Genomic DNA, 57671 nt, shown 5'->3' with positions numbered 1-57671 from the left:
GTGCGTACAGCCAGGCGTACCTGCTGCGCAAGCGCTACGGCTTCACGGGCGACCTGCGCGCGACCGGCGAGGTGCTGGTCGACCAGTTGCTGCTGATGGAACGCACGGGGTTTTCGAGCGCGGTGCTCGGCGACGGCACGGACATCACGGCCGCGCGGCGGCAGCTCGACCGGTTCACCGGCTTCTACCAGCACGATGCGCGAACGACAACGCCCGCCGGAAAATGAAACGGGCGGCCCGCGGGCCGCCCGTACGATGCACCGGAAGCTCCCGGCCGGCGCCCGCCGCGAAGCGGGCGCCGGCGTTCAGCGCGCCGCGACCGGCTTGCCGAACGCGCCGAGGATCTTCTTCTCGAGCGCGATGTAGTCGCGGCCGAAGTGGTGATCGCCCTGCGTCTTGATCACGTCGGCGCCCGTGTTCACGAGTGCCGGACACATCGTGTCCTTCTCTTCCGCGCCATAGAAGCACTGCACGAGCTGCGGCGGCACCTTCGCGATTTCGGGCGCGACCTTCAGCGCCTTGTCGCTTGCGGGCATGCCGAGCCAGCCCGTCACGCGGATCTGGAAATCGGCGGCCGGCGCGAAGCCGAGCAGCGACATCACGGCGACCTTGTCGCGCAGGTCGGCCGGCAGCCGGTTGTACGCGAACGGCATCACGTCGGCGCCGAACGAATAGCCGACCAGTGCCACGCGGTTCGCATGCCAGCGCGCCATGTAGGTGCGCATTACGCGCGCGAGATCGCGGCTCACCTGCGCCGGCGGCTTCTCGCTCCAGAAATAGCGCAGGCTGTCGATGCCGACCACCGACACGCCGTCGCGCTGCAGCGCCTCGGCGATCGTCTTGTCGAGATCGCGCCAGCCGCCGTCACCCGAGATCACGATCGCGAGCTGGCCGTTGCCGCCCTTGGCCGGCAGCTCGATGAGCGGCAGGTCCGATACGTCGAGTTCGTCGCCGCTGGTGGTGTCCCGCAGATGCGACGTGACGAGCGACACGAGCTTCGCGGAATCGCCCGTGGCCGCCGTGTCGACGAAGCCGGGCATCGCGCGGCGCACGATCGTCGGATCGGGCGGGCACGGCTTGAAGCGCGGATCGAGCTTGGCGGCCGGATCGACCGAGACGACACCGGCGATCGTGTTCTCCGGCGCCATCGACAGGATCTGCTTCGCGATCGCGCCGCCCTGGCCCACGCCCGCGACGATCGGCGTGAAGTAGCGCGACGACTGTGCAAGGCGCTCGAGCTGATGACTGACCGCTTCGGCGTCGCCGTCGAGGTGGTGGCAGGTCTCCTGCTTCGCGGCGAGATTCATCGCGTACCGCTCCGAATCGACACCGACCGTCATCGCACCGGCCTTCGCGAGCGCATCGGCGGCCTGCTGGTCGGCCGCATTCCAGCCGGCCTCGCGCGAGAACAGCACGACGAAGCCGCGCAGCGGCCCGCTGGGTTTGGTCACGGTCACGGGCCCGTAGCGGCCGCCCGATACGGTTTCGGCCTTCATTGCGGCTGGCTGGGTGGCGCACGCGGCGCCGGCCAGCATCATTCCCGCGCAGGCGGCTGCCGCCCGCGCGATTCCCTTCTTCAACATCATGAACGCCGACCTCCAGCCAGCAATGACAGATCCGCCAGCGTGACGAACACGCCGACCGTGCCCGAGGCCGCGAGGTAACGCGGCTCCCAGTGCGGTTCGAACTTGCTCTTGAATGCGCGCAAGCCGCGGAAGTTGTAGAAGCGGCCGCCGAAGCGCCAGACCATCAGGCCGATGCGGTGCAAAGGCGACGGCATCTTCGCCGCCCCCATCCCCGAGAACGGCGCGATGCCCAGGCTCAGCTTACGGAAACCCGCTTCCTTCAGATGCAGCGCGAGCTGCGTAAACAGATATTCCATCGCGTACGGCGACGCGTCCGGCAGATGGCGCATCACGCCGACCGTCGCCTCGGTGTTGAGGTCGGTCGTCATGAACGTGACGAACGCGATCGGCTTGTCGGCCTGCCGCACGAGCATCACCGACTGCGTCGCCAGATAGCCGTCGTGGAACGCGGCGACCGAGAAGCTCTTCTCGCGCGCGTCGCGGCTGTCGAGCCAGCCGTCCGAGATGTCGCGCAGCGCCGGCAGCGCGGCCGGCACGTCGCTCGGCGCGATCACCTCGACCGTCAGCGCGTCCTTGTCGCCGCGGCGCAGCGCGTAGCGCAGGTGCGAGCGGTTCGAACCTTTCAGGTCGAACCGGTCGAGCGCGATATGCGCTTCCTCGCCGAGCTTCATCAGCGTGAGCCCCGCGTCGAGATACAGCGGCAGCGCGTTCGCGCGCACCTGGTAGAACGCCGCACGGCCGCTATGCGCGTGGGCGAGCGCGATGAACTTGCTGATCAGCGCCGGCCATTCCTCGCGCGGCCCGACCGGGTCGTGCAGCGCGGCCCACGTGCGGCCGTTCTTCGCATACATCAGGAAGGCCCGGCGGGACTCCGAGAACAGGAACGACTTGTCGCCCATCAGCGCGAGGCCCGCATCGCTGCATTCCTGCGCGCGGATGATTCGTTCGGCATCCGACAGGTCCTGCTCCGCAGGCTTCACGAAACGGCCCGGCGCCGGGCGCAGCAGTTGCCACAGCGCGAACAGCGCGACGAATACGCCGGACGCGAGCGTCGCGCGCAGTGCCCGCGGCGCGCGCGCGTCGAACGAGAAATGCGACCACAGCTCGCGCGTGTACGGCACGTCGCGGAACGCGAAGAACAGCACCCACACGGCCAGCATCAGCACCATCGCCACCGACACGAACCAGCTCACCGTGAAGCGCTCGGCCAGCAGCGACGAATGGCGGTTGAAGCGGCGACGGCTGACGAGCAGCAGCACCAGCAGCGTGCCGAGCACGCCGGCCTCGACGAACGCGAGACCCTTCGCCAGCGACAGCGCGAGGCTGGCGAGCGTCAGCGCGAAGGTCATCCACCAGGCACCGTCGAGGCGGCGCAGCAGCCCGCGCGCGACGAACAGCAGCGCCACGCCGAGCACGCTGCAGATCACCTGCGAGCCTTCGAGCACCCACAGCGGCACGAGGTGGCGCAGGATCGCGATCCGGTGCCAGAACGCGGGCGTCGCGCTCGAGATCACCAGCATCCCGCCGACCGCGAACGTCACGAGGCTCAGGAACACCGGCGCGAGCTGCGACACGCGCACGGCCTGCCGCGTCACGAGCCGGCGGCGCAGCGCGCGGCCCTCGAAACCGGCCAGCAGGCCGGCCGACAGCACGAGCGGCACGCCGAAATAGATCGCGCGATACGCGATCAGCGCGGCGACCATCGCGTGCGGCGGCACTTCGCGGCCGAGCGTGAAGACCATCGCGGCTTCGAACACGCCGATCCCGCCCGGCGTATGGCCGATCATCCCGAGCAGCAACGCGGCGGCGTAAACCGTAATGAAGGTCGGGAACCCGACCGGCGCGGCCGGCAGCAGCACCCACAGCGTCAGGCCCGCCGCGACGACGTCGAGTACCGCGTAGACGACCTGCGCAACGAGGTCGCGCCGCGCCGGCACGTCGAACGACAGCCACTTGAAGCGCGTGACGACCGGGCGTGCGGTGTGGCCGCACATCACGACCATCGCGGCCAGCACCACCAGCAGCGCCGCGCCGGTCCACGTCAGCACGCCGGGCGCGACGTGCAGCATCGCGGCGAGCGCCTCCGGCATGCAGACCATGCCGACTGCCGTCATCAACACCATCGCGAGCGCCAGCGTGCCGCTCGTGAACACCGTCATCCGGCCGATCTGCGCGGGCGTGACGCCCGACACGCCGTACACGCGAGCGCGCACCGCGCCGCCCGTCAGCGCGCCGAAGCCGGTCGCGTTACCGAGCGCGGACCCGGCGATCGCGCCGATCCACAGCGCGACGCGCGGCACCTTCGCGGCGACGTAGCGCAGGCCGACCGCGTCGCGGGCGACGAGCGCGAGATAGCTGAGGGCCGTCGCGGCCAGCGACGCGCCCCACTCGCCGGCGGACATATGACGCAACTGGCGGATCACCGACCGGTAGTCGACGGATTCCGACAGGTGCTGGAAAACCACGATCAGCAGCAGGCCGATGCCGAGCGCAAGCAGCGGCGACAGCACGCGCTCGTTGCGGATCAGCGCCCGGGCACGGGCGATCACCGCCGCGGCACGACCAGGCGAACCAGAGTGGCGGGAAGACATAAGTTGTTCAGTGGTGGTGCATAGCGTGTCGCGGCGCGGGTTGGCCGGGCGGCGACGTATCTGTGGTTGTTCTGCGTGGGCGGCCGGCCGAAGACGGGCTCGGAGGCGCCTGGGTCAGAACTTACGAGTATACGGAATTTATATTACAGAATCTTTCACGTCGGCTTTGTGCGGATTTGTGGTATCTCGTCCATCAAAAACGCATAAAGAAACAAGGCGTCCTGCAACGCAAGGTGCGCATCATACCGGGAACCGGGATGGTTTTTTCATCTGATGAATGACTTCTGATGCATTTGGGAGAAAATCGCCGGGCGCGCCCGCGCGGACAGGGACAAATGCGCAATGCCGCGCGGCTTTTCGGGGACGGGACGCGCCGATCCCGGGCAAGCATCCCGCTTCCCCGTCACTTCGCCCGCTCATGCTCCCCCAACCCGATCGCCTTGTAGTCGTAAGTCGGATAGAACTCCGTCCGGTACGCGCCCCACGCCGTGTCCTCGAGCACGCGATTGACCTCCCGCAGCCGCGACGCCGGCAGCCGCAACACGACGATCTGCCCGATCCCCATCGTCACGGTCCAGCTCACCACTTCGACACCCGGTGGCGGAAAGGCCTTGTAGAACCCCTGCTTCGCAAGCTGCGCATTCAGCTCGGCCAACGGGCGCGACTGATCGTGTTTCAGGAATACCGTGAGCAGTATTGCGTTGTCGGGGGTCGCGGCGGCCGAGCCGACGGGCGACGACGCGCCCTGCGCGGCAGCGGACAGGTTCCATGCCGCTGCCGCCATCAGGATGCCGATGGTCGCGGCCCGGGCCGCCGCCCTGACGAATCTCGTCTTCATGTTTGCTCCGGTCGATCGTGAAGGAAGGTGTGTGCCGGCCGCGAAACGAACCGGCCGTTGCCGGCGCCGACGCCTGTGCTACGCTGCGACGATCGATTCCCGCCTGCGGCCGCGACGCCGCCAGCCGAGCGCAAGCCGCATACCCGCCGCCGCGAAGGAACCCATCGGAATGAAAATGACTTCGCTGAAGAATATGCCGATTGTCGGCGGAGATACGCCGGAAACGGTCCGGGTGGCCGTCACGCTGCTGGCTGGCGCGTGGTGCATCTTTTCGTACCGCGTCGCCATTTTCGAGTCGGCCATCGTTCCGGCCCTGCTCGACCGCGTCTCGGGCGACGCGTTACGCGTCAGGATCGTCCAGATGCTCGCGGCGGCCTTCATCGCGATCGCCCTCGTCCTCGCGCTGCTCGTCGTGCAGATCGCGCGCCGGAAGAACTGGGCGCGCCTCACGATGATCGGACTGGTCATCGCCATGCTCGCGTTGATGGCCTTTACGGTCGCCCATCGGCCGGCCGATTTCCTGAGCGCCGTCTACTGCCTGTTCACGCTGGCGACCTTGCTGTTGCTGTCGCGCTCGAGCCGGCAGTGGTTCGGCCGGCCGCAACCGGACGATCACGCGTAAACCGCCGGGCCCGCGTCGCCGGCGTTCAGTACACGTCCCGCATGTAGCGCCGCGCCTTCGAGAGCCGCGCGACATAATCGTTCGCGGCTTCATCCGACATCCCGCCGTGTTCGGCGACCACCGCCTTCAGCGCCGTGTCGACATCCTTCGCCATCCGCGCGGCATCGCCGCACACGTAGAAGTGCGCGCCTTCCTCCAGCCACGCGAACAGCTCGGCGCCCTGCTCGCGCATCCGGTCCTGCACGTAGATCTTGTCGGCCTGGTCGCGCGAGAACGCGAGGTCGAGCCGCGTCAGGAAACCGCTGTCGTGCATCGCACCCAGCTCGTCGCCGTAGTAGAAGTCGGTCTGCGCATGCTGCTCGCCGAAGAACAGCCAGTTGCGCCCGCGCGCGCCGCGTGCCTGCCGCTCGTGCAGAAAGCCGCGGAACGGCGCGACACCGGTACCGGGGCCGACCATCACGATCGGCACGTCGCCGTTCACCGGCGGCCGGAAATGCGCGGACTTCTGCACGAACACCGGCACGCGGCCGTCGTCCGCGCGATCGGCGAGGAACGTCGACGCCACGCCTTTGCGCGCGCGCCGGCCGTTGTGATAACGCACGGCCGACACGGTCAGGTGGATCTCGCCCTGGTGCGCGCTCGGGCTCGACGCGATCGAATAGAGGCGCGGCTGCATGCGCTTGAGCATCCCGACCAGCTCCGTGCCCGACAGCTCGACCGGAAACTCGTGCAGCACGTCCGCAAGCTGCTGCCCCCACAGCCACTGCTTCAGGTCGCCCTTGCGGTCGTCGGCCAGTAGCGACTTCAGCGCGCCGTTCGCGCTGCGCGATGCGATGAACGCAAGCGTGTCCGGATGCGGGCGCGTGATGTCGAAGTGGCGCGCGAGCGCGTCGCCGAGGCGCACGTCGCCGACGCCCGCCACCGACACCGGCGCATCGGCCTTCAGCGCGGTGACCGACAGCAGCTCGTCGACCAGCTCCGGGCAGTTGGTCGGCCACACGCCGAGCGCGTCGCCGGTTTCGTATTCGAGGTTCGCGCCTTCGGTCGACAGCGACACGTAGCGCGTGTCCTTCGCCGCGCCCGGGCGGTTCAGCCGCAGGTTCGCGACGAGCTTCGACGGCGCCGGATGCGCCTTGGTCGGCAGCAGCCCCGACGGGCTCATCCCGCCGGTCGGCACCGCGTGCAGCGCGGTATCGGCCTCCTTGATCCGCGCGACGACGCGTTCGAGCCACTGGTCGGCGTCGCGCTGGAATTCGACGTCGCAATCGACGCGTGCGCAGAGGCGCGCCGCGCCGAGCTCCGCAAGCCGTGCGTCGAGCCGGCGGCCGTGGCCGCAGAACTGTTCGTAGTTGCGATCGCCGAACGCGAGCACCGCGAAGTGCACGCCGTCGAGGCGCGCGGCGCTGCCGGCCCGCAGCGCGTCCCAGAATTCGCTGCCGTTGTCGGGCGCATCGCCGTCGCCGAACGTGCTCGTCATCAGCAGCACGTATTGCGCACCGGCCAGCGACGCCACCGGATAGTCGGACATGCACGCGGTGCGGATCTCGAAGCCCGCGTTCATCAGCTGCGTCGCGTAGTCCTCGGTCAACGATTCGATGTTGCCGGTCTGCGACGCCCACAGCAGCACGACCTTGGGCCGTGTACGCACGATCCGCACGCCGCCGGACGCAGCGGCATCGGCCGTCGGCGCAGGCGCCACGGCACCCGGCACGCTCGCCGGCAGCGAGCGGCTGAACAGGCCGGCCAGCATGCCGTCGAGCCAGAACCGCACCGGCGGCGTGAGCGGCGCGCCGGCCGGCAGCACGGGTACGCCGCCCTCGCGCCGGCCGGCGCTCGCCCTCAGCCCGCTGACGAGGCCGGCCACGTACAACCGTTCGGTGTCCGTCAACGGCGGCGGCGCGAGGTCGGCCACGCCGAGCGCGGCCGCGAAAGTGTCGAGGTCTGCCATGTCGGATTCCTGTGAAGCAAGCGCCGGCGCGGACACCGGCCGCGCGTCGTCGGCGCGGGCGTCGGGTTGCGCCGTCTCGTCGTCGGCGGACGCGAACGCATCCGTCTCGACGCGCCGCAGCGCGACCGCGCAGTATTTCAGTTCGGGTTGCTGCGATTCGGGATCGATCGCGTCGTTCGTCACCGCGTTGATGCACAGGTCGTCGCCGTACACGTCGTTCCAGTGCATCGGCGCGAAGCAGTTGCCGCGCCGCACGCGCTCGGTCACGACCGCCGGCAGCACCGCGCGGCCGCGCGCCGAGCGGATCTCGACGCTGTCCTTCGCGGCGATGCCGAGCGCGCTCGCATCGTCCGGGTGCAGCTCGACGAACGGGCGCGGGTTGAGCTTGTTCAGCATCGCGACCTTGCCCGTCTTCGTCATCGTGTGCCATTGATGCTGCAGCCGCCCGGTGTTCAGCACGATCGGGAACGTGTCGTCGGGCCGCTCGGCCGGATCGACGTGCGGCCGCGCGAAGAAGCGCGCCTTGCCCGACGGCGTCGGGAACGCGAGGCGAGGCGCGTCGGTCGCGTCACCCTCGGCCGCCGCGCGCAGCGTCTGGCTCACGCCGTCGTTCAGATAGCGGATCGGGTGCCTGTCGCGCGCGGTGCCCGGCGCGACCGGCCACTGCACGGGCCCGTCGCGCAGCGCCGCATGGCTCGCGCCGCGCAAATCGTAGCCGGTCGCCGGATTCGAGAAGCGCACGATCTCGTCGAACACGTCGGCCGCCGACGCATAGTCGAACGCATCGCCGAAGCCCATCGCACGCGCGACGTCCGCGACGATGCGCCAGTCGGGCAGCGCGTCGCCCGGCGGGGCGACCGCCGCGCGCATCAGCGTCATGTTGCGCTCGGAGTTGACCATCACGCCGTCGCCTTCCGCCCACAGCGCGCCGGGCAACAGGATGTCCGCATAGCGGTTGGTTTCGGTGTCGAGGAAGGCGTCCTGCGCGATCACGAGCTCGGCGGCCTGCAACCCGGCGATCACGTTCTGCCGGTTCGGCACCGTGGCGACGGGGTTCGTGCAGATGATCCAGCAGGCCTTGATGTCGCCGGCCGCCATCCGCGAGAACATGTCGACCGTGCCTTGCCCTGTCTCCTTGCGCAGCGTGCCGGCCGGCACGCGCCACAGGTTCTCGACGAAACGGCGATCGTCGTCGGACGCCACCGAGCGCTGGCCCGGCAGCCCGGGGCCCATGTAGCCCATCTCACGCCCGCCCATCGCGTTCGGCTGGCCGGTCAGCGAGAACGGGCCGCTGCCGGTGCGGCAGATCTTGCCCGTCGCGAGATGCAGGTTGCAGATCGTATTGGTGTTCCACACGCCGTGCGTGCTCTGGTTGAGCCCCATCGTCCAGCAGCTCATCCACTCCTGCGCGTCGCCGATCCACTCCGCCGCCGTGCGAAGGTCGGCTTCCGCGAGCCCGGTGATGTCGGCGACACGCTCGGGCGTGTAGTCGGCGAGGAACGCAGGCATCGCGTCCCAGCCTTCGGTGTACGCATCGATGAACGCGGCATCCGTGCGGCCGTTCGCATGCAGCAGGTGCAGCAGCCCGTTGGTCAGCGCGAGATCGGTGCCCGGCCGGATCTGCAGGAACAGGTCGGCCTTGTCGGCCGTGCCGGTGCGGCGCGGATCGACGACGATCAGCTTCGCGCCGGCCTTCACGCGATCCATCATCCGCAGGAACAGGATCGGATGACAGTCGGCCATGTTCGCGCCGATCACGAAGAACAGGTTCGCGCGATCGAAATCCTGGTACGACCCGGGCGGCCCGTCCGCGCCGAGCGACTGCTTGTAGCCGGTACTCGCGCTCGCCATGCACAGGCGCGAATTCGACTCGATGTTGCGGGTGCCGACGAAGCCCTTCGCGAGCTTGTTGACGAGGTATTGCGCCTCGATCGACATCTGCCCCGATACGTAGAACGACAGCGCATCGGGCCCGTGCGTATCGAGCACCGCGCGCAGGCGGCGCGCGGTGTCGGCGATCGCATCGCGGGCCGGCAGCGGCACCAGATCGTCCTCGCGCGCCCGGCGCACGAACGCGCGGTCGAGCCGCCCCGAACGGCGCAGCGCGACGTGCGCCGACGCGCCCTTCGTGCATAGCCGCCCGAAGTTGGTCGGATGGTCGGCGTCGCCGGACACCTTGACGACTTCACCTTCCTCGACGTGCAGCACCATCCCGCAGCCGACGCCGCAGTATGGGCACACGCTCTTGACGGGGGTGGCGGTCATGCGCGCTCCGGGGCGGTCAGGCCGCGATCCACACGAAACCGTCCTCGACCCGCGACGGATACGCGCTCACCGACTGCTCGGGCGCCTCGAGACATTCGCCGGTGCGCAGGTCGAAGTGCTGCTTGTACAGCGGCGACGCGACGACGACGCGCTCGCCGAGGCTGCCGATCAGCCCGCGCGACATCACGGCCGCCTGCGACACGGGATCGATGTTGTCGATCGCGAACACGCCGCCGGCTTCGGCATGCGCGACGTGAAAAACCGCGACCTGCTCGCCGTTGACGAGCGCACACACGCCGGTGTTCGGCACGATGTCGTCGAGCGGGCACACGCGGGTCCAGGACAGCGGAAGACGATCGTTCATGATGGACTCCTTGTAAAAAACGCGGGTGTCGGTCAGGGTCAAACGGTGGCGGGTTCGGTGGCGGCTTGCGTCACGCCTTCGGCCACGACGGGAATCGACACGCGCTTGCCGCCCGCGCGTTCGCCGGGTGTCGCGGGCCGGATCTGGCCGCGCGTCTCGACGAATTCGATGGTCGTGTCCGGCGCGTCGCTGTTCACGAAGTGGCGGAAGCGCTTGCGCGTTTCCGGATCGGTCACGGCCTTCTTCCATTCGCACTCGTAGGTGTCCACCACGTGCTGCATGTCGGCTTCGAGTTCGGCGCCGAGCCCGAGCCGGTCGTGCACGACGACGTCGATCAGGTAGTCGAGGCCGCCTTCGAGGTTGTCGCGCCACACGCTCGTGCGTTGCAGCCGGTCAGCCGTGCGCACGTAGAACATCAGGAGACGGTCGATGTAGCGGATCAGCGTGGCGCGGTCGAGATCGGACGCGAGCAGTTCCGCGTGGCGCGGCTTCATCCCGCCGTTGCCGCACACGTACAGGTTCCAGCCCTTCTCGGTCGCGATGATGCCAACGTCCTTGCCCTGTGCTTCCGCGCACTCGCGCGTGCAGCCGGACACGCCGAACTTGATCTTGTGCGGTGCGCGCAGCCCCTTGTAGCGGTTCTCCAGGTCGATCGCGAGGCCGACCGAATCGTCGACGCCGTAGCGGCACCACGTCGACCCGACGCACGACTTCACGGTGCGCAGCGCCTTGCCGTACGCGTGGCCCGATTCGAAGCCGGCGGCAATCAGTTCTTCCCAGATCGACGGCAGCTGCTCGACGCGCGCGCCGAACAGGTCGACGCGCTGGCCGCCGGTGATCTTCGTGTACAGGCCATATTTTTTCGCGACCTGGCCGACCGCGATCAGCCCTTCCGGCGTGACTTCGCCGCCCGGCATGCGCGGCACCACCGAGTACGTGCCGTCGCGCTGGATGTTCGCGAGGTAGTAGTCGTTCGAGTCCTGCAGCCCCGCATGTTCCTTCTTCAGCACGAATTCGTTGAAGCACGACGCGAGAATGCCCGCCACCGCCGGCTTGCACACGTCGCAGCCGAGGCCGTGGCCGTGCTTCGCGAGCAGTTCGTCGAAGGTCGTGATGCGCTCGACGCGGATCAGGTGGAACAGTTCCTGGCGCGAATGCGGGAAGTGCTCGCACAGATGGTTGTTGACCGCGAGGCCCTGCTTCTTCATCTCGGCCTTCATGATTTGCGTGACGAGCGGCACGCAGCCGCCGCACGACGTGCCGGCACCGGTGCACGTCTTCAGCGCGCCGAGGCTCGTCGCGCCGTCGGCGACCGCCGTGCAGATCTGCGACTTCGACACGTTGTTGCACGAGCAGATCTGGGCGGCCGCGGGCAGCGCCTCGACGCCGATCGCCGGCTTCGCGACGCCGTCCGACGACGGCAGGATCAGGAATTCCGGCGATTCGGGCAGCTCGATGCGGTTCAGCATCATCTGCAGCAGCGTGCCGTACTCGGCCGCATCGCCGACCATCACCGCGCCGTGCAGGAACTTGCCGCAGTCGGACACCACGAGCTTCTTGTAGACCTGGCGGCGCTCGTCCGCGTACTGGTAGGTGCGGCTGCCGGCCGTCGTGCCGTGCGCGTCGCCGATGCTCGCGACGTCCACGCCCATCAGCTTCAGCTTCGTGCTCATGTCGGCGCCGGCGAAGGCGGCTTCGACTGCACGGTTCGCATCGCCGCCGAGCTGCTTCGCGACCACGCGCGCCATGTCGTAGCCCGGGGCGACGAGGCCGTACACCATGCCGTTCCAGGCCGCGCATTCGCCGATCGCGTAGATGTCGACATCGCTCGTGCGGCACGCGTCGTCGATCGCGACGCCACCGCGCGGGCCGACGTCGAGCCCGCATGCGCGGGCCAGTTCGTCGCGTGCGCGGATGCCGGCCGAGAACACGATCATGTCGGCGTCGAGGTGCGAACCGTCGGCGAACGCCATCCGGTGCGTGCCTGCCTCGCCATCGACGATTTCCAGCGTGTTCTTGCCCGTATGCACGGTCACGCCGAGCGCCTCGATCTTCGCGCGCAGCATCCGGCCGCCGCCGTCGTCGACCTGCACGGCCATCAGCCGCGGCGCGAATTCGACGACGTGCGTGTCGAGCCCCATGTCGCGCAGCGCCTTCGCGCATTCGAGGCCGAGCAGGCCGCCGCCGACCACGACGCCCCTTTTCGCGTGCGTGCCGCACGCCTGCATCGCTTCGAGATCCTCGATCGTCCGGTACACGAAGCAGCCGTCACGATCGTGCCCCGGCATCGGCGGCACGAACGGGCGCGAACCCGTCGCGAGCACCAGCTTGTCGTACGCGAGCGTTTCGCCGGACGCGAGCGTGACTGTATGCGCGGCGCGGTCGATCGACGCGACTTGCGCGTTCAGCCGCAGGTCGAATTGCGGATGACGTTCGAAGAAGCCGGGTTCGACGAGCGACAGGTCGTCCGCCGACTTGCCCGCGAAGAATTCCGACAGGTGCACGCGGTCGTACGCCGGACGCGGTTCCTCGCCGAGCACCGTGACCTGCAGCGCGCCCGCGGCGCCCGCTTCCGCCGCGACGCATTCGAGGAACTTGTGGCCGACCATGCCGTGGCCGATGACGATGAGTTTCATGGTGACGTTTCCTCCGGTCGATCAGTTCGCGACGCCGCTGGCAGCCAGCGCGCGGTCGCGCAACTCGGCTTCGCGCGCCTTGTGTTCCGCGCTGAAGCGCACGGCCATCGCGCAGAGCGCGGTCGCGGTGACGGCCAGGCCGAGCAGGCTCAGCGTGTGCTGCACGTCGCCGACACCCTTCAGCAGGAAGCTCGCGGCCACCGCGCCGACGTTGCCGCCCGCGCCGACGATCCCCGCCACGCCGCCGAGTGCCTTGCGGTCGATGAACGGCACCAGCGCGTAGGTCGCTCCGCAGGCCATGTGCGTGAAGAGGCCGAAGGTGAGCATCGCGACGAGGGCGATGCCGACGCTTTGCGCATGCGAGAACCAGATCAGCCCGAGCCCTTCGCCGACGATCAGCCCGCACAGCAGCGTCGCGCGCACGTCGAGGCTGCGGCTTGCGGCGATCTTGTCGGACAGCCAGCCGCCGAGCGCACGCGCGAACAGCGCGAGCAGCCCGAACAGGCCGACCGCGAACCCGGCGTCCTTCAGCGACAGGCTGAAGTGATCGACGTAGTACAGCGCGGCGATGTTGTGGATGAACACCTCGACGCCGAAGCACGCGCCGTACGTGACGAACAGCATCCACACACGATAGTTGCCGCAGGCCGCGAAGAAGCTCGCCCAGCCGCCCTTCTTGCCGCTGTCGACCGTCACGCCTGCGTGGCGCAGCGCGATGATGTCGCCTTGCGGGCAGTCCTGCGTGAAGCGCCAGTACGCCCAGGCCATCACGAGCATCGCGGCGCCCGGCACGACCAGCGCGATGCGCCACGACGAATCCTCGCCGAAGCCGAGCATCAGGCCGGCGGCGACGAGCAGCGGCATCAGCGCCTGCGTCGCGCCTGCGCCGGCGTTACCCCAGCCGGCCGTCGTCGCGTTCGCGGTGCCGACCACGTTCGGCGCGAACATCACCGACGTGTGGTACTGCGTGATCACGAAGCCCGCGCCGATCGCGCCGATGCCGAGCCGGCAGATCAGGAACGACAGGTAATCGTGCGTGAACGACACCGCGAACACGGGGATCGCGCCGAGCAGCAGCAGGCCGACGTACACGCGGCGCGGGCCGAAGCGGTCGCACAGCGGGCCGACCAGCAGCCGCACGGCGATCGTCGCGGCCACCGCCGCGATGTTGATGTTGGCGACCTGCGCGGCCGTCAGGTGGAATTCGCGTGCAATCAGCGGCATCAGCGGCGCGCACGCGAACCACGCGAAGAAGCACACGAAGAACGCCATCCACGTCAGGTGGAACGCGCGCATCGGCGCGGTGCGGAAGCTGAAGAGATCGATACGGGTAGCTTTGTCGGTCATGTCATCCGCCAAACGAAAAACGGCGTCCTGCGCACCCGGTCTCGTCGAGACCCGATGCGTAGGACGCCGTTGCCCATGAAGCCCGTTGCCGGGCGCGTCGGTAATCGGTACTGCCGGACGAATCGCCATTGATCCGCCCGAAGCCCCTGACGCAAACGCCGTGCCATGTCGTCGCTAATCGGGCCCGCAGCCCCGCCACGCAAGGCTCGTCGGGCGTTGCACGATGCGCGGCTTCGTGCGACCCACGATGCGCCGTGAGGCAGCGAGGCACAGATGTGGTGCGCTGCAGCACTGTCGCCGTGCGACATCGCGGTGCGCGCTGACGGGGCACGATGCACGCCGATGCGGCATCGCGGCTGCCCGCGCGCGGCGGCTGCCTTCACGCTCGGGGGCATCGCGCGGCGCAATGCGCGCCGTTGCCGCCGCCCCGGCGCGACGCGTCATGCCGGTTGGCCCGGATATTGCTGAATCCGCTGATGACACCGGCAACGGCGCCGGTGGGCAGTCCCCGCAAACCCTGCCCGTCATTCAGGCGGGCCGATCAGGACAACGGCGTCCTTCCGTGCGCGGCACGGCCGGATGCCGGTGCGTTTCGACCGCCCGCCGCCGCCGCGCAAGACATACGCGCTATCGACCGCCGCATGCCGGCGGCACTGGAACACGACATGACGACAGGCAAAGTCACGCTGCTGGGCGCCGGCCCCGGCGATCCCGATCTCCTCACGCTGAAGGCCGTGAAGGCACTGGCCGCCGCCGACGTGCTGCTGCTCGACGATCTCGTCGCGCCCGGCATCGTCGAACTCGCGCCGCAGGCACGCGTGATCCGCGTCGGCAAGCGCGGCGGCTGCCGCTCCACGCCGCAGGCATTCATCGAGAAGCTGATGCGCCGCCACGCGCTGCGCGGCGCGCACGTGGTGCGCGTGAAAGGCGGCGATGCGCTGCTGTTCGGGCGTGCCGGCGAAGAACTCGCGACGCTGCGCGCCGCCGCGATTCCGGTCGAGATCGTCAACGGCATCTCGTCGGGCTTCGCGGCCGCAGCGAGCCTCGGCATCTCGCTCACGCACCGTGCGCATTGCCACGGCGTCACGTTCGTCACCGCCCACCGTCAGGACCACGGCGAACCCGACTGGGCGCGTCTCGCGGCGACCGGCACCACGCTCGCGATCTACATGGGCATGAGCCGCGTCGACAGTATTGCCGCCGGCCTGCTCGCCGTGCTGTCGCCCTCGACGCCGGCCGCGGCCGTGCAATGGGCCGGCACGCCCGACGAACGCCGCTGGACCGGCACGCTGGGCGGTCTCGCGCGCGGCATCGACGCCGCGCGGCTCGGCAGCCCGGCCGTGATCCTCGTCGGCGGCGCGATCGGCGAAGCGGCCGTGCAGCACGTGCCGGACGCGGGCACCGCGATCGAAACGGCCTTGTCCCGGGCCGCGTAGCATGCGCGACGCCACGCGGCACCGGCCGCCTACCTATCATGAAGACAGCGGCGCCGGCCGCCGGGCCATCGCGCGCGGCACCGACCCGAGGTCCGCACGGGGCCGCCGCCCCCGATCCGCCCATCGCGCCACGATTTCGCCGCCGCCGTCCGCGTCATGAGTCCGTCTGCTTCTTCCCCCCGCCTGCGCGTGCTGCTCGTCACCGACACCGACAAGCCGATCGGCGAGCTCGGCGAGGCGCTCGCGCACCTCGGCTACGAGATGCTGAACGACGTCGCGACGCCCGCGCGCCTGCCGGCCGCCGTCGAGGAGCAACATCCCGACGTCGTGATCATCGATACCGATTCCCCGTCGCGCGACACGCTCGAGCAGCTTGCCGTGATGCACGCCACCGCGCCGCGCCCCGTGCTGATGTTCAGTCACGACGCCAATCAGTCGCTGATCCGCGCGGCGGTCGGCGCGGGCGTCAGCGCGTATCTCGTCGAAGGGCTGTCGGCCGAGCGCCTCGCGCCGATTCTCGAAGTCGCGCTCGCCCGCTTCTCGCACGACGACGCGCTGCGCCGCCGGCTGGCCGACGTCGAGCGCGAGCTCGCGGAACGCAAGCTGATCGACCGCGCGAAGCGCCTGCTGATGGACGAGCGCAAGGTGTCCGAACACGACGCCTACGCGGCGCTGCGCAAGCGCGCGATGGATCAGGGCCTGCGCATCGTCGACGTCGCGCGGCAACTGCTCGACGCGTCACCCCAGTCATGAATGCCATGGATACCTCCTCTCCCGCCGCGCCGGAACGCGCACATCTTCGCCTCGGGTTCGTCGCGCTGAGCGACGCGGCCCCGCTGATCGTCGCGCAGCGCCTGAACCTCGGCGAACGGCACGGCCTCACGCTCGAACTCAGCCGCCAGCCATCGTGGGCCACCGTGCGCGACAAGCTGCTGAGCGGCGAGCTCGACGCCGCGCATGCGCTGTACGGGCTCGTCTGCGGATTGCAGCTCGGCATCGGCGGCCCGCAGGCCGACATGGCCGCGCTGATGGTGCTGAACCGCAACGGCCAGGCGATCTCGTTGTCGCGCGGCCTCGCCGACGCGTATCGCGCCAGCGGCAGCGTGCGCGACGCGTTCGCGACGCTCGGCCGCAAGCCGCTCCTCGCGCAGACGTTCCCGACCGGCACGCACGCGATGTGGCTGAACCACTGGCTCGCGTCGCACGACGTCGATCCGCTGCGCGACGTGCGCAGCGTCGTGATCCCGCCGCCGGAGATGGTGGCCGCGCTCGCCGGCGGCGAGCTCGACGGCTTCTGCGCCGGCGAGCCGTGGCATGCGGTGGCCGAGGCCTGCGGCGCGGGGCGGACCGTTGCCGTCACGAGCGAAATCTGGCCCGATCATCCGGAGAAGGTGCTCGCGACCCGGCGCGATTTCGTCGCGTTGTATCCGGCCACGGCCCGCGCGCTGATCCGCACGCTCGTCGATGCCTGCGCGTGGCTCGACAGCGCCGCGCACCGTCGCGAGGCGGCCGACTGGCTCGCGTCGCCCGATGCGCTCGGCGTGCCGGCCCGGCTGATCGCGCCGCGCCTGCTCGGCGACTACGGCTCGGGGCCGTTCGCCGTGCCGCCGCTGCCGATCCGCTTCCACGACGGCGGCGCCGTGAACCGCCCCGATCCGCGCGATGGCGAGTGGTTCCTGTCCCAATACCGGCGCTGGGGCATGCTCGACGGCGCGCACGACGACGCGGGGATCGCCCGGGCGATCGCGCAAACCGCGTTGTATGATGCTGCCGTCGCCGAAAGCGGTGCACCGGGCCTGTCGCAGGCGTGATGCGCACCGCGTGATGCAGGCGGCGCGCGCTCCCGCGCCTCGCCTTTCCCTGGCCGCCTGCCGGCGCCCGGCACGCGGCCCCGGGTGACGCCGCATGACCACTCCGTCCCCGATCCGATTCGATGCCGAAACTCACGCGCGCGCCGCTCGACGTGCTGCTCACCGAAATCCGCGCGTGCCGTGCCTGCGAAGCCGACCTGCCGCTCGGCCCGCGCCCCGTCGTGCGGGCCCATCGCGACGCGCGCATCCTGATCGTCGGGCAGGCGCCGGGCACACGCGTCCATGCGAGCGGCATCCCGTGGGACGACGCGAGCGGCCAGCGGCTGCGCGGCTGGCTCGACGTCGATGCCGACACGTTCTACGACGAGACGCGCTTCGCGATCGTGCCGATGGGTTTCTGCTACCCGGGCCGCGGCGCAAGCGGCGACAACCCGCCGCGCCCCGAATGCGCGCCGCTGTGGATCGACCGGTTGCTCGCCGAGCTGCCGTCGATCCGGCTCACGCTGCTGATCGGCCAGTACGCGCAGCGGCATTTCCTGCGCGAGTCGCGCAAGGCCACGCTGACCGACACCGTGCACGCCTGGCGCGACTATGGCCCCGACGTGTTGCCGCTGCCGCATCCGTCGCCGCGCAATCAGGCGTGGTTCAAGCACCACCCGTGGTTCGACACCGACGTTGTGCCCGAGCTGCGGCGCCGGATCGCGCCGCTGATCACCCGATGAACGCGCACCGTTGCCCTGTCGCGACGCTTCGCGGCACCCTGTTATCCGTATCGAATCAAGCATGAACGACACCCCCACCGATATCGACTTTGCCTGCAACGGCTGCGGCGGATGCTGCCGCGACCTGCGGATTCCGCTGACGATCGACGAGGCCATCGCGTGGCTGCAGCGCGGCGGCCACGTGGAGCTGCTATGCGATGCAATGCCGTGGCTCGTCGAGCCCGAGCCCGACAACGCGTTCGCCGCGTACAAGCGCGTGCGCTCGAGCGCCGCGCTCAGCGGCTCGCTGCCCGTCCGCATCACGGTCATGCTCACCGCCACCCATGCAGGGCCGTGCCCGAACCTTGGCGATGACATGCGGTGCGCGATCTACGACGCGCGCCCGCTCGTGTGCCGGATCTATCCGGCCGAAGTGAATCCGTTCGTGCCGCTGGTGCCGGACGGCAAGCAATGCACGCCCGATGCGTGGCAGCAGGCGCCGTTCGTCCGCGGCGGCACGATCGTCGATGCGGCCACCCGCGAGAACATCGCGCTCGCGCGTGCGGCGAGCGAAGCCGAGACGCCGCTGCGAGCGCGGTTGTGCAAGGTGCTGGGGATCGATACGGCGGCGGTGGCCAACGAAGGGTTCGCGGTCCACGCGCCGCCGGCTGCCGCGCTGCTTGCCGCGCTGACGGCTTTGACGGCGCAGCGCGCGTCGGAGTCGGCCCCGGCCGGCGCCGACGAGGCCATCGCCTGGATGTTGGTGTCGAACCGTACGTCGACGCTGGATGCGCTCGGGTCGGTTGGCGCGGCAAGCCAGCGTGCCGATAGCGCCACCCCGCACGCCAGTTATCTCGGCTTCCATCCGGACGAGTAATCGCCGCGCGGCATGCCGCGAGCGACACCGGGCGAAGCCATGCGGCCGCACGGATCGCCGCCGCGCCCGGTTCGCTGTACCATCGCGGCTCAACCGCGTCACGAACAGCAGAATCCTTCATGCCCTCCATCGCCCCGCCGCGCCTGTACGGGATGCCCGAACGCAGCGACCGGCTCGACTTCTACATCCGCGACCAGGCGTCGCGCCAGGCGATCACCGAGCCGCACCGGCACGCGTATTTCCAGATCCAGTTCAATCTCGGCGGCGACACCGAGCAGCGGATCGGCGGCGTCACGCGGCCGTTTCCGCGCGGCGCGCTCGCGTTCGTGCTGCCGCACCGCGAACACCTGATCCCGCATCCGGAAGGCGCGCACTTCATCGTCATCAACTTCAGCCAGGCGTTCCTGCGCGCCGATCTCGACGTCGACCCGCTCGATCTCGAGGACGTGCCCGCGCATCGCTTTCCCGAGCTGACGCCGTTCCGCTTCCAGGAGCACCTCGACTTCATCCTGACCGGCGACACCTACGAAGAAGCGCGCCGCCTCGCGCTGTGCATGCTCGACACCGATCGCGTGCGCACGTTCGGCTCGACCACGCTGCTGCGCGGCTACCTGCTGCAGCTGATCGGGCTCGTCTGCACGCAGTACGCGGGTGCGCTCGACAAGCTCGCGCAGCGCGGCGCCCAGCGCGCGGGCCGGCGCGACGCGCTCGCGCGCGTGCTGCGGCACGTGCGCGCCAACCTGACCCGCGAGGACCTGACGCTCGCCGCGACCGCCGAGGCCGCGTTCCTGTCGCCCAACTACCTCGCGCACCTGGTCCGCAAGGAAACCGGCAGCACCTTCACCGATCTCGTGACCGAGCGCCGGATCGCGCTCGCGCAGTCGCTGCTGGCCCATACCAGCCGGCGCATCGCCGATATCGCACGCTCGGTCGGCTTCCGCGACGAAGGGTATTTCGCGCGGCGCTTCCGTGCACGGGTCGGCGTGTCGCCGAAGGCGTACCGGGACGCGAACGCCGCGCTGCCGGACGGCGACGATTCCCCGGCGGCGGCCGACGCGTAGTTTTGTCCCGGTAAAACGCAGTTGCGTCGCATCCGGCCGCACGGCTGTCGGGTATCGTTGCACGCATGCCGGCCCGTGCACCGCACGGGCGCGGCATCCGTCTTATCACCGAACGAGGCCATCCGATGTCCGCTTATGTCATCGACGCTGCCGAGCGTCCTTCCGTCGAAGTCGACCAGTCGTCCGCGCGCTTTCCGGTACGCCGCGTCTTCTGCGTCGGCCGCAACTACGCCGACCACGCGCGCGAAATGGGCGCCGATCCCGACCGCGAACCGCCGTTCTTCTTCACGAAGCCGGCCGACGCGATCGTCCCGGCCAGCGGCACCGTCGCCTATCCGCCGCTGACGAACGACCTGCATCACGAAATCGAGCTGGTCGTCGCGATCGGCAAGGACGGCCGGTCGATCGACCCGGCCGACGCACTGTCGCACGTGTGGGGCTACGGCGTCGGCGTCGACCTCACGCGCCGCGACCTGCAGGCCGAAGCGAAGAAGCTGAGCCGTCCGTGGGACTGGGCGAAAGGCTTCGATGCATCAGGCCCCGTGACTCCGCTGCGCGCGGCAGCGGCCACCGGCCACCCGGCGACGGGCCGCATCTGGCTCGCGGTCAACGGCGACACGCGCCAGCAAGGCGACCTGGCCGACATGATCTGGGCCGTGCCCGACGTCATCGCGTATGTGTCGCGCTCGGTCGAGCTGAAGGCAGGCGACCTGATCTTCACCGGCACGCCGGCGGGTGTCGGCGCGCTGCAGCCTGGCGATCGCGTCACGGGCGGCGTCGACGGCGTCGCGACGTTCGAATTCGTCGTGGGCGCGAAGCCGTAAGCCGTCACGCAGCACGCATGGCGGTCGCCCGTCCGGGGCCGCCGTGCAATATACCGATTTCGGTCAGTCGTAGCGGCGCAGGAATGCGCCGGCGACGGCCGGCGGATTCAGCGCCTTCGCCGATTCGTTTTCCAGCGCCTCGGCCGCATCGTCGTCGCTGATCGACACGAACAGCGTGATCGCCGCCCTTTCGTCGCCCGTGCCGAACAGGCCTTCGCGGTCGAGCAGGCGCAACGCCGCGATCATGTCGGCGTGCAGTTGCCGCGCGAATTCCGGGAATCTCGATCGGACGAACTGCGGGCTCAGCACGTCATCGGCGAGCTTGCCGCAGATCGCATTGAACGGCGACGCTTCCGCCGCCGCGTACGCCCATTCGGAAAAGCCCCACGCATACCACGGGTCGTCGTCCGGGACGGCCTGTTGCTCACGGATCCGGCGCAGCCCCTCGACCGAATTGGCCGCCGGCACCACCGTCATCGCACCGCTGTCGGTATACAGCGCGAACGCATAGAAATGCTCGTCCGGATGTTGCGCCCGCAGCGCCCTGAATGTCGCTCTCGCGGCGTCGGCAATGTCTCGCTGGAAATCAGAAAAGTCGCTCATCGCATCCTCGTCCAGTCGCCCTTCACGCGTTGGAGCATGCCCGGCGCGCGGCGGGTTCGTCGTCTCCCGATAATCGATCGATTGTCCGCCAATCGTCCACGGCACGGTAGCCGTGCCCACCCCATGCCCGGCTCCGCGCGGTGCTGCCGCGCGTTTCCGTTCACCGCCCGGCGTCGCGCGCATCGAACACCCGCACGCAGACGGCCGCCGCCAGGGCGATCGCGGCCGACAGCAGCATCATCGCGAGCGGCGCATAACCCGCGTTGCCGGCTGTCAGCACCGCCCCCGTCAGCGACGAAAGCGCGGCGCCGCCAGCGATCGTCATCGCGCCGGCCAGCCCCGACGCGCTGCCCGCCAGTTCCGGGCGCACCGACACCGCGCCGGCATGCGCGCCGGGATTGGTCAGCCCGTTGCCGATGCCGACCAGCACGCACGGCCCGAACCACGCGATCGCCTGCGTCACGCCGCCGAACCTCAGCGCGAGCCCGATCAACGGCCCCGCGCATGCGACCACCCGCCCGAACAGGATCGTCGTGGCCAGCGCGTAGCGGCGTGCGTAGCGCGCGGCCAGGAAGCTGCCGAACACGAAACCGGCCGTGATGGTCCCCATGAAGAAGCCGATCTCCGCCGGCGCGATGCCGAACACCGTTTGCGCGGCGAGCGGCGCGCCGGCCAGGAACGCGTAGAACGAGCCGGTCGAAAACGCCATGCAGAGCGCATAGGCCCAGAAACGGCGCGCACGCAGCAGCGCCGGGTACGCGCGAAGCTGCTGCCCGAGGCTCGACGACCGGTTCGCATGGGTTTCGACGAGGTCGAACGCACACCAGACGAACAGCGCGATGCCCACCGCGCCGAGCAGCCAGAAGCTCGCGCGCCAGCCCAACGTCTGGTCGAGCGCGCCGCCGAGCGTCGGGCCGAGCATCGGCGCGAACGCGGCCGCCATCGCCGCATAGCCGATCCGGCTCGCCGCGCGCGCCCCGCCGCCGGTGTCCCGGATCGTCGCCATCGACACGGGATAGACCGACGTGATCGCCGCCTGCATCAGCCGGCACGCCAGGAATGCACGAATATCGGTCGCCATCGCGCAGCCGAGCGAGCCGAGCGCGAACACGCCGACGCTCGCCAGTACGACCGGCCGCCGCCCGAACCGGTCCGACAGCGGCCCCATCACGAACTCCAGCGACGCCGCCACCGCCGCGTAACCGCCGAGCGACAGCGCGACGAGCGCATAGTCGGCGTGCAGGTCGCGCGCGATGGCCGGCAGCGACGGCAGGAACAGGCTCAGCGGCAGCACCGAGCACGCACACAGCAGGATCAGCGTCGCGAGTCTCGGCGACGCCCGTTCGGAAGCGATCGGCAGGTTCGATTGCAAGCGGATGCCCTCCATGCACGTGCCGCACGGCCGTGCGCAATGCAAAAAAAAGCCCCCGAACGAGTCGGGGGCGCATGGGTGCCGGCGCGGTGCCGCTACCGGACCCTGCGCCTGGGTACTACTACGATGATGAATGCTGCGTGCATGCCGGATGGCTCCTGAATGCCTCGTTGACTACGTGTGAGATCGAACGATGGTAGGCGGACGATACCGACCGCGTCAACGCCCTAACGCGCTCGCACCGACACGAATTTCCGCGCGTTGTTGCGCTGGATCAGCACCGCGATCACGCTGCCGTTCGCTTCCAGCGTCGGTATGTCATCGGGCGTCTCGAGCAGCGTGTCGTTGAGCTCCAGCACGACGTCGCCCGGCTGGATGCCGGCCTTGGCTGCCGGGCCGTGCACCGCGTCCACCATCATCCCGACGGCGAGCCCCGTCGAGCGGCGCTCGTCGTCGCTGAGCGCATGCATCGTCAGCCCGAGGCGGTCGCCGCCGTCGGCAGCCGCTGCGCCCGCCGCTGCTCCCGCCGCCGGTCGTGCAGCCGCCTTCGGCGCAGCCATGCCGACGGTCGCACCCGCGTTGCCGGCGGCCTCGTCGGCGCCCGTGATCGTCAGCATCACCGGCGCGCGGTTGCGGATCAACCGCAGCGGCACCTTCTGGCCCGGCGGCAGCGCGGCAGCCAGGTCGTTCAGCTCGGCCGATCGGCCGATCGTCTTGTCGCCCAGCTTCACGATCACGTCGCCGGGCTTCACGCCGGCCGCGGCAGCCGGCGAGCCGGGCGCGACGCCATTGACGAGGGCGCCCGCCGGACGCGGCAGCCCGAACGCCGCGGCCAGCCCGATGCCGACATCCTGCACGTCGACGCCGATCGCATTGCCGGACGACGACGCATCCGGCGCCTGGGACTGCTGCGCCTGCGCCTGCATCTGCTTCTGCAGTTGCGCCCGCACCTTTGCGGCCAACGCGATCGGGATCGCGAACGTCGTGCTCGCGTAGCGGTCCGGGCCCGTATAGACCTGCACCGCGATGCCGATCACGTCGCCCGCGCGATTGAAGACGGGGCCACCGGAATTGTCGGGGTTCGGCGCGATGTCGGTTTCGAAGAACGGAAACGCGCTGCCGTCCGGCATCCGGTGCGACGTGGCGCTGACGATGCCGGCCGTGACCGTGTTGCCTGATCCGTCCGGCGCGCCGATCGTCATCACCGGCTCGCCCGCGCGCACCTTCGACGAATCGCCGACGCGCACGAACGGCAGCTTCTTCCCGTCGATCCGTAGCACCGCGACGTCGCTTTGCGGGTCGACGGCCAGCACCGTCGCCTTGAATTCGCGGCGGTCGGTGAGCCGTACCGTCACGTCGGTCGCTTCGTCGACCACATGCGCCGACGTGAGGATCAGGCCGTCGGCGCTGACGATGAAACCCGAGCCGCTGCCCGATACCGCGCGAGGCAACATCTCGGGTGCCTGTACCTGTGCCGGTGCACCTTGTGCCGGCGGCGGTACGTCATGCCGGAAGAACGCCGCGAGCGGATCGTCGGGATCGAGGATCGCGAAGGACGGGCCGCTCGCCTGCTGGTCGGGTGCGGCGGTCATGACGGTCACGACGGCCGGGCCGTAGCGGTCGACGATCGCCGGAAAATCGACCGGCATCGCGTAAGGCGCGGCAGCCGGCCGCTGCTTCATCGGGTGCGGCGTGACGGGCGGCGAGAGGGTTCCGGCAAAGGCGTCCGGCGGCGGCAACAAACAGCCGGCAAACACGCCCCCGATCAACGCGGTGCAAAGCACGGCGCGAGCAAGCGTCTGGCGAACCACGGTGCACCTCCCCCGGGGAGTCACGGCGCCGACATGCGCGAGACGCGCAGACGCTCGACAAGGCCCGGTACACCCATCCATTTATAGTCCACGCGGCCTGTTCGAACATACGAATCGAAACCCGAATGCCGGGCGGAGCGGCAGGCGCGGAGCCGCGACGGTGGCCGTTTCGAACAAAGTGCGCGGTTCGTCAATCCGCACAAGTCCGATCGTCATCCGTCGCACGAGAGCGCCCTGCTCACGCAGCGAAAGTAGCCGGAGCAACGACGGTCATCACCGATCCAGTTCGCATCTTCATGACTTGATTCTCCTGTCGGGATGCCGAGACGAATGCGAGATCGAAAGCGAAATCGATACGGTCGCGGAAATCACCGGCGACGGGTGACGTCATCCCCGCGCCCCGCCACCCGCAGGTGACGCCCCACCCACCCGCTCCGCGATCGCCGACAACATCCGCAACATCGGCTCGAACGCGTCGGCCGACGTATTACCGAAGCCGAGCACGAGCCCGTTGCCCGCCGATCCCGCCTCGATCGAAAAACCCGACAACGGAAACGGCCCGATGCCGTGCGCACGCGCCGCGTCGACGATCGCGCGATCGCGGTAGCGCGCCGGCAGCCGCAGCGCGAGATGCAGCCCGCACGGCCCGCCCTCGATCTGATGCGGCACGCTCAGGTTGCCGTCCAGCGCAGCCAGCAGCAACCGCCGCCGGTCGCGATACAGCCGGCGCATGCGGCCGAGATGGCGGCCGTACTCGCCCGTCTCGATGAAATCGGCCAGCGCGAGCTGCACGTGGCGCGTCCCGCCGCGCAGCATCTCCGGCAGCACCGGCCGCACCGCGGCCAGCAGCGCATCGGGCAGCACGAGAAAACCGATCCGCAACGCCGGAAACATCGTCTTGCTGAACGAGCCGAGATAGACGACGGGCGAATCGGGCGCGAGCCCGTGCATCGCGCCGATCGGCTCGCCGGTGTGGCGGAATTCGCTGTCGTAGTCGTCCTCGATGATCCACGCGCGATGCCGGCGCGCGGCATCGATCAGCGCGAGCCGGCGCGAGATCGACAGTACGGCGCCGGTCGGGAACTGGTTCGACGGCGTCGTGTAGACGAGACGCGGCGTCCGCTCGCGCCAATCATCCTCGTCGGTGCGCAGCCCTTCCGCGTCGACCGGCATCGGCACGACGTCGAGGTCGGCCGCCTGCATCGCGGTGCGCGCACCGCGATAGCCGGGCTCCTCGACCCACACCGTATCGCCCGGGTTGGTCAGCAACTGCGCGCACAGTGCGATCGCGCCCTGTGCGCCTTCCGTGATCACGATCTGCTCGGGATCGCAGCGCACACCGCGCGTCACGGCCAGGTGGCGGGCGATCGATTCGCGCAGCGCGGGCTCGCCGAGCGGGTCGCCATAGCCGAGCAGGTCGCGGCCGGCGCGGCGCAGCGCGCGGTCGATCGCGTGGCGCCATGCGTCCGCCGGGAAATGCGTCAGCGCGGGCACGCCCGGCCGGAAGCCCTCCGATTCACCGGTGCCGATGCGGCTCGGGCGAATCCGGCCGAGCCGCTGCGCGACGGCCGGCGGCGCGGCACGCCGGCGCGGCGGCGCCGGCCGTGACAGCCCGACCACGCGCGTACCGCGGCGGTCGGACTGCAGGAAGCCTTCGGCCACGAGCTGCTCGTAGACGGCCGCCGTCGTGTTGCGCGAGACGCCGAGCGTCTCGGCCAGCGCGCGCGTGCCGGGCAGCCGCGTGCCGGCCGGCATCGCGCCGCCGAGAATCGCGTCGCGCACGCGACGCAGCAACTGGCGCTGCAGCGAAGGCGCGCCGGGTGTGCGCGCCAGCGGCGCGTCGAGCGGCAGCAACGGCGCATCGCCGGAAGGAAGGACAGTCGTCATCGGAACTTCGCAGCGTGAAAATGTCGGAACGTGGCGCACGGCTGGTGGCGCACGGCGCGTGGCGCGCGGCTGGTGAACGACGGCTCGCGATTCGCGCCCCATCAATCGTGGCACCATAAATTTGCCGATCTCTGGCGCTTCTCATGGTACCTCGTCGCGACTACGATCGTCTGCATGCCGGCATGTCGCCGGCCGCCAACCGAAGCGAGATCGACCTTGTCCACGCTCACCAACGCTTTCCAGCAACCCATCGGCCACCCCGTTCCCGACTGGTCCGCGCGTCCGCGCCCGGAGCGCATCGTGCTCGAAGGCCGCTACTGCCGGCTCGAACCGCTCGACGCCGAGCGCCACGCGGCCGACCTGCACGCCGCCTACTCGCAGGCGCCGGACGGCAGCGACTGGACCTATCTCGCACATGGCCCGTACGCCGACGAAGCGAGCTACCGCGAGTACGCGCGTACCGCGCAGGCGAGCCCGGATCCGCTGCACTACACGGTGATCGACCGCGCCACCGGCCGCGCGGTCGGCACGCTCGCGCTGATGCGCATCGATCCGGCCAACGGCGTGATCGAGGTCGGCTCCGTCACGTTCTCGCCGCTGCTCAAGCGCACGCCCGTTTCGACCGAAGCGCAGTTCATGCTGATGAAGTACGCGTTCGACACGCTCGGCTACCGGCGTTACGAATGGAAGTGCGACGACCTGAACCTCCCGTCGCGCAAGGCCGCCGCCCGGCTCGGCTTCCGCTACGAGGGCACGTTCCGGCAGGCGGTCATCTACCGCGGCCGCAATCGCGACACCGCGTGGTTCTCGATCATCGACGGCGAATGGCCGGATGTGCGCGCCGCATTCGACGCGTGGCTCGACCCGGAGAACTTCGACGCGCAGGGCGAGCAGCGCCGGTCGCTCACCGCGATCCGCCACGCGCAGGCAAGCGCGCGCGATGCGGCCAGCCGCGCGAACGACGCGACGCGCGTCACGGTGCGCCCGCTCGTCGCCGCCGACGAAGCCGCGTGGCGCCCGCTGTGGCAGGGTTATCAGAAGTTCTACGACACCGCGCTGAGCGACGCGGTGTTCGCGACGACATGGGCCCGCCTGATGGATCCGGCGGAGCCGATGTTCGTGCTGGGCGCATTCGACGCCTCGGGGGCGCTGGTCGGGATCGTGCATGCGATCTACCACCGCTCGTGCTGGACCGAAGGGCCGTACTGCTACCTGCAGGACCTGTACACCGCGCCCGACGCACGCGGGCAAGGCGCAGGCGGCGCGCTGATCGAAGCCGTGTACGAACACGCCCGCGAAGCCGGTGCGAGCCGCGTGTACTGGCTCACCCACGAAACCAACACGACGGCACGCGCGCTCTACGACAAGCTCGCGAACAACGCCGGGTTCATCCAGTACCGGCACGACGTGAAGAAGTAACGAACGCGTGTCGCAGCCGGCCGGCGTTCAACCGGAAACGTCGGCCGGCTCGCGCGCGTCGTCGCCCTCCGGCGCGGCGTCACGTGCGTGGCCCGCCGCCCCCGGCACCGCCGCCGGGCAGATCATCTCGTCGCCATTGGCCGGCACGGGCCTTCGCACCGGCCGGAACACCGGCTCGCCCGGCTCGATCGGCTGCCCCGAGATCGCGCAGCGGCCCGGCTGCAACGCGACGCGCAAGCGCCAGCGCTGCTCGCCGTAATGGCACCGGCCGCTCTCGACCCAGCGGATCAGCAACGCATGGTCGTCGGCCTCCAGCACCGTGACGAACAGTTGCGGGCGCAACGGCGAGACGGCCGCCGCCGCGTGCTCGGGAACCGGCGCCCGGCCGATCGTCACGAGCGGACGCGCGACGCCGCCACGCGGCGGCATCGCATCGTCTTCGACCCAGGCCGGCGCATCGCACGGCGGGTCAGCTTCACAAATCAGGCTTTCCATGGTGTTGAGCATGCTTGACGGATTTCCGTGCAGGTTGAACGGCGCCGCGCTCAGCGCCGGCCCATCGGTTCGCGCAGCAGCGACAGGCCGATCACCGCACCGGTGACGGCAGCGGCGAGCATCAGCCCGATGCCGCCCGACCAGCCGAATGCGCCGACGATCGAGCCGATCGCGAGCGGCCCGATCACCTGCCCGAGATAGTTGCCCTGCACGACCCAGCCGATGCTGAGCGGCGCGAGAGACGGCGTCGGCGCGGAGCCCGGCGCACACGCGAGGATCGTCGCGGGCAACATCCCCGCGATCGCCGAAAACGCAAAACCCAGCGCGACCGCGAGCGGCGCCGGCGTGGCCGCGCTGAAGAGCCCCGCGCCGGCCGCGCCGATCGCGACCGACGTCGCGGCCATCACGATCCCGGGCCGTGCGCCGCGCGACAACAGCCAGCCGGCCGTCAGGTTCCCGATCACGCACGCGGCGACGATCGCCGCGCTGATCACCCCCGCTGCACCGACCGCAACGCCGAGGCGCCGCATCAGGAACACCGGCAGGAACGTCATCGCCGCGAAGAACTGCACGTTGTAGGTGGCGAACCCCAGCGCCAGCAGCGTGGTCGAGCGCGACGCGAGCACGTCGCGCAGCGCGGGCCCGATACGCGGCGCGCCGGCCTGCCGCGACGGCGCATCGGCCGACGTCGTGACGGGCACCGCGGCCGCCGCGGCGAGCGTCAGCGCCGCGGCCGCGAGCCAGCCGTTGCGCCAGCCGCCGAGCAACGGCCCGACCAGCATCGACAGCGCCATGCCGACCGGCATGAACGTGCTCCACAAGCCAAATACGAGATTGCGCCGCTCGGCCGGCGTCACGCGATTCAGCACGGCCGGTGCAGCGACCACCACGATCACGAAACCGAGCCCTTCGGCGAAACGCGTGGCCAGCAGCAGCGCGAAGCTGTCGGCCCATGCGCCGGCGACACTCGACAGGCCGAGGACGACGAGGCCCGCGATCAGCAGCAACCGGTCGCCCCAGCGTCGCACCAGCAGGCCGGCCGCGATGCCGCCGAACACGCCGACGAGCGGAAACACCGACATGATCCCGCTCAGCGACGCGAGCGAGCCGCCGAATTCGTGCTGGAGCGACGGCAACGCGATCGTCGCCTTGCCGACGTGCAGCGCCGACACGATGCTCGCCAGCACGACGTTCGCGACGGCGGCCCCGTGGCTGCGCGACGGCAGCGTGGCGGCATCGGCCGCGACAGGCGATTCGGTCATCTTCCCCTCCGTTGAAGCGGCCGCGTGCAACGGGATGCATCACGCGTCCGGGATCGGACTGGCGCACATGATACAAATTGAAGTTAACTTCAAGTAAAGGGGTAATGTGCGCAACGATCCGTTCCGCCGATCGCGGCAATGGATCGGCGTGGCAGCGTGCGTCTCGCGATTCGTCTCATTGCGCTGAGACGAACGTCCCAGCGTCTCACCCCGCCGGAGCTTTTGCTTTTGCAGCAAATCTCACCACCCTCCTCCGTCAAATCGTTTCCCGTCAAAGAGCCGGCAAATGGTGCATCGCATCGCGCCTATCCCGTGTAATCGCCGCCTGGCGCCCCCACTCGAGCTGGCCCCGTTCCTGCATACCGGTCGTTCGCGCACTCGCGCGACGGGCGCACCGGCAACCACGCCTCGCGCCCGACGACAACCTGATGGAGACAGCAACGTGAGTACACCGGCAACGACCCCAGCTCCCAGCATGAAAGCCGCCGTCTGGCACGGCCGCCACGACATCCGCGTCGAACAGGTTCCCGTTCCCGAGCGCCCGCCGGCCGGCTGGGTGACGATTCGCGTGCACTGGTGCGGGATCTGCGGCTCCGACCTGCACGAATACGTCGCGGGCCCCGTCTTCATCCCGGTCGATGCGCCGCATCCGCTGACGGGCCTGAAGGGCCAGTGCATCCTCGGCCACGAGTTCAGCGGCGAGATCGCCGAACTCGGCGCGGGCGTGACGGGCTACGCGGTCGGCGATCGCGTGACGGCCGACGCCTGCCAGCATTGCGGCACCTGCTGGTATTGCAAGCATGGGCTGTACAACATCTGCGAGAACCTCGCGTTCACCGGGCTGATGAACAACGGTGCATTCGCCGAATACGTGAACGTGCCGGCCGAGTTGCTGTACAAGCTGCCCGACGACTTCCCGACCGAGGCCGGCGCGCTGATCGAACCGCTCGCGGTCGGGCTGCATGCGGTGAAGAAGGCCGGCAACATCGTCGGGCAGACCGTCGTCGTGGTCGGCGCGGGAACGATCGGCCTGTGCACGATCATGTGCGCGAAGGCCGCGGGCGCCGGGCGCGTGATCGCGCTGGAAATGTCGGCCGCGCGCAAGCAGAAGGCGCTGGAGGTCGGCGCGAGCGTGGTCATCGATCCGAAGACGTCCGACGCGATCGCGGAAGTCAAGGCGCTGACCGGCGGCTATGGCGCCGACGTGTCGTTCGAGTGCATCGGCCACACCACCACCGCGAAGCTCGCGATCGACGTGATCCGCAAGGCCGGCAAGTCGGTGATGGTCGGGATTTTCGAGGAGCCGGCGCCGTTCAACTTCTTCGACATCGTGTCGACCGAGAAGGAAGTGATCGGCTCGCTCGCGTACAACGGCGAATTCGCGGACGTGATCCGCTTCATCGCGGACGGCCGCATCGACGTGCAGCCGCTCATCACCGGGCGCATCGCGCTCGGCGACATCGTCTCGCATGGCTTCGAGGAACTCGTCAACCACAAGGACCGGAACGTGAAGATCATCGTCCAGCCCGCCCTCGCCTGACCGCGCGCGCGGCCGCGGCAGCGATTCGCGCCGCGGCACGCGGGCTGCAAGCGTCACCCTGGCGCGTCACCCTTGCGCGGGCGGCGCGCCTGCCTGCCGTTTCCTTCCAGCGCGCCCTCCTTGCCGCCGTCGTCCGTCGCGAACTTCGTGCCGCGCATCGATCGAATACGACGGCCATAAACATTCGCAATCCAAACCATCCGTCGTAACGCGCCACCGGTCCGATGCGCGTTCAGGGTTTCTCCGGATCAATCGCGACTCGTCCGATGTCGACAGCACACTGACGCAAGGTGATCCTGTGCAAGGCACGGTCCGGCATCCCTGCCAGGATCGTTGCCGCCCCGTTGAAGGCGGCCCCCGCCCCCCACAAAACCTTACGGTATCGCGACGCCGACAGGCCGAGAATACGGGCCCACCCGGGATAGCTTGCAAACATGGTGTGTCATGAATCGTACATTCTCGTCTAGCCGGGAACGCGCATACAACATTCGATCGCTGACGATCCAGCAGAAGACCCATATCGGCTTCGCCCTCGTCACCACGCTGCTGGCCTTGCTGTGCGGCACGATCATCTGGGGGAGTGTCCGGCAATACCGGCAGGAGAACGCCGACCTGCAGCGCTTCGAATTCGTCCGCGGCGCGATGAGCGCCGCCAACGTGATCTCGGCCGAACGCGGCCCGACGAACGACCTGCTGGTGCGCCCGCAGGACGACGGCGCCACCGAGGTCCGCCACCTGCTCGCCGCGCGGGTGCGTTCCGACCAGGCGCTCGAACGTTTTCGCGGCGGCATCGCGCAGGCGACCGTGCTCGACGATCGCGAACGCGGCAACCTGCTGCATGCCCTCGACTCGGTCCGGATCACGCTCGCCGATGCGCGCACGGAGGTCGACGCACTCGGCATGCGGCCGCGCGCGACACGCAGCGTTCACGATATCCAGCACGCGCAGGCGCGCCTGTTCCGGATCGTCGACACGCTGTCGCTGCTGATCGACGGCGCCATGACCGACACCGCGATGGGCGACCCGCGCACATCGGGTGCGATCCTGCTCGCGCGGCTCCTCGGCGATCTCCGCGAATACGCGGGCCGCACGGGCTCGCTGCTGATCGCGCCGATGTTCGCGCGGCAGGCGCTCGACCGCACGCAGTTCGCGGACATCATGCGGATGCGCGGCCGCATCGAGCAATTGCGCGCGCTGATCGACGGCTCGATCGGCGCGAAGCTCGACGACCCAGACGTGGCGCGCGAATACGCGCAGCTCAACGGGGCCTTCGACGCGCACATCCTGCCGCTCGTCGACGCGGCGGTCGCCGGCGGCAAGAACGGCGTCTATGCGATGAGTGCGGCCGACTTTTCCCGCGCGATCGTGCCGCATTTCCGGCCGAGCGAGCGGCTGCGCGACCACGTGATCGATCTGGCCCGGCATCGTGCGATCGGCGGCCGGAACACCGCCCGGATCAAGGTCGCGTCGTCGGCATTCGCCGCGACACTGTGCGTCGCGATCCTGGCCTCGCTCGCGCGCGGCGTGCAGCGACTGCTGTCGAAACCGCTCGATGCGCTCGGCCGCCGGATCGTCGCACTCAGCGATGGCGATACGTCGCACGTCGCGATGCCGCGCGGCATCGGGCCCGAACTCACGCAGATCCACCACGCGCTGGAAACCTTGCGCCACGCGACCGTCCGCCGCGACATGCTCGAACGCCAGCGCAACGACATGCTGACGCTGTTCTCGCACGACATGCGCGCTCCGCTGACCTCGCTGATCATCCTGATCGACACGCAGGCGCGACGGGCGGGCGACGTGCAGATGAAGCAGCAGTTCGCGAGAATCGGCAAGCTGGCGCGGCACACGCTGGCGCTGGCCGACGGCTTCGCGCAGCTCTCGCGTGCGGAGGCCAGCGACTACGAACGCGTGCCGGTCAACCTCGCCGACCTGATGAACGAGGCACGCGACGCGGTGTGGCCGCTCGCGCACCGGAAATCCATGTCGATCGACGACGTGCCGCGGCACGACGACACGATCGTACAAGGCGACCCGGCGCTGCTGTCGCGCGCGCTGATCAACCTGCTGGACAACGCCATCAAGTACAGCGCATCGCTGACGAGCGTCGAATGCCGGGTCGAGCCGGGCGCCGACGGCAAGACCGTGCGCTGCACGATCCGCGACAGCGGGTGCGGGATCAGCAGCGCGGACCAGACGCGGCTGTTCGAGCGTTACCGGCGCTTTCGCACCGCCGGCCAGCCGGAAACCAGCGGCGTCGGGCTCGGCATGGCGTTCGTCAAGGCCGTCGTCGAACGGCACGAAGGCACGATCCACGTGCACAGCGTCATGCTGCAGGGCACCACGGTCACGATCACGCTGCCGGCCGCGGCGCTTCCATGACGATGGCACCGGCGCCGCCGGCGGCACGCGGCCGACACGGCACCGCAGCACCGCCCGATTCTTCGATATACTCAATCGAACCCTTTTCGGGGCAACCGCGGGCCACCACGCCCTTCGCGGGTTCGCCCCAACCTGCGTGGAATTGCTCACCGTGAAACCGCGAGCCGGACTGATCCTCGAACTCTTCGTCAACCTGGTGCTGCCCTGGGTTGCCTACCGGGCCGCGCAGCCTTATTTCGGCGAAACCGGCGCGCTGTACGCGTCGGCGGTGCCGCCGATCATCTGGTCGATCGTCGAATTCATCCGCTCGCGCCGCATCGATGCGGTGGCGGCCATCGTGCTGCTCGGCATCGCGCTGTCGATCCTCGGGATGGCGCTCGGCGGCAGCGCGCGCACGCTGCTGATGCGCGAATCGCTCGCGTCGGGCACGATCGGCGTCGTGTTCCTGCTGTCGTTGTTCCGCGAACGCCCGCTGATCTTCTACCTGGCCCGCGCCACGGTGGCCCGCGAGATGGATGGCGGCGCCGCGCATTTCGAAGCCGTCTGGGAAGCGCAGCCCGGGCTGCGGCAGATGCTCCGGCGGATGACCTTCGTGTGGGGCGCGTTCATGACGCTGGAAATGCTGCTGCGCCTCTGGATGGTCGTGACCTGGCCGGTCGAACGCGTGCTGGTCGTGTCGCCGGTCATGGGCTACACCGTGTTCGGCTGTCTGCTGCTGTGGACGTTCTGGTACCGGCGGCGGATGCGCGAGCGCAACAGCGTCCACGTCCCGGGCCGCGACCGCGCGACCGAAACCGCCGGCCGCTGACCGCTCTCCACCGGCATCGCAAGCCGGCTGCTGTATGATGCGCGGCGTCTCGTCCGACGAATGCCGCTCCTGTCATGTCCCTTTCGCTTCTTCCGTCCGCCACGATCTGGCTCGCGCTGTTCGCGGCCGCCGCGTTCGCGTGGCATCGCCCGCAGCACGGCCTGAGCGTCGGCCTCGCCGCGCTCGGCTATGCGTGCGCGCTGGCGTTCGGCAAGCTCGGGCCGCTCGCGCTGGCCCCGCTCGCGTTGCTGGCCGCGGCCGCGTGGGGTGTGATGCCCGAGCGCCCGCGCGCGGTGCGCCTCGCCGCGCACGTCGTCTTTGCCGCTGTCGCGATCGCGCTCAGCCTGCACCTGATTCCCGGCTTCCACAATCCGCGCGTGATCGGCCCGACGCGCTTCACGCCGGATGCCGTGCCGTTCACGATGTACCTGAATCTCGACAAGCCGCTCGTCGGCTTGTGGCTGGTGTGGGTGTTGCCGTGGGTCGCCCCCGACGTCCCGCTGTCGCGCGCGCTGCGCACCGGCGCGGTGGCGGCCATCGCAACGGCGGCCGCGTGCCTGGCCGGCGCGCTCGCGATCGGGATGGTCGGCTGGGCGCCCAAATGGCCGCCGTCGGGCTGGCTGTGGCTCGTGAACAACCTGCTGATCGTGACGCTCGCCGAGGAAGCGCTGTTCCGCGGCTACGTGCAGGGCGGACTGACGCGCGCGCTACGCGCGTTCGCATGGGGGCCGTGGGCCGCGCTTGCGATCGGCGCAGTGCTGTTCGGCGCCGCGCATGCGGCCGGCGGCTGGCAATGGATCGTGCTCGGCACGGTGGCCGGCATCGGCTACGGCCTCGCCTGGCGGCGCGGCGGGCTGCTCGCGTCCGCGCTCGCGCATGCGGGGCTGAACGTCGTTCACTTCGGCCTGTTCACCTACCCGATGCTTGACGCCGCGCGCTGACGGCCGCGCGGCGCCGCCGCTCAGTTGATCCCCGCGACCGCGTGCGGCACGTACGGGCGTTCGAGCGCGGCGATCTCGTCGTCGGTCAGTTTCAGTTCGAGCGCGGCCAGCGCATCGTCCAGCTGCCGCGGCTTGGAAATGCCGACGATCGGCGCGGTGACTCCGCGCTTCTGTGCAACCCACGCGAGTGCGACCTGCGCACGCGGCACGTTGCGTGCCGCCGCGATCGTCGCCACGGCATCGACGACCGCCTTGTCCGCCTCCGCCGTCGCATCGTAAAGCCGCTGGGCGACCGCGTCGCTCTGCTGCCGCCCGGTCGACTCGTCCCAGTTGCGCGTCAGGCGGCCGCGCGCGAGCGGGCTCCACGGAATCACCGCGATCCCTTCGTCTTCGCACAGCGGCAGCATTTCCCGCTCTTCTTCCCGGTACAGCAGGTTCAGGTGGTTCTGCATGCTGACGAAGCGGGTCCAGCCGTGCTGCTTCGACGTGTGCAGCGCCTTCGCGAACTGCCACGCGAACATCGACGACGCGCCGATATAGCGCGCCTTGCCGGCCTTCACGACGTCGTGCAGCGCCTCGAGCGTCTCCTCGAGCGGCGTGCCGTCGTCCCAGCGGTGAATCTGGTAGAGATCGACGTAGTCGGTGCCGAGCCGCTTCAGGCTCTGGTCGATGTCGGTCATGATCGCCTTGCGCGACAGCCCCGCGCCGTTCGGCCCGGGCCGCATCCGGTAGAACACCTTGGTCGCGATCACGATGTCGTCGCGTTTCGCGAAATCGCGCAGCGCGCGGCCGACGATCTCCTCCGACGTGCCGTCGGAATACATGTTCGCGGTATCGAAGAAGTTGATGCCGGCTTCGACCGCCCGCTGGATGATCGGACGGCTCTCCGCTTCCGGCAGCGTCCACGGATGCGTGCCGCGTAACGGTTCGCCGAACGTCATGCAACCCAGCACCAGCTTCGACACCTCCAGTCCTGTCGATCCGAATTTCACGTATTCCATTGCACGCCTCGCCATTGAAGTTGAGCTGACGGCCGGATGCGCGCGCGCATCCGCCGGACCGTCGCATGGTATCCCGGGCGGCAAAAATGCGTGCGGCGGCGCCGCAAGGTGCGAAGGAAGCGCTCGCGAGCGCGAGGTCGTACGGCGCCGGCCGCACAGCACGTGCGCAGCGGCGCGGGGCGCTTGCTTACTTGGCCTGGTCGGCGATCGGTTGCAGGAACGCGGAAAAACCGGTCAGCATGATCTGCACGCCGATGCACAGCAGCAGGAATGCCGACACGCGCTTCGCGACCTTGGTGCCTTCGCTGCCGAGGTAGCGCGACAGCAGCGCGGAGCGGCTGTAGACCTGCCAGATCACGATCGCCACCAGCACCGAGACGGCGATCGACACGATGCTCGACAGCGCGAACTCCGACAGCTTGTGCGTGCGGTTCGCGTTCAGCGCGATCGCGGTCGCGATCGAGCCGGGGCCGACCGTCAGCGGCATGGTCAGCGGGAAGAATGCGCGCGTCATGATCGCGTTCGCGTCGATCGGCTTGACCGGCGTGTCGCCGCCGCCCGGCCCGTCGGGCTCGTTCAGCATCTGCCAGCCGGCCACCGCAACCGCGAAGCCGCCGCCGATCCGCAGCGCTTCCATCGAGATACCGAAGAAATGCAGCACCGGCGTGCCGGCGAAGAACGCGACCATCAGCACGACGAACGCGTTGAACGCGACCTTCCTCGCGAGCAGATCGCGTTCTTGCTCGGTGAGCGCCTCGGTCCGTTCGAGAAACAGGAACGCGATGCCGATCGGGTTGATGATGCCGATCAGGCCGGTGAAGCCGAACAGGATCTCGGAGATAAGGCGATTGACGATCATCGGATGAAGAATCGGTCGGGGCTGGGCCGGCAGCGCGCCGGAGGTCACGCATTGTAGAGCAAGCGCCCGCGCCCGAGCCGCAAAATTCGGCCGGGCCCGCTGCCCCGCCGCGCGCCGCCGTTTCGCCCTGGTTTCCCCTCGGTTTCCCCTCAGTTTCCCGTTACTCGGCGCCCGCCTCCCAGGCCGGCGGCCGCTTCGCGAAGAACGCGGCGAAGCCTTCCTTCGCTTCCCGCGTCGCCCGCACGCGGGAGATCGTCTGCGCGGTGAACGCCGCGCGCGCGTCCGACGGCGGATACTCGCCGATCGCATCGAAGAAGCGCTTGATCTCCATCAGCGCGTCCGGGCCGTTACGGCCGAGTTCGGCGAGCGTGCTGTCGAGTGCTTCGTCGAGCGCATCGAGCGGCACGGCGTGGTGGATCAGGCCGATCGCGACCGCTTCGCCCGCTGCAAGCTGGGTCGCCGTCAGTGCGAGCCGGCGTGCCTGGCGCTGACCGACCGCCTCGACCAGATACGGGCCGATCACGGCCGGCAGGATCCCGAAGCGGGCCTCGCTGACCGAGAAGCGCGCGTGATCGCTCGCGATCACGATGTCGCACGCCGCGCACAGGCCGACGCCGCCACCGAACGCATGGCCCTGCACGCGCGCCACCGTCGGCTTCGGGCATTGCCGGATCGCGCGCATCATCGCGGCGAACCGCTCCGCGTCGCGCAGGTTCGCGGCCGCGTCGTTCGCGCTCGCGCGCTGCATCCACTGCAGGTCGGCGCCCGCGCAGAACGCGCGGCCCTCCGAACGCAGCACGATCGCGCGCACGTCGTCACGCCGGCCGAGCGTGGTGAACGCATCGGTCAGTTCGGCGATCATCGTCTCGTCGAATGCGTTGAGCACGTCGCCGCGCTGCAGCGCGACGGTTGCGATCCCGCGCGCATCGACCGTGACGGCCAGGGTCTTCAATCCATCCATCGAACAGGTTTCCTCGGGTTGAACGGCAAACAGGGGAATCAGGCGGCCTGGCGGCGGTCGATCACGCGCCGGGCCTTGCCGGTCGCGGTGGCGGGAATGCCGCCCGCGGCCAGCACCGTCACGCCGGACGACACGCCGACCATCGTCTTGATCCGGTGCTGCAGCTCGCGCGCGAGCGCCGCGCGATCGCTTTCGCTGACGGACGCGGCCGCTTCGGAGCGCAGTTCGACCGCGAGGTCGAGGCGGTCCATGTGCCCGTCGCGCGACAGCGTGATCTGGAACTGGCCCGACAACTGCGGCAGCGCGACGACGATCTCCTCGATCTGGCTCGGGAACACGTTCACGCCGCGCACGATCAGCATGTCGTCGGAGCGGCCCGTGATCTTCGCGAGCCGGCGCATCGCGCGCGCGGTCGGCGGCAGCAGCGCGGTGAGGTCGCGCGTGCGGTAGCGGATCACCGGCATCGCCTCCTTCGTCAGCGACGTGAACACCAGTTCGCCCTGGCTGCCGTCGGGCAGCACTTCGCCCGTGACCGGGTCGATGATCTCCGGATAGAAATGGTCTTCCCAGATCACCGGGCCGTCCTTCGTCTCGACGCATTCGCACGCGACACCCGGGCCCATCACCTCCGACAGCCCGTAGATGTCGAGCGCGTCGATGCCCACGCGCGTCTCGACTTCCTCGCGCAGCGCCTGCGTCCACGGCTCGGCGCCGAAGATGCCGATCTTCAGCGACGATTCGGCCGGGTCCATCCCCTGCCGCACCATCTCGTCGATCAGGTTCAGCATGTACGACGGCGTGACGAGGATGATCTTCGGCTCGAAATCGCGGATCAGCTGCACCTGCTTCTCGGTCTGCCCGCCCGACATCGGCACGACCATGCAGCCGAGCCGTTCCGCGCCGTAGTGAATCCCGAGGCCGCCGGTGAAGAGCCCGTAGCCGAACGCGTTGTGCAGCGTGTCGCCCGGGCGGCCGCCGGCCGCGCGGATCGAGCGCGCGGTCACGTTCGCCCACGTGTCGATGTCGCGCGCGGTGTAGCCGACCACCGTCGGCTTGCCCGTCGTGCCGCTCGACGCGTGCACGCGCACGACCTGCTCGCGCGGCACCGCGAACAGCCCGAACGGATAGTTGTCGCGCAGATCGTGCTTGGTCGAGAACGGGAATTTCGAAAGATCGGCGAGCGACTTCAGGTCGTCCGGATGCACGCCCGCCGCATCGAACGTGCGCCGATAGTGCGGGACGTTGTCGTACGCGTGGCGCAGCGACCACTTGAGGCGCTCGAGCTGCAGCGCCTGCAGTTCGTCGCGGCTGGCGGTCTCGATCGGCTCGAGGGCGGCGGCGGGATGCGTCGGGTGAGTCATCGGGGTGCTCCTCCAATGGAGTGATGTCGTTGTCGTGTTCGAAGTAACGGGGGCGACGGCTACGACCGGAACGTGCGGCCGGCCGCATGCAGCGCGGCGATGCGCGGCGACACGCGATAGCGGTCCTCGCCGTAGCTCGCCGCCAGGTTCGACAGCACGCGATGCACGCGGCCGATGCCGATCGCATCGGCCCACGCGAGCGGGCCGCACGGGTAGTTCACGCCCTTCTCCATCGCGAGATCGAGATCGGCGGGCGAGCACACGCCCTGGTTCACCGTGTCGGCCGCCTCGTTCGCGAGCATCGCGACGGTGCGCATCGCGACCATGCCAGGCACGTCCGCGACGCCGACGACGCGAAAACCCGCCTGCTGGAACAGGCCGACCGCGTCCGCATAGGCCGCGTCGCTGCACTGGAGCGCGCGCGTCAGTGCAACGAGCCCGGCCTGCGCGTAATCGCGCGCCAGGTCGACCAGCACGAGATCGGCCGCGCCCGTCTGCGCGGCGCGCTCGGTCGCGGTACGGCCGTCGGTCAGCGCGATCGATGCGCGGCCGGCCGTCGCGAGCAGGTCGTCGGCATGCGCGCCGGCCTGCCGGACGCCCGGAATGCGTTCGGCGAAGCGAGCCTGCAGCGCGGCGGCCGGGCCGTCCTGCGCAAACAGCGCGACGTCGGCCGGCGCATCGTGCGGGGCTTCGAGATCGGGTGCAGGCGGCGTCGCGCCGTCCGCATACGAATAGAAGCCGCGGCCCGACTTGCGCCCGAGGAAGCCCGCGTTCACGAGTTCCTGCTGGATCAGCGACGGCGTGTAGCGCGGATCGTTGAAATACGCGCGGAACACCGATTCGGTCACCGCGAAGTTCACGTCGTGGCCGATCAGGTCCATCAGCTCGAACGGCCCCATCCGGAAGCCGCCGGCCTCGCGCATCACCGCGTCGATCGATGCCGGCGCGCCGCCCTGCTCGTTCAGCACGCGCAGCGCCTCCGCGTAATACGGCCGCGCGACACGGTTCACGATGAAGCCCGGCGTCGATTTCGCCATCACGGGCTGCTTGCCCCACGCGGCGGCGGTTGCAAATAGCGCCTGCGCGACTTCCGGCGCGGTCGCGAGCCCGCTGACCACCTCGACGAGCGCCATCAGCGGCGCCGGGTTGAAGAAATGCAGGCCGGCGACGCGCTGCGGCACACGCAGCCCGGCCGCGATCGACGTGATCGAGATCGATGACGTATTGGTGGCCAGCAGGCACGCGTCGTCGACATGACGCTCGAGCGTCGCGAAGATCTCGCGCTTCACGTCGAGCCGCTCGGCCGCTGCCTCGACGATCAGCGCGGCGCCCGCGAAGTCGGCCAGCGCACGCACCGCGCGAATCCGGGCGCCGGCCGCGTCGGCCTGCGCCGGTTCGAGCCGGCCTTTCTCCGCGAGCCGCGCGAACTGCGCGCGGATGCCGGCCAGCGCCTTGTCGCAAGCGGCTTCGTTCAGGTCGTACAGCAGCACCGCATGGCCGGCCGCCGCCGCGACCTGCGCGATGCCCGCACCCATCGCGCCGGCACCGATCACGCCGACAACGGCCGACGGCGCCAGCGCGCCCGAGTTCACCGAATGTGCAGAAGAAACAGCCATCGCTTGCGATCCGTCATGAAGTGGAGGTGCGAGCGATTATAAACCGACCGGTCGGTAGATTTATGTCAGGGCGAGCCCGAATGTGTCGTGCAAGAGACCGTTACGGAAACGGCAAAGACAAAAAAATCGACAGGTCGGGGCACTTTTTGTAAACAGAAAGGTCTATGAAAGCATTCGAATATGAGATAGTGACCCCCGAACGCCTGATAAAATTCGACAAACCGCCGGATTTCAGGGGGAAACCGCGTGTCACGTCGCCACCGCCGTCCATTGCCGGCCGCCCTTCCAGGGTCGGAACCGAGCCTCCGGCCCGTGCGTCGTCACACGTGCTCGCCTCGTCGTTCGCGGCCGGCCGCATCGAATCGTTTCATCCCGCGACGGGCTCCAGCCCGCCCGCGCCCCTCGCTGCCTCATGGCGGCGAACCCCGGGCAGCACCGTTACGTGCCGCCCTCCTTCGGTTTCATCATCCTCGTTCGGCGGATAGTACGGCCGGGCTTCGTCAACCCGTGACGGCGCGTCGCGCGCCGCCACTCGCATAAGGAAACCCTCCATGCCGCTCTCGTCCAACCAGCTCCCGCGCTGGACCCTCGTGGCCCCGCTTGCCGCCTGGCTGGTCCTCGCGCTGTCGCGCGTCGTACCGGCCGAAGGCCTCGTCATCGCGGTGTTCGCCGCCGCCCTCGCCGGCGCCGTGTTCGCCGCCGTCCACCATGCCGAAGTCGTCGCGCACCGCGTCGGCGAACCGTTCGGCACGCTCGTGCTCGCGATCGCCGTGACCGTCATCGAAGTCGCGCTGATCGTGTCGGTGATGCTCGGCGCGGGCCCGGAGAAATCGGGCCTCGCCCGCGATACCGTATACGCCGCCGTGATGATCATCTGCAACGGCATCGTCGGCATCTGCCTGCTGGTCGGCGCGTGGAAGCACGGCGAGCAGGACTTCCAGGGGCGCGGCGCCAGCAAGGCGCTCGCGGTGCTGGCTTCCCTGTCGGTACTGTCGCTCGTGATGCCGAACTACCTGAGCGCCGCGCCGGGCCCGTTCTTCTCGAAATCGCAGCTCGCGTTCGCCGGCGTGGCGTCGCTCGTGCTGTACGGCGCGTTCGTGTTCGTGCAGACCGTGCGCCATCGCGACTACTTCCTCACCGGACACGACAGCGCGAACGAATCGGTGCATGCGGCGCCGCCGAGCGGCCGCACTGCGCTGATCAGCCTGGTGCTGCTGTTCGTGAGTCTCGTCGCGGTCGTGCTGCTCGCGAAGCTGCTGTCGCCGGCCGTCGAGCATGCGGTGATGAAGCTCGGCGCGCCCGAGGCCGCGGTCGGTATCGTGATCGCCGCGCTCGTGCTGCTGCCGGAAGCGCTCGCGGCCGTCACCGCCGCGCGTGCGAATCGCCTGCAGACCAGCATGAACCTCGCGCTCGGTTCGGCGCTCGCGAGTATCGGGCTCACGATCCCGACCGTCGCGGCCGTGTTCATCTGGGTCGGTCAGCCGCTCACGCTCGGCATCGGCCCGATGGAAACCGTGCTGCTGGCGCTCACCCTGCTGGTCAGCACGCTGACGCTCAGCCAGGGGCGTACGACGGTGCTGCACGGCGTCGTGCACCTGTCGCTGTTCGCTGCCTACCTGTTCCTGTCGATCACGCACTGACGCAGAAAAGCGCGCGGCCCGGCGGATCCTCTCCGCCGGGCCGCGCGCCGTCCTTCACGTCCCTTCACGTCCCTTCAGCTTCCTTCGTTCGCGTCACGCCGCCGTCACCGCACCGGAATCACCAGATGCTGGCCCGCCAGGATCAGGTTCGGGTTGGCGAGGTTGTTGCGGCGTTGAATCTCGCGATAGCGCTGGCCGCTGCCGAGCTTGCTCGCGGCGATCATGTTCAGCGTGTCGCCCGCCTTCACCACATACGTATGCTCGCCCGACGCGGCCGCGGTCGTCACCGCCTGGTCGCTGACGAAGTACTTGCGCAGCAGGTCGAGATACTGCGGCGACTGCTTGAGCTTCGCGATCGCGGCGTTCAGGTAGATCAGCAGATCCTGATCGTCGGCGCGCACGCCGATCTTGTACGCGATGTTCGAGCCGTCGAGCTTGGTCACCGCGAACTTCAGGTCGGTGTCCTTGATCGAGCTGACCGCGAACGGATAATCGTAGATGAACGCGTCGACCGCATGGCCGTCGATGCTCTTCGCGATGAAAGCCGGATCGGAATCGTCGACTTCCACGAACTTCACGTTCGGGTACTGGCGCGTGACGAACGCACGCACGTCCGGGTCGCCCTTCAGGATGCCGACCGTCTTGCCCGCGAGATCGTCGGTCGAGCGGATCGCGGAGCCTTGCCGCACGATCAGCGAATAGCCGAAATCGTCGACGTACGGCACCGAATAGACGACGCCCGACGGCGTGTTGTCCGGGAACGTCAGCCCGTCCATCGCCACGTCGACCACGTGGTTCCCCTTCGCATCCGTATCGAGCAGCTGCTTCGGCACGCCCGGATACGTGTCGACCTCGTGACGCGTATCGACGACCACCGGCTTGCCGCCGTGCGAGAACGACGGATCCGCGAACAGCAGCCGCGCGAATTCGACGTTGAAGCCGTGCGGCGTGCCCTTGTCCTCGCCGAAGAACGGTTCGCTCGGGTTCTGCACGGAAATCCGCACGATGCCGTTTTCGGCAATCGATTTCAGCGCGCTGGCCTGCGGCGTGAAGCCGGCCGGCAGCACGCTGGCTGACGGCGACGCCTGCGTGGACGGGCCGCTGTCGCCACCTTGCGCGGACGTCGAGGCCGGGGCCGCGTCATGCGCGGGAATCAGCGTCGACAGGCCGCCCTGATGCACGATCCATACGCCGACGAGCACGACCAGAAATGCGATGGCGCCAAGAAGTTTTTTCATGGTTGCGAGCCTGCAGGAGGTTATTGTTGTTTCGACGGCAGTTGCGCGGGGGGCGTCGCGTCGAGCCCGGGCGCGTGCGGCGCGTTCATCACCGCCTGCTGCTGTGCCTGCTTGACCTCGGGGTTATCCATCAGCGACGTCTCCATTTCGGAGAACGCCTTGTTGACCGAGCGCATCACGGAATCGACGGCCACATCGGTCTTGATCTGCTCGAACGTGTCGGACGCCTGCCGGCCCGCGAGCTTGTTCATCTGCTGCGCGGCCTGCGACATGTCCCACATCGCCTTCGCACGGTCGATCGCCGACGCGAAATTCTTCAGTTCGGCCTGCACCTGCTTGTAACGCCCCTCGCGAAACGAGAGCAGCTGCTTCATCGTGTCGAGCTGCTGCCGGAAGCGTGGCGCGTCGTCCGGATACTGCTTCTCGAACAGCTCCGTCTTGTTCTCGAAGTTCTTCACCTCGGTGCGGAACGCGGTGATGCTGTCCGCGAATTTCTGGGCCGCCTGGCGTTTTTCCGCGAGCTGGTTGATCAGCGTCTCGATCGGATTCGCCTGCGCCTCCTGGACGATCATCTTCACCTTCTGGTTCGCGAACTTCATCGCGACGACCGGCGCGAAATAGATCGCGCCGAGGCCGATCACGCCCGCCGTGACCAGCGCGATCACCCCCTTCAGGATGAACAACGCCGCCGGTGCCGCGATCGCGACGCCGGCGATGATGATCGCCCACTTGATCAACTTGACCTTGCCACTCCCCGAACTGCCGTTTGCTTCTTCATTCGAAAGCTGCGACATGAGTTTTTCTCCTTGAACCTCGAACCGAACTGCTTGCGTTTGCTTTTTCAAGCTCAATCGAAATGCTTCGGACTCCGGTGCCGCCGGGCAGTCAGGCAGGCCGGCGGCGCAATACGAGGATGGGCGCGACGGACGTCACGAGACGCCGGTGTAGGCGCCGTTCAGGATGCGATGGTGAGGAGCGGCAGACGACGCTGCGATTCGGCGCGCCAGACGGGCGCCGTTCATCGTCGCGGCTCGCGCGCGGACGGGAAAGTGTACCGAGGCACGGTACGAAACGGGATGACGGATACGTGACGCGACGGGCGTCGGATGAAGCGTGGTTCCGGCGGGCCGACAAACGCGGGGCCGGTATTCCGGTACGAGTGCGTAAAGGCTCATCGTTGTTCTTTTGCGTATCGCGGGTGCAGGAACCGCGCGGCCGGCGCGTCCCGCTCCACATGCACGGACGTATCCTGCGCCGACCGGCATGCAGCGTCAAGCAGTTGTCGCAGTGCAGCGAAACACCGCGTTCCTCCGTTGGAACACCGGCAGCGAACCAGCTTTCAGCACGGTAAGGATTGGCAGGACTGCGACCTGTCTGGCTCGGTCAGGATTGCTTGGCATCGCTTGCGCAAGCTTCCGGATTGAAAGCTTGTGACGCTCGGCCTCGTCCTGGCGGACGACTCAGAATCCGTAAAGTACGGTCGGGTTGTCGACCAGAATCGCGCGGCTGACCGCGTCGTCCGCCGTGCAATCGTCCAGCCAGCCGAGCAGGCGCAGGTCGTCGGGGACCGGCGACGCGTTCGGGTGCGGCCAGTTGCTGCCCCATACGCAACGCGCCGCGTGGTGGCGCGCCAGCACGGCGGCGAGACGCGCGACATCGTCGTAACCGGGCGCGCCCGAGCGCGACGTCTCGTAAGGCGCGGACAGCTTCACCCAGGCGTGGCCGCGGTCGAGCAGGCGCCGCAGCGCGAGAAACGCAGGCGCGTCCGGCTCGACGGGCGTCAGGAACTTGCCCGTGTGATCGATCACGACCCGCGCCGGTAGCGAGGACAGCAACGGCACGACCTCGGGCAGCGTCCGGCCGTCGAGCTGCAGGTCGACGTGCCAGCCAAGCGGCGCGATCCGCGCGGCCACTCGCTCCAGTTCGTCCCATCGCGCGAGGCCGCCCGCCAACGTCATGAACCGGACGCCTCGCACGCCCGCCGCGTGCAACCGCGCCAGTTCGGCATCCGGCACGTCGGCCGGCAACGTCGCGACGCCGCGCGCCTGCGGGCCGAATGCAGCCAGCGCGTCGAGCAGGCAACGGTTGTCGACACCATAGCCGGTCGGCTGCACGATCACGACGCGGGCCAGGCCGAGCGCCTGCTGCACCCGACGATACGCGTCCACCGGCGCGTGCGGTGGACGGAACGTCGCCGTCGGCGCGAGTGGATACGCGTCGTCATAGATGTGGATGTGGCAATCGCACGCGTCGGCCGGCCGCCCGGTGGGTGTGTCGGGTCTCATCGCGCGCCCGGCCCGGTATCGGCCCCTGCCGTGCGCCAGCGCGCCAGCCGCGACGCGTGCGCCGCGTTGACGGCACCGCGCGGCACGCTTCCGGCGAGCAGCGCGGCGAGCTGATCGACCGTCTCCAGCGCCTGGTGCTCGACCGCGGGCAGCGTCAGGCCGCCGACGTGCGGCGTCGCGATCACGCGTGGATGGGCGGCGAGCGCGGGCGTCGGCATCTGGTCCGCCGCGCGCCCGACGTCGAGTGCACAGCCCGCGAGCCGGCCGGTGTCGAGCGCATCGGACAGCGCCTGCTCGTCGACCAGTTCGCCGCGCGACGCATTGATGAAATACGCGCCCGGCTTCATGGCCGTGAACGCGCCCGCATCGATCAGGTTCGCGGTGGCCGGCGTCGCCGGTGCGAGGCACACGACGAAGTCGGCCGCCTGCAACAGCGCCGCGAATTCGACCTGTTCGAGCATCGGCGCGTCGACGCGCACATACGGATCGCTGACGAGCACGCGCATCCCGAGCGCCGTCGCGATCGGCGCGAGGTGGCGCGCGATCTGTCCGTAACCGATCAGGCCGAGCGTGCTGCCGCGCAATTCGCGCCCCATCTGCGGCACGAGCGGCATCCCTTGGTGGTAGGCCGACGCATAGCGGCCGATACCGCGCGCGAGATCGATCATCGCGCCGATCACCCACTCGGCGACCGCCGGCGCGAAACCGGGGCTCGCCTGCGTGACCAGCACGCCGAACGCGCTCGCCGCGTCGACATCGACGGTGCGGATATCGACCGCGCAACGCAGGAACGCCGCCAGTGCGGGCAGCCCGGCGAACAGCGCACGCGGCGCGGGCGTCTGCCGGTACGCGATCATCGCATCGCAACCCTGCGCGGCCGCGATCAGTTCGTCCGTGCCCAGCTCGCGATCGAGCGGATTGCACGTGACGTCCGCGATCGCCTGCAGCGCGCGCATGGCCTTCGCGCCGAAATAACGGTCGAGCATCCCCGACGGATGCGTGACGAAGACGCGCGTCATGCGGCCCCTCCGCGCGAGTGATCCGCTTGCGGCGGCGACGCGACCGAGGCGCGCTCGATGAGCGTCACGCCGGAGAATATGTGCGGCTCGGGCGCCAGCGGCGTGTCGCGGCCCGGACGCATCACGCGCCGCACCATGTCCTCGGCCATCTCGGTGACGGGCAGTTGCACCGTGGTCAGCGCCGGATTGGAAATCGCCGACAGGAAATGACCGTCCATCCCGACGATCGACACGTCGTCCGGCACGCGCAGGCCGCCATCGCGCAACCCGGCCATCAGGCCGAGCGCGAACAGGTCGTTGACCGCGACGATGCCGGTCGGCCGCGCCGGATCGGCGGCAAGCGCGACACCCAGCGCGCGGCCCACGTCGACGATCACGGCGTCGCCGTACTCGTTCGCCGGACCGCCGTCGAGCACCCGCGCGTGTGCGTCGACGCCCGCCTCGCGCGCCGTCTCGAGAAAGCCTCGAATCTTGTCGCTGCGGCTCACCGTCATGCCGGCGACCGTCGCGAACGCGAGCCGCCGGTGTCCCGCATCGACCAGGCAACGCGTCGCGAGCCGCGCGGCGGCCTCGTTGTCGGCCGTGACGTGTTCGACCTTCGACCGTTCGCCGGGCGTCGCGCGCCGGTCGTAGCTCACCACCGTCATCCCGCGCTCGGCCGCGCGCTCGAGGTGGCTTTCGTCGGCCAGCGACGAAATCACGATCACGCGCCGCACGCCATGCGCGAACAGGTCGTCGAAGAACGATGCTTCCTTCTTCGCATCGCGATACGTATTGCCGATCAGCACGCGATGGCCGTACCGTTCCTGCGCGCAGGCCTCGACCTCGCGCGCGATGTAGCCGTACATCGGGTTCGCCATCGACGGCACCAGCAGCCCGACGAGCGGCGTCTGCCCGGTCTTGAGCTGGCGCGCGAGCGTGCTGGGCCGGTACTGCAGCGCTTCCATCGCGGCCTTCACGCGTTCGAGCGTTTCCTGCTTCATCTGGTCGGTGCGGCCGTTGAGCACGTTCGAAACCGTGCTGACCGAAACGGCCGCATGACGGGCCACGTCCTGAATCGTACTCATGTCGTCTTGCTGTAAAAGGCGGCTACAGGCCGAAATGGGCCGGCAGCCACAACGAAAACGCCGGCACGAGAATCAGCGCCACGAGGGCGGCGACCAGCACCAGCAGATATTTCACCATCGGCCGCGCAACGTGCCGGACTTCGGTGCCCGTGATCGCGCAGGTCGTGAACAGACCGAGTCCGACCGGCGGCGCGAACAGGCCGAGCCCCATCGCCACCACCACGACCGTGCCGAAATGCAGTGGGTTGATGCCGAGCTGCAGCGCGATCGGCGCAAGCAGCGGCCCGAAGATGATCAGCGCCGGCGCCCCCTCGAGCACCGCGCCGAACACGATCATGACCAGCGCCGCGAGCAGCAGGAACATCGTCGCACCGTACTGGTGGGCGAACGCGGTCATTGTGCCCGAGACCAGCGCCGGAATTTGCTCGATCGACAGCGCGAACGACACGCTCGACGCCGCGGCGACGATGAACAGGATGCCGCCGGCCATCGACGCGGCACGCACGAACACGCGCCCGACCGACCGCCAGGTCAGCTCGCCAAACGCGAGCCAGCCCGCCACGAGCGCATAGACCACCGCGAACGCGGATACCTCGGTCGACGTCGCGATCCCCGACGTCACGCCCTTGCCGATCATCGCGACCATCACCAGCGCAACCAGCGCGCCGCCCGCGAGCGGCAGCCACGCGCGGCGTTCCGTGAACACCGCCGAGACGTCGATCCTGCGCCCGGTGATCACCGTGACCACCGCGAGCGACGCGGCCAGCACCGCGGCCGGCACGATGCCCGCGACGAACAACCCGGCAATCGAGATGTTCGCGACGAAGCCCATGATGATCATGTTCACGCAGGGCGGGATGGTCTCGGCCATCACCGCGCTGCACGCGAGCAGCGCGGCCGTTTCGTCGGGATCCTGGCGCGCACGGCGCACGGCCGGCATCACGACGCCGCCGACTGCCGCGATGTCGGCGAGCTTGGAGCCCGACACGCCGGAAAAGCAGGCCGTCGCGAGAATCACGATCAGGCCGAGCCCGCCGCGCACGCGCCCGAAGATCCGCAGCAGCAGCTCGACGAGCCGCGCGGACATGCCGTTCGATTCCATCAGCAACCCGGCCAGCACGAAGAACGGCACGGCGAGCAGCACGAAGTGATCGGCGCCGGCCATGACCTGCTGCGAATAGACGAGCAACGGCAGCGTCGGGTCGGCCAGGAAATACAGCAGCGCCGAGAACGCGAGCACGAAGCCGATCGGCACGCCCAGCACGAGGCCGCCGACGAAACCGGCCGCCAGCAGCAGGCCCGGCGCGATCGCGTGCGCCGGCACCAGCGCATTCCATCCGTACAGCGCGGCCGCGAACCCCGCGCAGCATGCCAGCGTGCCGATTACCCGGCGGCGCGGTGCGTCGAGCGCGTTCGCCAGCGCGAACACGGTCATGAACAGCGCGCCGAACATCATCGGGTACACGTTGATCCAGCCCGGCAGCCCGCCCGGCGTCAACTGGTCGTACGAATCGGCCAGCAACTGGCACGACGACACCAGCAGGTTCAGCGAGACGGCCGCGACGATCCAGTGGCCGATCTGCACGAGCGCGCCCTGCCAGCGCGCGGGGAACGCGCCGCGAAACAGGTCGATGCCGACGTGCTGGCTGCGCCCGAGCACCGTCGCCGCACCGAAAAACACCAGCACGATCATCAGCGCGCTCGCGACCTCCTCGGTCCAGTCGAGCGGGTCGTGCAGGAAATAACGACACACGACCGACACGAACACGACGAGCACATCGACGGCCAGCACCGCCGCGGACACGTATTCGATCGCGCGCAGCATCGCGTCCAGCACGCGCGCGACGCGGCGTGCCGGGCGGCCGGCGCCAGGCGCCGCCGCGGCGCCCGAAACGGAACAGGTCTCCATCGTTCAGCCCCGCCCGGCGGCGATCGCCGGAAACAGCGGCGCGGTCGCCGGATACTGCGCGGCGAATGCCGTATAGAGCCGGTCGTGCATCGTCTGCCGCACCGCCGCGCGTTCGGCCGGCGCCATCGGATGGAAGCGCATGCCGTGCTGCTTCAGCGCCTGCTCGGCCTGGTCGGCCTTCTGCGCGGCAATCGCGCGCTGCTGCGCGGTGGCGTCGGCCACCGCGCGATCGAACGCGGGGCGCAGGTTCGCCGGAATCCGGTCGAGCGCACGCCGCCCCATCACGACGGTCATCGCCGCAAACACGTGCTGCGATTGCCAGCACGACTTCACCACTTCGTCGAACTTGCTCGCGAGCACCGTGGCCGGATCGTGCTCGAGCCCGTCGACGACGCCCGTCTGCACGGCCATGTACAGCTCGCCGAACGGAATCGGTGTCGGCACCGCCCCCATCGCCTTGAAGGTGTCCATGAACGCCGGCGTCGGCAGCACGCGAAGCTTCGTGCCTTTCAGCCCCTGCAGCGCCAGCACGGGCTGCTTCGTGAACACGCAGCGCCCGCCGAAATGCGAGCCCCAGGTCAGCACCGAGCAGCCCGCGCGCTTTTGCAGCAGCGCGTTCAGGCTGGCACCGACCGGGCCGTCGAGCACTTTCGCGACATGCGCATAGCTGTCGAACAGATAGCCGAGATCGAGCATGCCGAGCTCCGGCGCCACCGTCGCCCAGATCGACGAACCCGCGATCATCATGTCGATCGCGCCGATCTTGACCTGCTGCACGACATCGCTTTCCTTGCCGAGCTGGCTGTTCGGAAAGTAGTCGACCCGGATCGCGTCGCCGACACTCGCCTTCAGGTTCGCGGCAAGACGCTCGTACCACACGTAGTGCGCGGCGTTCTGGTCGGCCGGCATCGACGACGAGCAACGCAGCGTCACGACCGGCTGCGCGCGCACGGCTTCCGGCAAGCCGCCTGCAGCCGCGAGCGTGGCGGCGGACACCGTCTGCAGAAAGCGCCGCCGGGTGTAGGTATTCATGGGCCGTCTCCTTTGCGATGGCGTCTCACGACGCACTGTATCGATTTAGTGTATCGATACAGTAATACGACGACCGATGAGATAAAAATGAGGGTTTTCCCGTGACAAAGGTAAAAATGGAGGATCCGCGGCGTTGATTTCAGTCCGATCTTCTTTGCAAATAACGGAATTCCCGCTGATTCCGGACGACCCGGAAATGATTCGAGCGGGCTTCTCGAATCATCAGACGACAGACTTTTAATCCGGCATGCGGGCAGGACGCTCGCGCGAGTCGCCCCGCGCCTCTATGCGCCCGCTTCGTCGGCGCTCTCGGTCAGGAACCGCTCCACCATCGCGTTGAACACCGGCAGCGCCGGGTTGTCGTTGTCCGCGCGCCATGCGAGATACAGCTCGGCCGCCACGTCGGCGCCGGCCAGCGGCCGGAACACCACGCCGTCCACATGCAGTTCGCGCGCTGACGCCGGCACGAGCGCGGCGCCGAGCCCCGCGCGCACGAGGCCGAGGATCGTATGCGTCTGCCCGACGTAATGCAGGTAGTTCGGCAGCCGCCCCGCGTTCGCGAACAGGCCCGAGATCAGGTCGTGGAAGTATTTCCCCTCGTTCGGCGAATACGCGATGAACGGCTGCCGGTCGAGATCGTCGGGGCCGATGCGCTCGCACGCGGCAAGCGGCGCGCCCTCCGCGACCGCGACCAGCATCGGCTCGCGCTGCACGAGCCGGTATTCGAGCGGCTGGCGCGCGGCGCGCTGGCGCACGAAGCCCGCGTCGAGCATCCGCGACGCCAGCGCATCGATCTGCACGGTCGACACCATCTCGCGCAATTCGATGTCGACGTCCGGCAGCGCGTGCGCGGCGTGCGCCAGCAGCATCGGGATCATCCGGTATGCGCTGACCGCCGTGAAGCCGAGCGTGATGCGGCCCGCGCCGCCATGTGCGACGCGCTGCGCGGCCTGCTCGGCCCGTGCGGAGAACTCGAGGATGTGCCGCGCGTCGCGCAGAAAGCGCTCGCCCGCGGCGGTCAGGCTGACCTGCCGGCTGCTGCGTTCGAGCAGCGCGATGCCGAGCGCATGCTCGAGCAGCTGGATCTGCCGGCTGAGCGGCGGCTGGGTCATGAAGAGCCGCCGCGCCGCGCGACCGAAATGCAGCTCCTCGGCGACCGCGACGAAACAGCGAAGCTGATGCAGTTCAATCATCCAATTCTTGAATCAATCGATAGTCTTTTGATGTTAGACGCATATCGATGCGATTTCTATACTCGGTTGCACCTGATGCGCGGCACGGCCCGCGCAGCGCATACCGACCGAGACCTTCATGACCATCGACATCCTCCTCACCCAGCCGCTCCCCGACGCCATCGACGCCGAACTGTCCGCCCGTTACGCCGCGCACCGGCTGTATGCGGCCGAGCAGCCGGACGCGTTACTCGACCGCGTGGCCGCCCGCATTCGCGGTGTCGTGACCGGCGGCGCGAACGGCCTCGCCGCCGCGCTGATGGACCGGCTGCCCGCGCTCGAGATCGTCGCGATCAGCGGCATCGGCACCGACGCCGTCGATCTCGACCGCGCGCGGGCACGCGGCATCCACGTGACGACGACGCCCGACGTGCTGACCGACGACGTCGCCGACATGGCGATGGGGCTGATCCTGATGACACTGCGCGACCTCGGCGCCGGCGAGCGCATCGTGCGCGCCGGCCGCTGGGGCAAGACGGCCCAGCCGCTCGCGACGCAGGTGACCGGCAAGCGGCTCGGCATCGTCGGGCTCGGCCGCGTCGGCCGCGCGATCGCACAGCGCGCGCAGGCGTTCCGGATGCCCGTCAGCTACTTCGGCCCGCACGAGCATCGCGACAGCGGCTATCGCTTCGTGCCCGACCTCGCCGCGCTCGCGCGCGACAGCGACGTGCTCGTGATCGCGGCATCGGCCGATCACGGCAACGTGCTCGTGACCGCCGACGTGCTCGCCGCGCTCGGCCCCAAAGGATTCCTGATCAATGTCGCACGCGGCAAGCTGGTCGACGAAGCCGCGCTGATTCGCGCACTCGCCGACGGCACGATCGCCGGCGCCGGCCTCGACGTATTCGCGAACGAGCCGCACGTGCCGGCCGAATTGCTCGAGCTCGACCGTGTCGTCGTGCAGCCGCACCGGGCGAGCGCGACCAGTGAAACCCGCGAAGAGATGGGCCGGATCGTGCTGGCCAACCTCGCCGCGTGCTTCGCGGGCCAGCGCCCGCCGACCAGCGTCACACGCTGATCGCAGCCCACCGCACGGCTGCCCCTCGTTACAACACCGGATGCCTCCGCATGACGGAGGCCAGGAGACACGCATGCCCAATCGATCCAGCGGCGCCGCCGTCGCCGCGTCACCCGCCGCCTCGCGCACGATCGGCCGCGTCCGCTATGCGGTCCTCGCGCTGATTTTCGCGGTCACCGTCATCAACTATGCGGATCGCGCGACGATGTCGATCGCCGGCACCGGCGTCGCGCACGACCTCGGGCTGACGCCCGTGCAGCTCGGCATCGTCTTTTCCGCGTTCGCGTGGGCCTATGCGATCGGGCAGATTCCCGGCGGCTGGCTGCTCGACCGCTTCGGCGCACGGCGCGTGTATGGCCTGAGCCTGCTGCTGTGGTCCGTCTTCACGATGCTGCAGGGCACGGTCGGCTGGCTCGCCGTGCAAGGCGCGTCCGCCACGCTCGCGCTGTTCGTCATGCGCTTCATGCTCGGCCTCGTCGAATCGCCGGCGTTCCCGGCCAATTCGAGAATCGTCGCGTGCTGGTTCCCGACCGCCGAACGCGGCACGGCGTCGGCCCTGTTCAATTCCGCGCAGTACATGGCCGTCGTGCTGTTCACGCCCGCGATGGCGTGGCTCACGCATGCGCTCGGCTGGGAGCACGTGTTCCTGTGGATGGGGATGCTCGGCATCGCGCTCGCCGCGCTGTGGTTCGCGTGGTATCGCGAGCCGCACGGCCACCCGCGCGTGAGCGACGCGGAGCGCGACTACCTGCGCGCGCACGGCGCGCTCGTCGATCTCGAAGCGAACCGCGTGCGCCATCGGCCGCGCGTGTCATGGCACGACGTGTCGCAACTGTTCCGCCACCGGAACCTGTGGGCGATCTACATCGGCCAGTACTGCATCACGGCACTCACCTACTTCTTCATCACGTGGTTCCCGATCTACCTGATCAAGGGGCGCGGGATGACGATCATGGAGGCCGGCTGGGTCGCCGCGCTGCCGGCGATCTGCGGCTTCACGGGCGGCGTGCTCGGCGGCGTGCTGTCGGACTGGCTGATCCGGCGCGGCATGCACCCGTCGAAGGCGCGCAAGACGCCGTTCGTCGTGGGGATGGCGATGGCGACGCTGCTCGTGCTTGCAAACGGCGCATCGTCGAATGCGGTCGTGATCGCGCTGATGACGATCGCGTTCTTCGGCAAGGGGCTCGCGGCGGTCGGCTGGGCCGTGCTCGCCGACACCGCGCCGGAAGGCATGGTCGGGCTGAGCGGCGGCGTGTTCAATGGCCTCGGCAACATTGCCGGGATCGTCACGCCGCTCGTGATCGGCTATTTCGTCGCCAGCACCGGCTCGTTCGCCGGCGCATTGTGGTTCGTCGCCGCGCACGGGCTGCTCGGCATTGCCGCCTACGCGTGGCTCGCGGGACGCTTCGAGCGGATTCGCATCACGCCGCGCGCATGAACTCGCCGCGACCCGAGCGGTGCGTGCGGCGCACGCCCGCGCCGATCGTCACGCGCGCTTGCGGCCGCCCGGCGTCAGTTCGGTCGTCAGCCGGTCGAGTTCGCGCAGGTCGTTCTCCAGCGCGGGCGTGAGCGTCGTGCGCAGGTGGTCGAGGAACGTGCGGATCTTCGCGTCGAGATAGCGGCGCGTCGCGTAGACGGCATACACGCTCACCGTCTGCAGCCGGTACTCCGGCAGCACGCGGATCAGCCGCCCTTCGCGGATGTCGTCGAGCACCGTATACAGCGCGACGCACGCGATCCCGCGCCCGGCGCGCACCGCGACGCACAGCGCGTCCGGCACGTTGACCTGGAACGGCGCGGGCTGCAGCTCGTAGACGGCCTCCTCGCCATCGCTGCGCTCGAGCCGCCATTCGCCGGCCGGCGACGCAGGCGTGTCGAGCCGCAGGCACACGTGGTTCGGCAACTCGTCGGGCGACTGCGGCGTGCCGTGGCGCGCCAGGTATTCGCGCGACGCGACGAGCACGCTGCAGCTCGTGCCGCAGGTCTGCGCGACATAGCCCGAATCGGGCAGTTGCGACGCCGTCACGATCGATACGTCATAGCCCTCCTCGACGAGATTCGGCATCCGCTGCGCGAGCGTCAGTTCGACCGACACGTCGGGGTTGTCCTCCTGGTAGCGGACGATCGACGACACGACATGACTCTGCCCGAGCCCCGTCATCGCATGGATGCGCATCTTGCCGCTCGGCCGCAGCAATGCATTGCGCGCCTCCGCGTTCGCGTAGTCGATCTCCGCGAGGATCGATTTCGCGCGCTCGAAATAACGTTCGCCGCTTTCGGTGAGGCCGAGGTGGCGCGTCGTGCGATGCAGCAGCCGCGTCTGTACGTGCGCTTCGAGGTTCGATACCGCGCGCGACACCTGCGCGGTGGTCGCGTCGATTTCCTTCGCGACCGCAGTAAAACTGCCGGATTCGACAACGCGCACGAACAGGCGCATGTTTTCGAGCATGTCCATTGAATTGGCTTGGGGGAGTCAGTGGGGAGGCGTCGGCAGCGCTCGCGTCAGGTGGGGAACGGAACGCAGCCGCGAACCACGTCGAATCGATCACCGTGCCGGGAGAAAGGCGGGAGAGCGGGCATCGCGTACGGGGTTCTGGCATGACGGGGGATTCAGTGGCCCGAATTGTACGCCGCTGCAGACAAATTTGCGCGATTGCCCGACCCCAAGCTCTCATCATATGAAAGGTTTTTGCAAGCAAGGCGCACTGCGCACGGGCAACGGCTTGATGCATCGCGACAATTTGTATCACAACGCGATATAATTCGCGGCTCGTCGCTGCGTGCCTCCGCGCCGTTACTTTTACCGCTTACCGTCCATGTCGTCAGGCTCCCCTTCGTCGCGCCGCACGTTGCGGCAATGGCTGCACAGCTTCATTCCCCATCCGATGTCGCTGGGCTGGCGCGAGCGCCTGCGTTCGTGCACGGGCGCGCTCGTCGGCATCGCGACGGTCGGCGTGACGATGCGGCTGCTGCCCGGCGTGCCGGGGCTCGTGCCGTTGCTCGTCGCGCCGATGGGCGCGTCGGCCGTGCTGCTGTTCGCGGTGCCGGCAAGCCCGCTCGCGCAACCGTGGTCGATCATCGGCGGCAATCTCGTCGCGGCGACGGTCGGCGTCGCGTGCGCCCAATGGATCGCCGATCCGATCACGGCCGCCGCGGTCGCGATTGCGTGCGCGATCGGCGGCATGTTCGTGCTGCGCTGCGTGCACCCACCGTCGGGCGCCGTCGCGCTCACGGCCGTGGTCGGCGGCCCTGCGATCCATTCGCTCGGGTTCAGCTTCGTGCTCGAGCCGATTGCGCTGCAATCGGCCATCCTGCTGTCGGCCGCGCTCGCCTATCACGCGCTGACCGGGCACCGCTACCCGCACGGCGGCGTGCGCCCCGACGCGAAACCGCAGGCAGGCGGCGCCGCACCCGCGCGCGGCGGCTTCACGCGCGGCGACCTCGATGCCGTGCTGAAGCGCCGCGGCGAATGGCTCGACGTCGATCCGGACGATCTCGAAGCGCTGCTGCGCGAAACCGAGATGCAGGCTTATACGCGCACCTTCGGCCAACTCTCGTGCGCCGACCTGATGACGAAGCATGCGATCGAAGTCGCGCCGTCGACGTCGGTGACGGCCGCGCTCACGCTGCTCGACCGCCACCGCGTGAAGGCGCTGCCGGTCGTCGACGGCGAAGGCCGCCTGACCGGCATCGTCACGCGCGCCGACCTCACGCGCCCGCCGCGCCGTCCGACCCCGCTGTGGCAGCGCCTGTCGGCACGGCTGCCGCAATCGTTCGGCGGCCAGCCGGCGAGCGTCGCCACCGTGATGACGCGCGACGTCGCGTGCGTGCCGGAAACGATGCCGATCACCGCGCTCGTTCCGCTGTTTACGCATTCGGGCCACCACCACATTCCGGTCGTCGATGCATCGCGCCGGCTCGTCGGGATCATTACGCAAACGGATCTCGTCACGGGCCTCTATCGCCAGACGCAGATGCTCGAGGCGGCGTAGCGCATGCGACGCGC

At 69.1% G+C, this 57671-nt stretch carries 45 protein-coding genes (1 of these 45 only partly in view); 18 read left to right on the top strand and 27 right to left on the bottom strand.

Features of this window, described 5'->3' with window-relative positions:
* On the top strand, positions 1-227 hold the 3' portion of the coding sequence (locus LGM56_RS04240) for a DUF934 domain-containing protein (protein ID WP_089496797.1). It extends 187 nt beyond the left edge of the window; the window shows 227 of its 414 coding nt (coding positions 188-414); the start codon falls outside the window, past its left edge; it ends in the stop codon at positions 225-227.
* A gap of 78 nt (positions 228-305) precedes the next feature.
* Here LGM56_RS04240 and LGM56_RS04235 read toward each other — a convergent pair whose 3' ends face one another.
* The 3 genes from LGM56_RS04235 to LGM56_RS04225 all read right to left on the bottom strand — a co-directional run bounded on the left by LGM56_RS04235 (position 306) and on the right by LGM56_RS04225 (position 4961).
* Positions 306-1586 (bottom strand): virulence factor family protein, encoded by a 1281-nt coding sequence (locus LGM56_RS04235; protein ID WP_089458370.1) that lies wholly within the window; start codon positions 1584-1586, stop codon positions 306-308.
* A complete protein-coding gene (gene mprF, locus LGM56_RS04230; RefSeq protein ID WP_089475021.1) occupies positions 1583-4177 on the bottom strand; it encodes a bifunctional lysylphosphatidylglycerol flippase/synthetase MprF in 2595 nt (864 codons plus the stop codon). Before mprF ends, LGM56_RS04235 begins: the two co-directional genes overlap by 4 nt.
* Positions 4178-4580: 403 nt before the next feature.
* On the bottom strand, positions 4581-4961 hold the full coding sequence (locus tag LGM56_RS04225; RefSeq protein WP_089498111.1) for a hypothetical protein: 381 nt from the start codon (positions 4959-4961) through the stop codon (positions 4581-4583).
* Between the two features lie 52 nt (positions 4962-5013).
* Between LGM56_RS04225 and LGM56_RS04220 the strand changes: the two genes are divergently transcribed.
* Positions 5014-5637 carry a hypothetical protein gene (locus LGM56_RS04220; protein ID WP_226203009.1) on the top strand — a complete coding sequence of 208 codons (624 nt, stop codon included), beginning with the start codon at positions 5014-5016 and terminating at the stop codon, positions 5635-5637.
* 25 nt (positions 5638-5662) lie between these two features.
* Here LGM56_RS04220 and LGM56_RS04215 read toward each other — a convergent pair whose 3' ends face one another.
* The 4 genes from LGM56_RS04215 to LGM56_RS04200 are packed head-to-tail and all read right to left on the bottom strand — an operon-like array spanning position 5663 to position 14197.
* Positions 5663-9850: a bifunctional nitrate reductase/sulfite reductase flavoprotein subunit alpha gene (locus LGM56_RS04215; RefSeq protein WP_226203008.1), complete on the bottom strand. Its 4188-nt coding sequence runs from the start codon at positions 9848-9850 to the stop codon at positions 5663-5665.
* Between the two features lie 16 nt (positions 9851-9866).
* Positions 9867-10214: a nitrite reductase small subunit NirD gene (gene nirD / locus LGM56_RS04210; RefSeq protein ID WP_089496792.1), complete on the bottom strand. Its 348-nt coding sequence runs from the start codon at positions 10212-10214 to the stop codon at positions 9867-9869.
* A 38-nt stretch (positions 10215-10252) separates the two neighbouring features.
* Positions 10253-12850 carry a nitrite reductase large subunit NirB gene (gene nirB / locus LGM56_RS04205; protein ID WP_226203006.1) on the bottom strand — a complete coding sequence of 866 codons (2598 nt, stop codon included), beginning with the start codon at positions 12848-12850 and terminating at the stop codon, positions 10253-10255.
* A 21-nt stretch (positions 12851-12871) separates the two neighbouring features.
* Complete coding sequence (locus LGM56_RS04200) at positions 12872-14197, bottom strand: MFS transporter (protein WP_089496790.1); 1326 nt, start codon at positions 14195-14197, stop codon at positions 12872-12874.
* Between the two features lie 665 nt (positions 14198-14862).
* On the opposite strand from LGM56_RS04200, the gene cobA reads away from it, so the two are divergent.
* From cobA to LGM56_RS04165, 7 genes are all read left to right on the top strand, one after another.
* Positions 14863-15633, top strand: coding sequence for a uroporphyrinogen-III C-methyltransferase (gene cobA / locus LGM56_RS04195; protein ID WP_089498110.1), 771 nt, complete (start codon positions 14863-14865; stop codon positions 15631-15633).
* A gap of 156 nt (positions 15634-15789) precedes the next feature.
* Positions 15790-16386, top strand: a complete 597-nt coding sequence (locus LGM56_RS04190) for an ANTAR domain-containing response regulator (RefSeq protein ID WP_089442307.1) — start codon at positions 15790-15792, stop codon at positions 16384-16386.
* Between the two features lie 5 nt (positions 16387-16391).
* The gene (locus LGM56_RS04185; protein WP_226203003.1) at positions 16392-17444 is read left to right on the top strand and encodes a CmpA/NrtA family ABC transporter substrate-binding protein; all 1053 of its coding nucleotides are present in this window, start codon (positions 16392-16394) and stop codon (positions 17442-17444) included.
* A gap of 122 nt (positions 17445-17566) precedes the next feature.
* The gene (locus LGM56_RS04180; RefSeq protein ID WP_226203001.1) at positions 17567-18166 is read left to right on the top strand and encodes a uracil-DNA glycosylase family protein; all 600 of its coding nucleotides are present in this window, start codon (positions 17567-17569) and stop codon (positions 18164-18166) included.
* A gap of 61 nt (positions 18167-18227) precedes the next feature.
* Positions 18228-19022 (top strand): YkgJ family cysteine cluster protein, encoded by a 795-nt coding sequence (locus LGM56_RS04175; RefSeq protein ID WP_089496786.1) that lies wholly within the window; start codon positions 18228-18230, stop codon positions 19020-19022.
* A 119-nt stretch (positions 19023-19141) separates the two neighbouring features.
* Complete coding sequence (locus tag LGM56_RS04170) at positions 19142-20083, top strand: helix-turn-helix transcriptional regulator (RefSeq protein ID WP_089496785.1); 942 nt, start codon at positions 19142-19144, stop codon at positions 20081-20083.
* 125 nt (positions 20084-20208) lie between these two features.
* Positions 20209-20907: a fumarylacetoacetate hydrolase family protein gene (locus tag LGM56_RS04165; RefSeq protein WP_089427313.1), complete on the top strand. Its 699-nt coding sequence runs from the start codon at positions 20209-20211 to the stop codon at positions 20905-20907.
* Between the two features lie 63 nt (positions 20908-20970).
* Here the strand turns inward: LGM56_RS04165 and LGM56_RS04160 are convergent, their stop codons facing one another.
* The 4 genes from LGM56_RS04160 to LGM56_RS04145 form a co-directional block, all read right to left on the bottom strand.
* Positions 20971-21510, bottom strand: a complete 540-nt coding sequence (locus tag LGM56_RS04160; protein ID WP_226202999.1) for a DUF4303 domain-containing protein — start codon at positions 21508-21510, stop codon at positions 20971-20973.
* Between the two features lie 160 nt (positions 21511-21670).
* Positions 21671-22882, bottom strand: a complete 1212-nt coding sequence (locus LGM56_RS04155; RefSeq protein ID WP_226202997.1) for an MFS transporter — start codon at positions 22880-22882, stop codon at positions 21671-21673.
* A 227-nt stretch (positions 22883-23109) separates the two neighbouring features.
* Entirely contained in the window at positions 23110-24693 is a 1584-nt protein-coding gene (locus LGM56_RS04150) for a trypsin-like peptidase domain-containing protein (protein WP_226202996.1), read from the bottom strand.
* A gap of 387 nt (positions 24694-25080) precedes the next feature.
* Entirely contained in the window at positions 25081-26580 is a 1500-nt protein-coding gene (locus tag LGM56_RS04145; protein WP_226202995.1) for a PLP-dependent aminotransferase family protein, read from the bottom strand.
* Positions 26581-26796: 216 nt separating this feature from the next.
* Here LGM56_RS04145 and LGM56_RS04140 point away from each other — a divergent pair, with 216 nt between their 5' ends.
* Positions 26797-27999: a GNAT family N-acetyltransferase gene (locus LGM56_RS04140; RefSeq protein WP_226202994.1), complete on the top strand. Its 1203-nt coding sequence runs from the start codon at positions 26797-26799 to the stop codon at positions 27997-27999.
* A gap of 27 nt (positions 28000-28026) precedes the next feature.
* Here the strand turns inward: LGM56_RS04140 and LGM56_RS04135 are convergent, their stop codons facing one another.
* On the bottom strand, positions 28027-28506 hold the full coding sequence (locus tag LGM56_RS04135; protein WP_226202993.1) for a DUF3331 domain-containing protein: 480 nt from the start codon (positions 28504-28506) through the stop codon (positions 28027-28029).
* A 38-nt stretch (positions 28507-28544) separates the two neighbouring features.
* A complete protein-coding gene (locus LGM56_RS04130; RefSeq protein WP_226202992.1) occupies positions 28545-29756 on the bottom strand; it encodes a CynX/NimT family MFS transporter in 1212 nt (403 codons plus the stop codon).
* Between the two features lie 475 nt (positions 29757-30231).
* Between LGM56_RS04130 and LGM56_RS04125 the strand changes: the two genes are divergently transcribed.
* From LGM56_RS04125 to LGM56_RS04110, 4 genes are all read left to right on the top strand, one after another.
* On the top strand, positions 30232-31296 hold the full coding sequence (locus LGM56_RS04125) for a 2,3-butanediol dehydrogenase (RefSeq protein ID WP_089475036.1): 1065 nt from the start codon (positions 30232-30234) through the stop codon (positions 31294-31296).
* A 444-nt stretch (positions 31297-31740) separates the two neighbouring features.
* Complete coding sequence (locus tag LGM56_RS04120) at positions 31741-33678, top strand: sensor histidine kinase (RefSeq protein ID WP_226202990.1); 1938 nt, start codon at positions 31741-31743, stop codon at positions 33676-33678.
* A gap of 151 nt (positions 33679-33829) precedes the next feature.
* Complete coding sequence (locus LGM56_RS04115) at positions 33830-34486, top strand: VC0807 family protein (RefSeq protein WP_226202988.1); 657 nt, start codon at positions 33830-33832, stop codon at positions 34484-34486.
* A gap of 74 nt (positions 34487-34560) precedes the next feature.
* Positions 34561-35427, top strand: coding sequence for a CPBP family intramembrane glutamic endopeptidase (locus tag LGM56_RS04110; protein ID WP_089496775.1), 867 nt, complete (start codon positions 34561-34563; stop codon positions 35425-35427).
* Between the two features lie 20 nt (positions 35428-35447).
* Here the strand turns inward: LGM56_RS04110 and LGM56_RS04105 are convergent, their stop codons facing one another.
* From LGM56_RS04105 to LGM56_RS04085, 5 genes are all read right to left on the bottom strand, one after another.
* Entirely contained in the window at positions 35448-36428 is a 981-nt protein-coding gene (locus LGM56_RS04105) for an aldo/keto reductase (RefSeq protein ID WP_226202986.1), read from the bottom strand.
* A gap of 187 nt (positions 36429-36615) precedes the next feature.
* Positions 36616-37287: a MarC family protein gene (locus tag LGM56_RS04100; protein WP_046548012.1), complete on the bottom strand. Its 672-nt coding sequence runs from the start codon at positions 37285-37287 to the stop codon at positions 36616-36618.
* Between the two features lie 160 nt (positions 37288-37447).
* Complete coding sequence (locus LGM56_RS04095) at positions 37448-38248, bottom strand: enoyl-CoA hydratase-related protein (RefSeq protein ID WP_226202984.1); 801 nt, start codon at positions 38246-38248, stop codon at positions 37448-37450.
* A 38-nt stretch (positions 38249-38286) separates the two neighbouring features.
* Positions 38287-39609 carry a phenylacetate--CoA ligase PaaK gene (gene paaK, locus LGM56_RS04090; protein ID WP_226202982.1) on the bottom strand — a complete coding sequence of 441 codons (1323 nt, stop codon included), beginning with the start codon at positions 39607-39609 and terminating at the stop codon, positions 38287-38289.
* 59 nt (positions 39610-39668) lie between these two features.
* Positions 39669-41225, bottom strand: coding sequence for a 3-hydroxyacyl-CoA dehydrogenase (locus tag LGM56_RS04085; protein ID WP_226202980.1), 1557 nt, complete (start codon positions 41223-41225; stop codon positions 39669-39671).
* A gap of 551 nt (positions 41226-41776) precedes the next feature.
* Here LGM56_RS04085 and LGM56_RS04080 point away from each other — a divergent pair.
* Positions 41777-42865 carry a calcium:proton antiporter gene (locus tag LGM56_RS04080; protein ID WP_089427295.1) on the top strand — a complete coding sequence of 363 codons (1089 nt, stop codon included), beginning with the start codon at positions 41777-41779 and terminating at the stop codon, positions 42863-42865.
* Positions 42866-42969: 104 nt separating this feature from the next.
* On the opposite strand, the gene LGM56_RS04075 is transcribed toward LGM56_RS04080, so the two are convergent.
* The 8 genes from LGM56_RS04075 to LGM56_RS04040 form a co-directional block, all read right to left on the bottom strand.
* Entirely contained in the window at positions 42970-44103 is a 1134-nt protein-coding gene (locus tag LGM56_RS04075; protein WP_226202978.1) for a transporter substrate-binding domain-containing protein, read from the bottom strand.
* A gap of 20 nt (positions 44104-44123) precedes the next feature.
* Positions 44124-44897 (bottom strand): hypothetical protein, encoded by a 774-nt coding sequence (locus tag LGM56_RS04070; protein WP_226202976.1) that lies wholly within the window; start codon positions 44895-44897, stop codon positions 44124-44126.
* A 666-nt stretch (positions 44898-45563) separates the two neighbouring features.
* A complete protein-coding gene (locus LGM56_RS04065) occupies positions 45564-46388 on the bottom strand; it encodes an amidohydrolase family protein (RefSeq protein WP_226202974.1) in 825 nt (274 codons plus the stop codon).
* Positions 46385-47407 (bottom strand): hydroxyacid dehydrogenase, encoded by a 1023-nt coding sequence (locus LGM56_RS04060; protein ID WP_226202973.1) that lies wholly within the window; start codon positions 47405-47407, stop codon positions 46385-46387. The genes LGM56_RS04065 and LGM56_RS04060 overlap by 4 nt, the downstream gene beginning before the upstream one ends.
* Entirely contained in the window at positions 47404-48474 is a 1071-nt protein-coding gene (locus LGM56_RS04055; RefSeq protein WP_226202970.1) for a LacI family DNA-binding transcriptional regulator, read from the bottom strand. The genes LGM56_RS04060 and LGM56_RS04055 overlap by 4 nt, the downstream gene beginning before the upstream one ends.
* Positions 48475-48496: 22 nt before the next feature.
* A complete protein-coding gene (locus LGM56_RS04050; RefSeq protein WP_226202968.1) occupies positions 48497-50383 on the bottom strand; it encodes a TRAP transporter large permease subunit in 1887 nt (628 codons plus the stop codon).
* A 3-nt stretch (positions 50384-50386) separates the two neighbouring features.
* Positions 50387-51415 (bottom strand): TRAP transporter substrate-binding protein, encoded by a 1029-nt coding sequence (locus LGM56_RS04045; protein WP_226202966.1) that lies wholly within the window; start codon positions 51413-51415, stop codon positions 50387-50389.
* Between the two features lie 284 nt (positions 51416-51699).
* The gene (locus LGM56_RS04040; RefSeq protein ID WP_089485589.1) at positions 51700-52608 is read right to left on the bottom strand and encodes a LysR substrate-binding domain-containing protein; all 909 of its coding nucleotides are present in this window, start codon (positions 52606-52608) and stop codon (positions 51700-51702) included.
* Between the two features lie 118 nt (positions 52609-52726).
* Here LGM56_RS04040 and LGM56_RS04035 point away from each other — a divergent pair, with 118 nt between their 5' ends.
* Entirely contained in the window at positions 52727-53665 is a 939-nt protein-coding gene (locus tag LGM56_RS04035) for a 2-hydroxyacid dehydrogenase (RefSeq protein ID WP_226202964.1), read from the top strand.
* A 73-nt stretch (positions 53666-53738) separates the two neighbouring features.
* Entirely contained in the window at positions 53739-55103 is a 1365-nt protein-coding gene (locus tag LGM56_RS04030) for an MFS transporter (RefSeq protein ID WP_226202962.1), read from the top strand.
* Positions 55104-55151: 48 nt separating this feature from the next.
* Here LGM56_RS04030 and LGM56_RS04025 read toward each other — a convergent pair whose 3' ends face one another.
* Positions 55152-56120, bottom strand: coding sequence for a LysR family transcriptional regulator (locus tag LGM56_RS04025; protein WP_089427284.1), 969 nt, complete (start codon positions 56118-56120; stop codon positions 55152-55154).
* Between the two features lie 361 nt (positions 56121-56481).
* On the opposite strand from LGM56_RS04025, the gene LGM56_RS04020 reads away from it, so the two are divergent.
* Positions 56482-57657 carry an HPP family protein gene (locus LGM56_RS04020; protein WP_226202960.1) on the top strand — a complete coding sequence of 392 codons (1176 nt, stop codon included), beginning with the start codon at positions 56482-56484 and terminating at the stop codon, positions 57655-57657.
* Positions 57658-57671: the final 14 nt, after the last annotated feature.

The organism is Burkholderia sp. AU38729 (genome assembly GCF_020419725.1).
Taxonomy (GTDB): domain Bacteria; phylum Pseudomonadota; class Gammaproteobacteria; order Burkholderiales; family Burkholderiaceae; genus Burkholderia.
The sequence above is the reverse complement of the archived record's forward strand: the minus strand, read 5'-3'. Positions and strand labels throughout refer to the sequence as shown.

Bases quoted from the DNA above. Each gene is read 5' to 3' on its own strand.
- LGM56_RS04235 (WP_089458370.1), bottom strand. From the start codon at position 1,586: ATGATGTTGAAGAAGGGAATCGCGCGGGCGGCAGCCGCCTGCGCGGGA.
- mprF (WP_089475021.1), bottom strand. From the start codon at position 4,177: ATGTCTTCCCGCCACTCTGGTTCGCCTGGTCGTGCCGCGGCGGTGATC.
- LGM56_RS04225 (WP_089498111.1), bottom strand. From the start codon at position 4,961: ATGGCGGCAGCGGCATGGAACCTGTCCGCTGCCGCGCAGGGCGCGTCG.
- LGM56_RS04220 (WP_226203009.1), top strand. From the start codon at position 5,014: ATGTTTGCTCCGGTCGATCGTGAAGGAAGGTGTGTGCCGGCCGCGAAA.
- LGM56_RS04215 (WP_226203008.1), bottom strand. From the start codon at position 9,850: ATGACCGCCACCCCCGTCAAGAGCGTGTGCCCATACTGCGGCGTCGGC.
- nirD (WP_089496792.1), bottom strand. From the start codon at position 10,214: ATGAACGATCGTCTTCCGCTGTCCTGGACCCGCGTGTGCCCGCTCGAC.
- nirB (WP_226203006.1), bottom strand. From the start codon at position 12,850: ATGAAACTCATCGTCATCGGCCACGGCATGGTCGGCCACAAGTTCCTC.
- LGM56_RS04200 (WP_089496790.1), bottom strand. From the start codon at position 14,197: ATGACCGACAAAGCTACCCGTATCGATCTCTTCAGCTTCCGCACCGCG.
- cobA (WP_089498110.1), top strand. From the start codon at position 14,863: ATGACGACAGGCAAAGTCACGCTGCTGGGCGCCGGCCCCGGCGATCCC.
- LGM56_RS04190 (WP_089442307.1), top strand. From the start codon at position 15,790: ATGAGTCCGTCTGCTTCTTCCCCCCGCCTGCGCGTGCTGCTCGTCACC.
- LGM56_RS04185 (WP_226203003.1), top strand. From the start codon at position 16,392: ATGGATACCTCCTCTCCCGCCGCGCCGGAACGCGCACATCTTCGCCTC.
- LGM56_RS04180 (WP_226203001.1), top strand. From the start codon at position 17,567: ATGCCGAAACTCACGCGCGCGCCGCTCGACGTGCTGCTCACCGAAATC.
- LGM56_RS04175 (WP_089496786.1), top strand. From the start codon at position 18,228: ATGAACGACACCCCCACCGATATCGACTTTGCCTGCAACGGCTGCGGC.
- LGM56_RS04170 (WP_089496785.1), top strand. From the start codon at position 19,142: ATGCCCTCCATCGCCCCGCCGCGCCTGTACGGGATGCCCGAACGCAGC.
- LGM56_RS04165 (WP_089427313.1), top strand. From the start codon at position 20,209: ATGTCCGCTTATGTCATCGACGCTGCCGAGCGTCCTTCCGTCGAAGTC.
- LGM56_RS04160 (WP_226202999.1), bottom strand. From the start codon at position 21,510: ATGAGCGACTTTTCTGATTTCCAGCGAGACATTGCCGACGCCGCGAGA.
- LGM56_RS04145 (WP_226202995.1), bottom strand. From the start codon at position 26,580: ATGACGACTGTCCTTCCTTCCGGCGATGCGCCGTTGCTGCCGCTCGAC.
- LGM56_RS04135 (WP_226202993.1), bottom strand. From the start codon at position 28,506: ATGCTCAACACCATGGAAAGCCTGATTTGTGAAGCTGACCCGCCGTGC.
- LGM56_RS04130 (WP_226202992.1), bottom strand. From the start codon at position 29,756: ATGACCGAATCGCCTGTCGCGGCCGATGCCGCCACGCTGCCGTCGCGC.
- LGM56_RS04125 (WP_089475036.1), top strand. From the start codon at position 30,232: ATGAAAGCCGCCGTCTGGCACGGCCGCCACGACATCCGCGTCGAACAG.
- LGM56_RS04120 (WP_226202990.1), top strand. From the start codon at position 31,741: ATGAATCGTACATTCTCGTCTAGCCGGGAACGCGCATACAACATTCGA.
- LGM56_RS04110 (WP_089496775.1), top strand. From the start codon at position 34,561: ATGTCCCTTTCGCTTCTTCCGTCCGCCACGATCTGGCTCGCGCTGTTC.
- LGM56_RS04105 (WP_226202986.1), bottom strand. From the start codon at position 36,428: ATGGAATACGTGAAATTCGGATCGACAGGACTGGAGGTGTCGAAGCTG.
- LGM56_RS04100 (WP_046548012.1), bottom strand. From the start codon at position 37,287: ATGATCGTCAATCGCCTTATCTCCGAGATCCTGTTCGGCTTCACCGGC.
- LGM56_RS04095 (WP_226202984.1), bottom strand. From the start codon at position 38,248: ATGGATGGATTGAAGACCCTGGCCGTCACGGTCGATGCGCGCGGGATC.
- paaK (WP_226202982.1), bottom strand. From the start codon at position 39,609: ATGACTCACCCGACGCATCCCGCCGCCGCCCTCGAGCCGATCGAGACC.
- LGM56_RS04085 (WP_226202980.1), bottom strand. From the start codon at position 41,225: ATGGCTGTTTCTTCTGCACATTCGGTGAACTCGGGCGCGCTGGCGCCG.
- LGM56_RS04080 (WP_089427295.1), top strand. From the start codon at position 41,777: ATGCCGCTCTCGTCCAACCAGCTCCCGCGCTGGACCCTCGTGGCCCCG.
- LGM56_RS04075 (WP_226202978.1), bottom strand. From the start codon at position 44,103: ATGAAAAAACTTCTTGGCGCCATCGCATTTCTGGTCGTGCTCGTCGGC.
- LGM56_RS04070 (WP_226202976.1), bottom strand. From the start codon at position 44,897: ATGTCGCAGCTTTCGAATGAAGAAGCAAACGGCAGTTCGGGGAGTGGC.
- LGM56_RS04065 (WP_226202974.1), bottom strand. From the start codon at position 46,388: ATGAGACCCGACACACCCACCGGGCGGCCGGCCGACGCGTGCGATTGC.
- LGM56_RS04060 (WP_226202973.1), bottom strand. From the start codon at position 47,407: ATGACGCGCGTCTTCGTCACGCATCCGTCGGGGATGCTCGACCGTTAT.
- LGM56_RS04055 (WP_226202970.1), bottom strand. From the start codon at position 48,474: ATGAGTACGATTCAGGACGTGGCCCGTCATGCGGCCGTTTCGGTCAGC.
- LGM56_RS04050 (WP_226202968.1), bottom strand. From the start codon at position 50,383: ATGGAGACCTGTTCCGTTTCGGGCGCCGCGGCGGCGCCTGGCGCCGGC.
- LGM56_RS04045 (WP_226202966.1), bottom strand. From the start codon at position 51,415: ATGAATACCTACACCCGGCGGCGCTTTCTGCAGACGGTGTCCGCCGCC.
- LGM56_RS04040 (WP_089485589.1), bottom strand. From the start codon at position 52,608: ATGATTGAACTGCATCAGCTTCGCTGTTTCGTCGCGGTCGCCGAGGAG.
- LGM56_RS04035 (WP_226202964.1), top strand. From the start codon at position 52,727: ATGACCATCGACATCCTCCTCACCCAGCCGCTCCCCGACGCCATCGAC.
- LGM56_RS04030 (WP_226202962.1), top strand. From the start codon at position 53,739: ATGCCCAATCGATCCAGCGGCGCCGCCGTCGCCGCGTCACCCGCCGCC.
- LGM56_RS04025 (WP_089427284.1), bottom strand. From the start codon at position 56,120: ATGGACATGCTCGAAAACATGCGCCTGTTCGTGCGCGTTGTCGAATCC.
- LGM56_RS04020 (WP_226202960.1), top strand. From the start codon at position 56,482: ATGTCGTCAGGCTCCCCTTCGTCGCGCCGCACGTTGCGGCAATGGCTG.